General features: G+C 73.2%; 52 protein-coding genes, 1 pseudogene and 1 riboswitch (2 of these 54 only partly in view). Of the genes and pseudogenes, 33 read left to right on the top strand and 20 right to left on the bottom strand.

From position 1 onward, the window contains the following. From steA to C2865_RS34145, 9 genes are all read left to right on the top strand, one after another. On the top strand, window positions 1-784 hold the 3' portion of the coding sequence (steA, locus tag C2865_RS34185) for a putative cytokinetic ring protein SteA (protein ID WP_106402776.1). 455 nt of this gene lie to the left of the window's left edge; the window shows 784 of its 1239 coding nt (coding positions 456-1239); its start codon lies off the left edge, out of view; its stop codon occupies window positions 782-784. Next, window positions 781-1752, top strand: a complete 972-nt coding sequence (locus C2865_RS34180; protein WP_106402775.1) for a copper transporter — start codon at window positions 781-783, stop codon at window positions 1750-1752. The genes steA and C2865_RS34180 overlap by 4 nt, the downstream gene beginning before the upstream one ends. Further along, window positions 1749-2618 carry a hypothetical protein gene (locus C2865_RS34175; protein WP_106402774.1) on the top strand — a complete coding sequence of 290 codons (870 nt, stop codon included), beginning with the start codon at window positions 1749-1751 and terminating at the stop codon, window positions 2616-2618. Before C2865_RS34180 ends, C2865_RS34175 begins: the two co-directional genes overlap by 4 nt. Continuing rightward, window positions 2615-4216: a murein biosynthesis integral membrane protein MurJ gene (gene murJ, locus C2865_RS34170; RefSeq protein WP_106402773.1), complete on the top strand. Its 1602-nt coding sequence runs from the start codon at window positions 2615-2617 to the stop codon at window positions 4214-4216. Before C2865_RS34175 ends, murJ begins: the two co-directional genes overlap by 4 nt. A gap of 312 nt (window positions 4217-4528) precedes the next feature. After that, window positions 4529-5662 (top strand): glycosyltransferase, encoded by a 1134-nt coding sequence (locus C2865_RS34165; protein WP_106402772.1) that lies wholly within the window; start codon window positions 4529-4531, stop codon window positions 5660-5662. A gap of 103 nt (window positions 5663-5765) precedes the next feature. Then, window positions 5766-7946 carry an acyl-CoA dehydrogenase family protein gene (locus C2865_RS34160; RefSeq protein WP_106402771.1) on the top strand — a complete coding sequence of 727 codons (2181 nt, stop codon included), beginning with the start codon at window positions 5766-5768 and terminating at the stop codon, window positions 7944-7946. A gap of 163 nt (window positions 7947-8109) precedes the next feature. Then, a complete protein-coding gene (locus tag C2865_RS34155; RefSeq protein WP_106402770.1) occupies window positions 8110-8625 on the top strand; it encodes a hypothetical protein in 516 nt (171 codons plus the stop codon). Next, complete coding sequence (locus C2865_RS34150; protein ID WP_106402769.1) at window positions 8622-9485, top strand: AAA family ATPase; 864 nt, start codon at window positions 8622-8624, stop codon at window positions 9483-9485. The genes C2865_RS34155 and C2865_RS34150 overlap by 4 nt, the downstream gene beginning before the upstream one ends. Further along, a complete protein-coding gene (locus C2865_RS34145; protein WP_106402768.1) occupies window positions 9485-10855 on the top strand; it encodes a vWA domain-containing protein in 1371 nt (456 codons plus the stop codon). Before C2865_RS34150 ends, C2865_RS34145 begins: the two co-directional genes overlap by 1 nt. Before the next feature lie 321 nt (window positions 10856-11176). Here C2865_RS34145 and C2865_RS34140 read toward each other — a convergent pair whose 3' ends face one another. From C2865_RS34140 to C2865_RS34125, 4 genes are all read right to left on the bottom strand, one after another. Next, window positions 11177-11713 carry a TetR/AcrR family transcriptional regulator gene (locus tag C2865_RS34140; protein WP_106402767.1) on the bottom strand — a complete coding sequence of 179 codons (537 nt, stop codon included), beginning with the start codon at window positions 11711-11713 and terminating at the stop codon, window positions 11177-11179. Between the two features lie 91 nt (window positions 11714-11804). Further along, the gene (locus C2865_RS34135) at window positions 11805-12140 is read right to left on the bottom strand and encodes an SPW repeat domain-containing protein (protein ID WP_106402766.1); all 336 of its coding nucleotides are present in this window, start codon (window positions 12138-12140) and stop codon (window positions 11805-11807) included. Window positions 12141-12301: 161 nt separating this feature from the next. Next, window positions 12302-13216: a helix-turn-helix domain-containing GNAT family N-acetyltransferase gene (locus tag C2865_RS34130; RefSeq protein WP_106402765.1), complete on the bottom strand. Its 915-nt coding sequence runs from the start codon at window positions 13214-13216 to the stop codon at window positions 12302-12304. A 47-nt stretch (window positions 13217-13263) separates the two neighbouring features. Then, complete coding sequence (locus C2865_RS34125; RefSeq protein WP_106402764.1) at window positions 13264-13836, bottom strand: AAA family ATPase; 573 nt, start codon at window positions 13834-13836, stop codon at window positions 13264-13266. Window positions 13837-14012: 176 nt separating this feature from the next. Here C2865_RS34125 and C2865_RS34120 point away from each other — a divergent pair, with 176 nt between their 5' ends. Next, window positions 14013-14906: an SDR family NAD(P)-dependent oxidoreductase gene (locus C2865_RS34120; RefSeq protein WP_106402763.1), complete on the top strand. Its 894-nt coding sequence runs from the start codon at window positions 14013-14015 to the stop codon at window positions 14904-14906. Between the two features lie 231 nt (window positions 14907-15137). Here C2865_RS34120 and C2865_RS34115 read toward each other — a convergent pair whose 3' ends face one another. Both C2865_RS34115 and C2865_RS34110 read right to left on the bottom strand, forming a co-directional pair. Next, the gene (locus C2865_RS34115; RefSeq protein WP_106402762.1) at window positions 15138-15794 is read right to left on the bottom strand and encodes an MBL fold metallo-hydrolase; all 657 of its coding nucleotides are present in this window, start codon (window positions 15792-15794) and stop codon (window positions 15138-15140) included. Continuing rightward, on the bottom strand, window positions 15791-16528 hold the full coding sequence (locus C2865_RS34110; RefSeq protein WP_198653798.1) for a maleylpyruvate isomerase family mycothiol-dependent enzyme: 738 nt from the start codon (window positions 16526-16528) through the stop codon (window positions 15791-15793). The genes C2865_RS34115 and C2865_RS34110 overlap by 4 nt, the downstream gene beginning before the upstream one ends. A 140-nt stretch (window positions 16529-16668) precedes the next feature. Here C2865_RS34110 and C2865_RS34105 point away from each other — a divergent pair, with 140 nt between their 5' ends. Further along, complete coding sequence (locus C2865_RS34105; RefSeq protein ID WP_198653797.1) at window positions 16669-20271, top strand: tetratricopeptide repeat protein; 3603 nt, start codon at window positions 16669-16671, stop codon at window positions 20269-20271. A 40-nt stretch (window positions 20272-20311) separates the two neighbouring features. Then, window positions 20312-20827, top strand: a complete 516-nt coding sequence (locus C2865_RS34100; RefSeq protein ID WP_106402759.1) for a methylated-DNA--[protein]-cysteine S-methyltransferase — start codon at window positions 20312-20314, stop codon at window positions 20825-20827. 235 nt (window positions 20828-21062) lie between these two features. Here C2865_RS34100 and C2865_RS34095 read toward each other — a convergent pair whose 3' ends face one another. From C2865_RS34095 to C2865_RS34085, 3 genes are all read right to left on the bottom strand, one after another. Then, window positions 21063-22601 carry a M28 family metallopeptidase gene (locus tag C2865_RS34095; protein ID WP_106402758.1) on the bottom strand — a complete coding sequence of 513 codons (1539 nt, stop codon included), beginning with the start codon at window positions 22599-22601 and terminating at the stop codon, window positions 21063-21065. Between the two features lie 127 nt (window positions 22602-22728). Beyond that, a complete protein-coding gene (gene uvrA / locus C2865_RS34090; protein WP_106402757.1) occupies window positions 22729-25566 on the bottom strand; it encodes an excinuclease ABC subunit UvrA in 2838 nt (945 codons plus the stop codon). A 161-nt stretch (window positions 25567-25727) separates the two neighbouring features. Then, on the bottom strand, window positions 25728-26300 hold the full coding sequence (locus C2865_RS34085; RefSeq protein ID WP_106402756.1) for a TetR/AcrR family transcriptional regulator: 573 nt from the start codon (window positions 26298-26300) through the stop codon (window positions 25728-25730). 64 nt (window positions 26301-26364) lie between these two features. Here C2865_RS34085 and C2865_RS34080 point away from each other — a divergent pair, with 64 nt between their 5' ends. From C2865_RS34080 to C2865_RS34025, 12 genes are all read left to right on the top strand, one after another. Next, entirely contained in the window at window positions 26365-26967 is a 603-nt protein-coding gene (locus C2865_RS34080; RefSeq protein WP_198653796.1) for a hypothetical protein, read from the top strand. Window positions 26968-27054: 87 nt separating this feature from the next. Next, window positions 27055-27456, top strand: coding sequence for a Rieske (2Fe-2S) protein (locus C2865_RS34075; protein WP_106402755.1), 402 nt, complete (start codon window positions 27055-27057; stop codon window positions 27454-27456). An 18-nt stretch (window positions 27457-27474) separates the two neighbouring features. Next, window positions 27475-29451 carry an excinuclease ABC subunit UvrC gene (gene uvrC / locus C2865_RS34070; RefSeq protein WP_106402754.1) on the top strand — a complete coding sequence of 659 codons (1977 nt, stop codon included), beginning with the start codon at window positions 27475-27477 and terminating at the stop codon, window positions 29449-29451. Next, window positions 29448-30326, top strand: coding sequence for an RNase adapter RapZ (gene rapZ / locus C2865_RS34065; protein ID WP_106402753.1), 879 nt, complete (start codon window positions 29448-29450; stop codon window positions 30324-30326). The genes uvrC and rapZ overlap by 4 nt, the downstream gene beginning before the upstream one ends. Beyond that, window positions 30327-31301 carry a gluconeogenesis factor YvcK family protein gene (locus C2865_RS34060; protein WP_232835952.1) on the top strand — a complete coding sequence of 325 codons (975 nt, stop codon included), beginning with the start codon at window positions 30327-30329 and terminating at the stop codon, window positions 31299-31301. Between the two features lie 55 nt (window positions 31302-31356). Then, window positions 31357-32337 (top strand): DNA-binding protein WhiA, encoded by a 981-nt coding sequence (whiA, locus tag C2865_RS34055; RefSeq protein ID WP_106402752.1) that lies wholly within the window; start codon window positions 31357-31359, stop codon window positions 32335-32337. Window positions 32338-32620: 283 nt separating this feature from the next. Then, window positions 32621-33625: a type I glyceraldehyde-3-phosphate dehydrogenase gene (gene gap / locus C2865_RS34050; RefSeq protein ID WP_106402751.1), complete on the top strand. Its 1005-nt coding sequence runs from the start codon at window positions 32621-32623 to the stop codon at window positions 33623-33625. A gap of 108 nt (window positions 33626-33733) precedes the next feature. Next, complete coding sequence (locus C2865_RS34045; protein ID WP_106402750.1) at window positions 33734-34921, top strand: phosphoglycerate kinase; 1188 nt, start codon at window positions 33734-33736, stop codon at window positions 34919-34921. A gap of 4 nt (window positions 34922-34925) precedes the next feature. Beyond that, window positions 34926-35711 (top strand): triose-phosphate isomerase, encoded by a 786-nt coding sequence (gene tpiA, locus C2865_RS34040; protein ID WP_106402749.1) that lies wholly within the window; start codon window positions 34926-34928, stop codon window positions 35709-35711. Window positions 35712-35863: 152 nt separating this feature from the next. Then, a complete protein-coding gene (gene secG / locus C2865_RS34035; RefSeq protein ID WP_106402748.1) occupies window positions 35864-36103 on the top strand; it encodes a preprotein translocase subunit SecG in 240 nt (79 codons plus the stop codon). 90 nt (window positions 36104-36193) lie between these two features. Further along, the gene (locus tag C2865_RS34030; RefSeq protein ID WP_106402747.1) at window positions 36194-36568 is read left to right on the top strand and encodes an RNA polymerase-binding protein RbpA; all 375 of its coding nucleotides are present in this window, start codon (window positions 36194-36196) and stop codon (window positions 36566-36568) included. Between the two features lie 219 nt (window positions 36569-36787). Beyond that, window positions 36788-38134: a dihydrolipoyl dehydrogenase family protein gene (locus C2865_RS34025; protein WP_106402746.1), complete on the top strand. Its 1347-nt coding sequence runs from the start codon at window positions 36788-36790 to the stop codon at window positions 38132-38134. 51 nt (window positions 38135-38185) lie between these two features. Here the strand turns inward: C2865_RS34025 and C2865_RS34020 are convergent, their stop codons facing one another. Genes C2865_RS34020 through C2865_RS34005 form a run of 4 tightly spaced genes read right to left on the bottom strand, consistent with a single transcriptional unit; the run spans window position 38186 to window position 42236 of the window. Further along, window positions 38186-38845: a response regulator gene (locus tag C2865_RS34020; protein WP_106402745.1), complete on the bottom strand. Its 660-nt coding sequence runs from the start codon at window positions 38843-38845 to the stop codon at window positions 38186-38188. Then, window positions 38842-40416, bottom strand: a complete 1575-nt coding sequence (locus C2865_RS34015) for a sensor histidine kinase (RefSeq protein ID WP_106402744.1) — start codon at window positions 40414-40416, stop codon at window positions 38842-38844. Before C2865_RS34015 ends, C2865_RS34020 begins: the two co-directional genes overlap by 4 nt. 54 nt (window positions 40417-40470) lie before the next feature. Then, window positions 40471-41151 carry an ABC transporter ATP-binding protein gene (locus C2865_RS34010; RefSeq protein ID WP_106402743.1) on the bottom strand — a complete coding sequence of 227 codons (681 nt, stop codon included), beginning with the start codon at window positions 41149-41151 and terminating at the stop codon, window positions 40471-40473. Then, a complete protein-coding gene (locus tag C2865_RS34005) occupies window positions 41148-42236 on the bottom strand; it encodes an ABC transporter permease (RefSeq protein ID WP_106402742.1) in 1089 nt (362 codons plus the stop codon). Before C2865_RS34005 ends, C2865_RS34010 begins: the two co-directional genes overlap by 4 nt. A 170-nt stretch (window positions 42237-42406) precedes the next feature. On the opposite strand from C2865_RS34005, the gene C2865_RS34000 reads away from it, so the two are divergent. From C2865_RS34000 to C2865_RS33985, 4 genes are all read left to right on the top strand, one after another. Continuing rightward, on the top strand, window positions 42407-43606 hold the full coding sequence (locus C2865_RS34000) for a sensor histidine kinase (protein ID WP_106402741.1): 1200 nt from the start codon (window positions 42407-42409) through the stop codon (window positions 43604-43606). Next, window positions 43603-44238 carry a response regulator gene (locus C2865_RS33995; protein WP_106402740.1) on the top strand — a complete coding sequence of 212 codons (636 nt, stop codon included), beginning with the start codon at window positions 43603-43605 and terminating at the stop codon, window positions 44236-44238. Before C2865_RS34000 ends, C2865_RS33995 begins: the two co-directional genes overlap by 4 nt. Before the next feature lie 125 nt (window positions 44239-44363). Beyond that, window positions 44364-45293, top strand: a complete 930-nt coding sequence (locus C2865_RS33990; RefSeq protein ID WP_106402739.1) for an ATP-binding cassette domain-containing protein — start codon at window positions 44364-44366, stop codon at window positions 45291-45293. Window positions 45294-45298: 5 nt separating this feature from the next. Then, window positions 45299-46087 carry an ABC transporter permease gene (locus tag C2865_RS33985; protein WP_198653795.1) on the top strand — a complete coding sequence of 263 codons (789 nt, stop codon included), beginning with the start codon at window positions 45299-45301 and terminating at the stop codon, window positions 46085-46087. A gap of 6 nt (window positions 46088-46093) precedes the next feature. Here the strand turns inward: C2865_RS33985 and C2865_RS33980 are convergent, their stop codons facing one another. After that, entirely contained in the window at window positions 46094-46552 is a 459-nt protein-coding gene (locus tag C2865_RS33980; protein WP_106402737.1) for a MaoC family dehydratase, read from the bottom strand. A gap of 71 nt (window positions 46553-46623) precedes the next feature. Then, entirely contained in the window at window positions 46624-47970 is a 1347-nt protein-coding gene (locus C2865_RS33975) for a carotenoid oxygenase family protein (protein WP_106402736.1), read from the bottom strand. A gap of 61 nt (window positions 47971-48031) precedes the next feature. Between C2865_RS33975 and C2865_RS33970 the strand changes: the two genes are divergently transcribed. Then, complete coding sequence (locus C2865_RS33970; RefSeq protein ID WP_106402735.1) at window positions 48032-48619, top strand: TetR/AcrR family transcriptional regulator; 588 nt, start codon at window positions 48032-48034, stop codon at window positions 48617-48619. 3 nt (window positions 48620-48622) lie between these two features. Here the strand turns inward: C2865_RS33970 and C2865_RS33965 are convergent, their stop codons facing one another. Beyond that, window positions 48623-49249: a histidine phosphatase family protein gene (locus C2865_RS33965; protein WP_106402734.1), complete on the bottom strand. Its 627-nt coding sequence runs from the start codon at window positions 49247-49249 to the stop codon at window positions 48623-48625. A 40-nt stretch (window positions 49250-49289) separates the two neighbouring features. Further along, window positions 49290-49365: riboswitch (ZMP/ZTP riboswitch) on the top strand. 21 nt (window positions 49366-49386) lie between these two features. Between C2865_RS33965 and C2865_RS33960 the strand changes: the two genes are divergently transcribed. The 4 genes from C2865_RS33960 (at window position 49387) to C2865_RS33945 (ending at window position 52410) form a co-directional block, all read left to right on the top strand. Continuing rightward, window positions 49387-50652: a serine hydroxymethyltransferase gene (locus tag C2865_RS33960; protein ID WP_106402812.1), complete on the top strand. Its 1266-nt coding sequence runs from the start codon at window positions 49387-49389 to the stop codon at window positions 50650-50652. A 152-nt stretch (window positions 50653-50804) separates the two neighbouring features. Next, window positions 50805-51314, top strand: coding sequence for a GNAT family N-acetyltransferase (locus tag C2865_RS33955; protein ID WP_106402733.1), 510 nt, complete (start codon window positions 50805-50807; stop codon window positions 51312-51314). Window positions 51315-51346: 32 nt separating this feature from the next. Further along, on the top strand, window positions 51347-52159 hold the full coding sequence (locus C2865_RS33950; protein ID WP_106402732.1) for a class I SAM-dependent methyltransferase: 813 nt from the start codon (window positions 51347-51349) through the stop codon (window positions 52157-52159). Beyond that, window positions 52156-52410: a hypothetical protein gene (locus C2865_RS33945; protein ID WP_106402731.1), complete on the top strand. Its 255-nt coding sequence runs from the start codon at window positions 52156-52158 to the stop codon at window positions 52408-52410. Before C2865_RS33950 ends, C2865_RS33945 begins: the two co-directional genes overlap by 4 nt. Before the next feature lie 180 nt (window positions 52411-52590). On the opposite strand, the gene pgl is transcribed toward C2865_RS33945, so the two are convergent. From pgl to C2865_RS33925, 4 genes and pseudogenes are all read right to left on the bottom strand, one after another. Next, window positions 52591-53346, bottom strand: coding sequence for a 6-phosphogluconolactonase (pgl, locus tag C2865_RS33940; RefSeq protein WP_106402730.1), 756 nt, complete (start codon window positions 53344-53346; stop codon window positions 52591-52593). Window positions 53347-53549: 203 nt separating this feature from the next. Beyond that, a pseudogene (gene opcA, locus C2865_RS33935) lies at window positions 53550-54428 on the bottom strand (glucose-6-phosphate dehydrogenase assembly protein OpcA); the annotation flags it as partial. Window position 54429: 1 nt separating this feature from the next. Further along, the gene (zwf, locus tag C2865_RS33930) at window positions 54430-55977 is read right to left on the bottom strand and encodes a glucose-6-phosphate dehydrogenase (protein WP_106402728.1); all 1548 of its coding nucleotides are present in this window, start codon (window positions 55975-55977) and stop codon (window positions 54430-54432) included. 143 nt (window positions 55978-56120) lie between these two features. Then, window positions 56121-56656: the 3' portion of a glucose-6-phosphate isomerase gene (locus C2865_RS33925; protein WP_106402727.1), read on the bottom strand. The gene runs 1117 nt beyond the window's last position; 536 of the gene's 1653 nt are visible here — the last part of the coding sequence; the start codon falls outside the window, past its right edge; it ends in the stop codon at window positions 56121-56123.

The raw sequence follows: 56656 nt of genomic DNA, 5'->3' as shown, positions 1-56656 counted from the left end.
GGCGGCCGTCGAGGAGGCCAAGGCCGGCCTGTCGGCCCAGCTGGAGTCGTTCGTCTCCAACACGATGGAGTACGTCAAGAAGGAGCAGGAGCTCCTCACCGACGGCGTCGGCGTCCCGGACGTGCGCACCTCGTTCGAGGGCAGGCACGCGCTGATCGTCGTGCGCGGCTACCACTACCGCGAGGACATCGCCACGCTGCGCCCCTACATCCGCGAGTACAAGCCGGTGCTCATCGGCGTCGACGGCGGCGCGGACGCGCTGCTGAAGGCCGGGTACAAGCCCGACATGATCGTCGGGGACATGGACTCGGTCTCCGACGAGGCGCTCACCTGCGGCGCCGAGATCGTCGTGCACGCCTACCGGGACGGCCGCGCGCCCGGCCTCAAGCGGGTCGAGGAGCTCGGCCGGGACGCGGTGCTCTTCCCCGCCGCGGCCACCAGCGAGGACTGCGCGATGCTGCTGGCCGACGACAAGGGCGCCCAGCTCATCGTCGCGGTCGGCACCCACATGAACATGGTCGAGTTCTTCGACAAGGGCCGCGCCGGCATGTCCAGCACCTTCCTGACCCGGCTGCGGGTGGGCAGCAAGCTGGTCGACGCCAAGGGCGTGAGCCTGCTGTACCGCAGCCGGATCTCCTCCTCGGCCCTGCTGGTCCTGGTGGCGGCCGCCCTGGTCACCATGGTCGCGGCGCTGGTCGTCTCACCGCCGGGACCCGACCTCATGTCCGCACTGGTGGAGCACTGGCACTCCTTCCTCTTCTGGCTGACCGGATTCTTCACGTGATCGATTTCCGTTACCACCTCGTCTCCATCGTCGCCGTCTTCCTCGCCCTGGCGACGGGGCTGCTGCTGGGCTCCACGACCACCGTCCAGGAGGCGTCCCAGAAGGTCGTCGAACAGAACGTGCAGGTCATCCAGCGCAACAACGACGAGCTGCGGGCGCAGGTGACCGCCCAGGGCGACCAGCTGGCGGGCGAGGACAGGTTCGCCGAGATGGTCGGCCCGCAGATCCTGGCCGACCGGCTGAAGGACGAGTCCGTGCTCTTCGTCCTGGCGCCCGGCGCCGAGGAGGGCATGCGCACCGGCCTGGACGCGGCGGTCAAGGACGCCGGCGGCACCGTCACCGGCTGGGTGAGCCTCACCGACAAGTTCCTCTCCGACGACCAGGCGCAGGCCATCGACCAGCTCGCCGAGGTCCACAAGCCCGCCGAGCTGGCCTACCCCGAGGGCGCGGACGCCTACGTCAAGGCGGGGACGCTGCTGGCGGCCATGCTGGTGACCGAGGACGCCGAGAAGGCCGGGCACGAGGAGGTCGGCTCGGGGTCGGTCCTGCAGGGTTTCCGCGACCAGGGTCTGCTGACCACCGGCGGAAAGCCGGGCGCCCGTGCCACACTCGCGGTAGTGGTGGCCCCGGCGAGCCCGTTCGAGGGCGACGGCGCGGAGCAGGACAACGACGCGCTGGTCGCGCTGACGGTGGCGCTCGACCGCGGCACCCGTGGCACCGTGGCGGCCGGAGACGCCTCCTCGGCGGGCACGGGCGGGTTCCTGTCCGCGCTGCGCTCGTCGGAGACGGCCTCGTCGGTCTCCTCGGTGGACGCCGCGGACACCGCCTCCGGGCAGGTCGTCACCGTCCTGGCGCTCAACGTGGAGATGAGCGGGCGGTCCGGCCACTACGGCACCGGGTCGGACGTCAGCGGCTACCTGCCCGACCCTCTGCCCACCGTTCCGACCACCTCCGGAGAGAAGCCGTGAAGCGTCTCCTGATCGGCACAGTCCTCGGCGCCGCCGCCGCCCGCGCCGCCTACACCGCGCTCACCCGCCGCCCGCCCGGGTTCAACGGGCTCACCGGGCAGGAGGTGTGGGGCCGCGTCAACCACCGCGCCGAGCCGGTCACCCTGCTGGAGGGCCCGGCGTTCGTGGCCGCCTCCGCCGCGGCGGGGCTCCTGGCCCCCGGCCTGCCCGGCCGGATGCGCGCCGCCGCGCTGGTGGCGGGCGCCGCCTCCGGCGTGCTGGGCGCCTACGACGACCTGGCCGGCGACGGCTCCTCGCGCGGGTTCAAAGGCCACCTGTCGGCGCTGGCCCGCGGCGAGGTGACGACCGGCGCGGTCAAGGTGCTGGGCATCGGCGCGACCGGCCTGGCCGCCGCGGCGCTCGCCGGCTCCCCGGCCCGCACGCTGGCGGGCAGGACGCTGGACACCCTGCTCAACGGGGCGATCATCGCCGCCGGGGCGAACGTGATGAACCTCTTCGACCTGCGGCCCGGCCGGGCCATCAAGGTGGGCCTGATCACCGGGCTGCCGCTGGCCGCCGGGGCCGGGGCCGCCGTGGTCGCCGCCCCGCTGGGCGCGGCCGTGGCGCTGCTGCCCGAGGACCTGGGCGAGCGGGCGATGCTCGGCGACGCCGGCGCCAACGCGCTGGGCGCGCTGCTGGGCCTGTCGGCCACGCGGCTGGCGCTGCCGGCCCGGCTGGCGGTGCTGGGCGGCCTGGTGGCGCTGAACGCCGCCAGCGAGTACGTCAGCTTCACCAAGGTCATCCGGGAGAGCCCCCCGCTGAACTGGCTGGACATGCTGGGCCGCCGCCCGGTCGAGACCAAGCCGGAGCCCGTCCAGGTCCGGTGAGACGCCTTGCGAGCGGTATCGCCGGCGCCGCCCTCCTCATCGCCGTCCTCACCGTCCTGTCGCGCGTCGCCGGGTTCGGCCGCACCGCGGTCTTCTCCCAGACGGTCGGCGCGTCGTGCCTGAGCGACGTGTACTTCACCGCCAACCACGTGCCGAACATCGTGTTCGAGATCGTCGCGGGGGGCGCGCTGGCCAGCATGGTGGTGCCGGTGCTGGCGGGGCCCGTCGAGCGCGGCGACACCGAGACCGTCCGGCGCACGGCCTCGGCGATGCTCACCTGGGTGCTGATGCTGCTGGTGCCGCTGGCGCTGCTGGTGGCGCTGCTGGCCGGGCCGATCATGGCGCTGCTCAGCCAGGGCGATCTCGGGGGGTGCGACGCCGCGGCGTACCGGGCGATCGGCGCGCGGATGCTGGTGGTGTTCGCGCCGCAGATCGTGATGTACGGGCTGGCGGTCGTGCTGTACGGGGTGCTGCAGTCCCACCGGAGGTTCACCGGCCCCGCCCTGGCGCCCCTGCTGTCCAGCCTGGTGATGATCGGGGCCTACCTGGCCTACGTCCCGCTGATGGGCGGGCACGACCCCCGCCGCCTGCCGGAGGTGCCCCGCGACGCCGAGCTCGTGCTCTCGGTCGGCACGACGGTCGGGGTGTCGGCGATGGTCGTCGTGGCGCTGGTGGCCGGGTGGCCGCTGCGGCTGCGGTTGCGGCCCGCGCTGCGCTTCCCCGCCGGGGTGGGGCGCCAGGTGCGCGTGCTGGCGTTCGCCGGGCTGGCGACGGTGGTGGCGCAGCAGCTGGCGACGCTGGCGATCCTGGTGCTGAAGAACGACGGCACGCGGGCGGCGCTGACCCACTACACCTACGCCTGGGCGATCTACCTGCTGCCGTGGGCGATCCTGGTGGTGCCGGTCGCCACCAGCGCCTTCCAGTCGTTGTCGGCACGCTTCCAGGACGCCGATCCGTCCGGTTTCGACCGGATCGCCGCGAGCACCACCCGGGTGGTGGTCCTGGTCTCCTGCCTGGGCGCGGCCCTGGTCGTCGCGGTCGCGGTGCCGGTCGCCTGGTTCTTCGACCCTCCTGGGCAGAGCACGGACGCCCAGCCCGAGGTGCTGGCGCGGGCGCTGCTGGCGTTCGCGCCGGGCCTGCTCGGCTACGGGCTGGTCGCCCATCTGGGCCGCGCCCTGTACGCCTGCGACCGGGGCAGGGAGTCGGCGCGGGCCGTCGTCATCGGCTGGGTGACGGTGCTCGTCGCGGACGTCGTGCTCGTCCAGGTCGTTCCCAAGGACTGGGTGGTGGCGGCCTTCGGCTTCGGCAACGCCGCGGGCATGAGCGTGGCCGGGGCGCTGCTGCTGGTGGCGCTGGTGCGCGCCCGGGGCGCGGCCGCCGTCGAGGGGCTGCCCAGGGCGGCGCTGGGCGGCCTGCTGGGCGGCTCGGTGGGCGCGGCGGCCGGGTACTCCGTCGCCCGCGCCTTCGGGGTGGACGGCCAGGTGCACAACCTGCTGGGCGCGGCCGCCGCCGCGCTGGCCGCCGTGATCGTCTTCGGCGCGCTCGCCGCCTTCACCGCCAGGGACGACCTGCGGGAGATCCTGGCGCGGCGGAGGTGATCGGCCCGGACGGGGGGTAGGGATCCGAGCACGACCTTGATCGTCGCGTTCGTCCGCGGGCGGACGCGGGCCCGGCGGCGTGCCGCCCGTGCCCGGACGCGGGCCGGGCGTTCTGCGGGAGGACGTGCTCCGGGCGGCGCGCCGTCCACGACCGGACGGGCGGTGGACGATCCACGGGAGGACGCGGGCCGCGCGGCCCGCGACCGGACACGCGCCGGACCGTCCACAGGTGTGCTCCGGAGGGCGGGCGGCCGGGCTACGGTCAGGGGAACGGGCCGTCCGGGGGAAGTACGACTACGGCGAGGTGAGGACATGGACGAAGGGCACGGCATGAAGGTCGCGCTGGTGCTGGCCACCAGCGCGGGGGGGATCGGGTCGCATGTGAGGTCCGTGGCGGCGGGGCTGGCGGCCCGGGGCGCGCGGGTGCTGGTGTGCGGGCCGGAGTCCACCGAGAAGACCTTCGGGTTCACCGGGCCGGGGGTGCGGTTCGCCCCGGTGGAGATCTCCGACCGGCCACGGCCCGGAACCGACCTCAAGGCGGTGGCCCGGCTGCGCTCGCTCGTCCGCGGGGCCGACGTGGTGCACGCGCACGGGCTGCGCGCCGGGGGGCTGGCGGTGCTGGCCCGCGGCAGGCTCGAGGGGCTGCGGGTGGAGACGGGCCCCCCGGTGGTGGTCACCCTGCACAACGCGGTGCTGGAGGGCGGGGCGGTCGGGGCCGCCTACGCCGTCCTGGAGCGGCTCGTGGCGCGCGGGGCCTCCGGTGTGCTGGGCGTCTCGCCCGACCTGGAGGAGCGCATGCGCGCGCTGGGAGCGCGCCGGGTCGGCCACGCGCTGGTGCCCTCGCCCCAGATGGACAGGAAGGCCGACCCGGACGCGCGGGAGCGGCTGCGCGAGGAGCTCGGCCTGGGCGACCAGCACGCGGTGCTGACGGTGGCGCGGCTGGCCGACCAGAAGGGCCTGTTCGACCTCCTGGAGGTGGCCGGCTGGCTGCGCGAGAAGGAGACGCTCTTCCTGCTGGTGGGGGACGGCCCGCTGGACGGGCGGCTGCGTGAGCGGATCGCCGCCGACGACCTGCCCGTCCGGCTGCTGGGGCGGCGCGACGACGTCCCGGAGCTGCTGACCGCGGCGGATCTCGTCGTGGTGCCGAGCCTGTGGGAGGGCCAGCCCCTGTTCGTCCAGGAGACGCTGCGGGCGGGCCGCCCGCTGGTGGCCACCCGGGTCGGCGGCATCCCCGGGATGACGGGCGACGCGGCGGTGCTGGTGCCCCCGCGGGACGCAGGGGAGCTCGCCAAGGCGGTCACCTCGGTGCTGGAGGACCCGGAGCGCGCCCGCTCCCTGGCCGAGGCCGCGGCGCGGCGGGGCCGCGAGCTGCCCGGCGAGGACGAGTCGGTGGCCCGGCTCCTGGAGTACTACCGGGGCTTCCTCAGGGGGCGGGGAGGTGAGTAGAGTCACCTCTCCAGTGTGGTTGAATCCCGTTCTAGAATAACCCTCGACTGCCGGGCCGCACCCCTGGGCGGAGCCGGGTCGGGACGACTGGAGAGGTGTGCGCATGGCCATCGGGCTGACCGAGGAGCACGAGGACCTGGCCGCGTCGGTGCGGGGCTTCGCCGAGCGTTACGTGACGCAGGCGGTGGTACGCGCCGCGCTGGACGCCGAGGAGGAGGCCAGGCCCGCCTTCTGGCCCCAGCTGGCCGAGCAGGGCCTGCTGGGCCTGCACCTGCCGGAGGAGCAGGGCGGCCAGGGCTACGGGCTGCTGGAGCTGGCCGTGGTCGCCGAGGAGCTGGGCCGCGCCGCCGCGCCGGGCCCGTTCCTGCCCACCGTGCTGGCCAGCGCGGTGATCGCCTCCTCCACCAACGCCAAGGCGCACGGCCTGCTGGCCGGCCTGGCCGACGGCTCCCGCACCGGCGCGCTCTGCCTGGCCGGCGGCTTCACCGCCGTCCGCGAGGGCGACGCGCTGGTCGTCAGCGGCTCGGCCGAGCCGGTGCTGGGCGCGGGCATGGCCGACGTGATCGTGCTGAAGGCCGGCGGGGACTGGGTGGCCGTCGACGCCGCCGCGCTGACCGTCACCGCCCGCCCGAGCCTGGACAAGGTGCGCCGCTCCGGCCGCGTCGAGGCCGAGAACCTCTCCGTCCCGGCCGAGCGGGTGCTCGACGGCGTCACCGACGAGCGCGTGGGCGACCTGGCCGCCGTCCTGCTGGGCGCCGAGAGCATCGGCGCGGCGTCCTGGGGCGTGACCACCGCCGCCGAGTACGCCAAGGTCCGCGAGCAGTTCGGCCGGCCCATCGGCCAGTTCCAGGGCGTCAAGCACAAGGCCGCCCGCATGCTCATCGGCCTGGAGCAGGCCCGTGCCGCCGTCTGGGACGCCGCCCGCGCCGTGGGCGACAACGCCGAGGACGCCCGGTTCGCCGCCGCCGTCGCCGCCGTGATCGCCCCCGACACCTGCGCGCAGATCGCCCGCGACGCCATCCAGATCCTCGGCGGCATCGGCTTCACCTGGGAGCACGACGCCCACATCTACCTGCGCCGCACGCTGACCAACAAGGCGCTGTCGGTCTCGGCGCACGACGCCGCCACCGCGGTGGCCGAGCTGGCGCTGGCCGGCGGCCGCCGCGAGGTCGAGCTGGAGCTGGACGAGGACACCGCGCCGGTGCGCGAGCGCATCCGCGCCGAGATCGCCGAGCTCAAGGCCGTCGAGGACCGCCAGGCGCTGAACGCCAAGATGGGCGACGAGGGCTGGACCGTCCCGCACTTCCCCAAGCCCTGGGGCCGCGGCGCGAACCCGATCGAGCAGATCCTCATCCAGCAGGAGCTGCGGGCCGCCGGCGTCAAGGCGCCCAACCTCGTCATCGGCGCCTGGCTGGTGCCGTCCCTGGTCGCCTACGGCACCGAGGAGCAAAAGGAGCGCTTCCTGCGTCCCACCCTGCGCGGCGAGATCATCTGGTGCCAGCTGTTCTCCGAGCCGGGCGCCGGCTCGGACCTGGCCGCCCTGTCGATGAAGGCCGAGCGGGTCGAGGGCGGCTTCCGGCTGACCGGCCAGAAGATCTGGACGTCGGTCGCCCACCGGGCCGAGTGGGGCTTCTGCATCGCCCGCACCAACCCCGACGCGCCCAAGCACGAGGGCATCACCTACTTCCTGGTGGACATGAAGGCACCCGGCGTGGACGTGCGCCCGCTGCGCGAGCTCACCGGTGACGCATTGTTCAACGAGGTCTTCCTCGACGACGTGTTCGTGCCGGACGACTGCGTGGTCGGCGAGGTCGACAAGGGCTGGCAGGTCACCCGCAACACCCTGTCCAACGAGCGGGTCTCGCTGTCCACCGGCGGCGGCCTGGGCATGGGCGTGCCGGAACTGCTGTCCTGGTTCCAGGGCAGGGAGCTGTCGCCGCAGACCGCGGCCGAGGTCGGCAGGCTCGTGGCCGAGGGCCAGTCGATCGACCTGCTGGGCCTGCGCACCACCCTCAAGCAGCTGTCGGGCGTCAACCCCGGCGCCGAGGCCTCGGTCCGCAAGCTGCTGGGCGTGCAGTTCAACCAGAACGTCGCCGACTACTGCTGGGCGAGCCAGGGCGACCTGGCGGCGGTCGAGGAGCTGATGGCCCCGACCGGCATCGTCGCGCGGGCGATGCTGTTCAGCCGGGCCATGACGATCTACGGCGGCACCACCGAGGTGCAGCTCAACATCATCGGCGAGCGGCTGCTGGGCCTGCCGCGCGACCCCGAGCCCGGCAAGTAGGCCGCGTGCCCGGCTCCGCGCCCCGAACGGGGCGCGGAGCCGGCCGCCGCGGGTCCGGGCACGGTCCCGCGGCGAAAAGGCAGTGGATCATGACGTGGCCTCTACCGATGGGTACACTTCACGCCCGGACCCGACGCCCCCCACAGTCCCACCCGGAGGCCCCGTGAAACCCCTCGCTCTCGTCCTCGCCGGAATGCTGGCCCTCACCGCCTGCGGCGGGGGGAGTGAGAACCCCGAGCCCGAGACGTCCGCGTCCGCCGAGGCCTCCCAGCCCGCCGCCCAGGACTCCGACGCCCCGGGCCTGGCGCCCAAGAGCGGCGCCCCGCTGGCCGAACCCACCGAGAGCGGCAAGCCCGCGCCGACCCCCAAGCCCAACCAGGTCAAGGCGCTGGTCGGCACCTGGCAGGGCGACACCCCGGCCAAGGAGCACTTCGTCTTCACCGCCGACGGGTCGGGCAAGCTGGTCGCCTCCGGCAAGGAGCTGTGGGCCGGCACCGTCATCCCCGCCGGAAAGAAGATCTACCGGCTCTCCTGGCAGGGCACCGACCCCGGCGCGGCCTACTGGCAGATCGAGCTGAACGCCGGCGGCGACGAGATCACCTTCGCCGCCAACGCCCAGGTGTACAAGAAGGTCAAGAAGCCCGCCGCGGCGGACACCACAAAGAAACCGACCACATGACGCTCTTCACCTCCCCGGAGCAGACCGCCGGGGCGCTGGCCACCACCGGATACCTCGCGGATTCGGCCATCGCCACCACGGTCTTCCTCGCCGACGCCCTCGGCAAGCCCCTGCTGCTGGAGGGGCCCGCGGGCGTCGGCAAGACCGAGCTCGCCAAGGCCGTCGCCGCCGCCACGGGGGCCGAGCTCATCCGCCTGCAGTGCTATGAGGGCCTCGACGAGGCCCGCGCCCTGTACGAGTGGAACTACAAGAAGCAGCTGCTGCGCATCCAGGCGGCGGGCGACGCCTCCTGGGAGTCCACCCACGACGACATCTTCACCGACGAGTTCCTGCTGGAGCGGCCGCTGCTGGCGGCCATCCGCCGGGAGGGGCCGACGGTCCTGCTCATCGACGAGACCGACAAGGCCGACGTCGAGGTGGAGGGGCTGCTGCTGGAGGTGCTGTCGGACTTCCAGGTGACCATCCCGGAACTCGGCACGATCACCGCCGTGCACCGCCCGTTCGTCGTCCTGACGTCCAACGCGGCGCGCGAGCTGTCGGAGGCGCTCAAACGCCGCTGCCTCTACCTGCACCTGGAGTACCCGACGCTGGAGCGGGAGCGCGACATCGTCCTGTCGCGCGTCCCCGACCTGGAGGCCGGGCTCGCCGAGCAGCTCGTCAAGGTCGTCGGCACGCTGCGCTCCCTGGAGGTCAAGAAGCCGCCGTCCATCGCCGAGACGATCGACTGGGCCCGCACCCTGCTGGCGCTGGGCCGCGACACCCTGGACGAGGGCACCGTGCGCGCCACCCTCGGCGTGGTGCTCAAGCACGTCGCCGACCAGCAGAGGGCCGTCAAGGAGCTCCACCTGGACGGCCGCTGATGGGGCTGGTCGACCGGCACACCGGCTTCGTGCAGGCGCTGCGGGAGGCCGGGCTGCCGGTGTCGCCGGCCGAGGGGCTGGACGCGGCGCGGTCGTTGCGGCACATCGACCTGCTGGAGCGGGAGACGCTGCGGGCCGTCTACGCGGCGACGCTGGTGAAGCGGCCGACGCACCGGCCGCAGTTCGACGTGCTGTTCGACCTGTGGTTCCCGGCGGCGCTGGGCGCGGGGGAGGGCAACACCGACCGTGACCCCGACGAGGACCGCCCCGCGACGCCGCCCGCGCTGGACCCGGAGGTCCAGCGGTTGCGGGATGAGCTGTTCGACCTGCTGCTGAACGGCGACGAGGCGGGCGTCCGGCGGTTCGCGCGCACGGCCGTCGGCCGGTTCGGGCGCACCAGGGGCGGCCAGTCGTGGTTGTCGTCACCGGTGGTGCGGGCCATGTCGGCCGACACCCTGATGGCGAGGCTGCTGCAGTCCGTGCTCAGCGAGCGCGGCGGTCTGGAGGAGAAGGCCGCGCGGCAGACGTTCCGCACCCGGATCACCGGGTTCGAGCAGGCGGTGGCGACCGAGGTGCGCCGCCGGATCGCCGAGGACACCGGGGTGGAGCGCACGTCCCGGGCCACCGCCCGGCCGCCGCTGGAGCAGCTCGACTTCGGCCGGGCGAGCCGCGCCGACCTGGCCGCGCTGCGCCGCGAGGTGCACCCCCTGGCCCGCCGGCTCGCCGCCCGCCTCGTGCAGCGCAACCGGCACGGCGACCGGGGCCGGCTGGACTTCCGCCGCACCGTCCGCGCCTCCCTGTCGACCGGCGGGGTCCCGCTGAACACCCACTTCAAGCCGCGGCGGCCGCACAAGCCCGAACTGGTCGTCCTGTGCGACGCCAGCGACTCCTGCCAGGCGTTCGCGCACTTCACCCTGCTGCTGACCTTCGCGCTGCGCGAGCAGTTCACCAAGGTCCGCGCCTTCGCCTTCATCGACGCCACCGACGAGATCACCAGGTTCTTCCAGCCCGGCGCCGACGTCGTGGACGCCATGACCCGCATGGCCCGCGAGGCCGACCTCGTCTGGCTGACCGGCCGCAGCAACTACGGCCACGCCTTCAAGACCTTCGACGAGAAGTACCCCGACGCGATCACCTCCAAGACGGCCCTGCTGATCCTCGGCGACGCCCGCTCCAACTACGGCCCGCTCTCCCTGCCCCTCGTCCGCGGCATGGCCCGCACCGCCCGCCACGCCTACTGGCTCAACCCCGAGCCCACCCGCGACTGGGACACCGGCGACTCCGCCGCCTCGGCCTACGGCGAGGTCATCGACATGCACGAGTGCCGCAACCTCACCCAACTGGCCGACTTCATCGAACTCCTCGCCTGACCCCGCCCCGGAGGCACACCCCGCGAGCTCCCGCGAAGACGACGACCGGCCCGGCCCCACTGCGGCGTTCGCCGCCGGGCCAGGCGACCTGCGCCTCGCTGCGGGTGCTCGGCCTGTGCCCTGGGGCTTCTGGGCGGGAGCCGGTAAGCAGGTCCTTGCTTCGCAGTGGGCGCTCGACCCGTGATCGGGGGCGTCTTGGCGGGCTTCCGGGCAGTGAACGGCGAACCGGCCCTCGCTTCGTCGTGGTGCTCGGCCGGTGTCCGAGGGCGTCTTGGCGGGAGCCGATCCTCGCCTCGCCGCGGTGTCGCTTTCGGGCAGGTGTCAGGTGAGGGCACGGGTGATGAGGTCGGCCAGGGCGTCGGGGTCGATGCGGTCGCCGGTGAGGTGGAAGAGGTTCTCCTGGTAGAGCAGGACGGTGGCGAAGGTGGCGGCGGCGATCTCGAGGCGGGCGGCGTCGCCGCGGGTGCCGGGGAGGGTGAGTTCGAGGGCGCGGCGGGCGCGGCGGACGAGTTCGCGGTTGAGGGCGGTGAGGCGGTCGCGGGCGGTGCGGTGGGTGTCGGCCTCGCGGAAGAGGATGCGGCGCATGCTGGGGGAGGCGCGGAGCGGGAGGCGGGAGGCCAGGCGGCGCAGGGCGCCCGCCGGGTCGGGGGGCAGGGGCTCCTCGGGCGGCTCCTCGATCTCGGTGCGTTCGTCGATCAGGGTGAGCAGGACGTCCATCTTCTGCGGGAAGTAGTGGAAGACCAGGCCCTTGGGGACCTCGGCGGCCAGGGCTATGCGGGCGGTGGACGTCGCCTCGTAGCCGGTCTCGGCGAACAGCGCCTCGGCGGCGTCGAGGATGCGGGTGCGTGAGTCGCTCATCGTCGTTCCCCCCGAACGGGCGTGGTCCCCGGACACCGGGGGTGCCGGGGACCACCTCGATCGCGTCGGCCGCGCGGACGGGCCGGGAGGATCAGGCCTCGCGGGTCCGGGACGCGGTGTACACGGCGTACAAGGCGACGATAACCGCCGCGCCGCCCGCGATCCATGCCGTCCAGGCCGCACCGTCCTGACCGGTGAACTGCCAGGCCCAGGGGGCGGTGAACAGGAGCGCGGCGAACGCCGCCCCGGTCCACGCGCCGGGGCCCGGCGCGCCGAGCAGCCCGTACAGGCCGGCCAGCGCCAGCAGCACGCCGAGCACCATCAGGGGGGTGCGTCCGGCGCCGTCGGCCCACAGGTCCGGCGCGAGCAGGGCCGCGAGTCCGGCCAGGAAGGCCACCGCGGCTTCGTAGGAGAACTTCAGGGACATCCGCCACCTCCGGAGGGTTGGACTTCTTCGTCCTGCCTCGAAAGTGCGCCTGATTGACCGTCCGGTCAATCAGGCGGACCGGTGACATCTCCCTTGCCCGGAGGAAAGATCGGCCTTACTTCGCTGGACGCGGACCCGGCGTGGTGGGTAAAGGCGGGTGATCAGAGCCGGAGCCGCCACCACTGGGCGGTGATCGCGTCGCCGAACCGCTCCTCGGCCTGCTCGGACTCCAGCTCGAACCCCGCCTTCACGTACAGGTGGCGGGAGGCGGCCAGTCCGGCGACCGTCCACAGGACCATCTCCCGGTAGCCCGCCGCCCTGGCGAAGGCCAGGCACTCGTCCACCAGCCGCTGCCCCAGCCCGAGGCCGCGGGCCTGGGGCTCGACCAGCAGCAGCCGCAGCTGGGCGACGTCCCCCGGCCGGTCGGCCCGCACGCAGAAGACGCTGCCCACCGGCTCCCCGTCGATCTCGGCGATCCAGGCGTTCTCCCGTGCGGGGTCGTGGTGCTCGCCGTACCCCGCGGCGACCCGGGCGACGAGCGCCTCGTAGGTGGCGTCCCAGCCCCGCTCCTCGGCGTAGAAGACCCCGTGCCGCCAGACGACCCATCCCAGGTCCCCCGGCCGCAGGGGGCGCAGGTCGAAGGGAGCGGCGGGGGCGCCCGCGAGGATCCTCCGCACGGCGTCCATCGCCCGCACCAGCCGGTGGCGCCGGTCGGCGGGCAGGCCCTCGAGCAGCCCCTCCACCTGGGCCGCCGAGCGGGTGTCCAGGCCGGCGAAGACCTCCCGGCCGCGCGGGGTCAGCCGGACGAGCTGGCGGCGCAGGTCCGCGCCGGAACGGGAGCGGACGACCAGCCCGTCGGCCTCCAGCCGGGCCAGCAGCCGGCTCAGGTATCCCGGGTCCAGGCCCAGGGACTCGCGCAGCCCGAGGGTCGCCAGGTCCCCGCCGCCCGACAGCTCGAACAGCAGCCGGGCCTCGGTCAGCGAGTAGGGGCTGTCCAGCAGCCCCTCGTCGAGCACGCCCAGCAGCCGGGTGTAGTCGCGGTTGAAGGTCCTGACCACCTCGATCTCATTATTCATTGACCCAGTCAAACATAAGCGGGCCGCCGTGGCGAGAGGGGTCCCGGTCAGCCGAACTTGATGTCCCGCACCTGGTCGGCGTCCTCCCGGTGCAGCACGGTGACCGAGGCGACCGGCGGCAGCGAACCCGCGTGCGCGCGCCGGACGAGCTTGCGCCAGCGCCGCACGTGCCGCGCGAACACCGGTCCCGTCAGCACCCTGCCGCGCTCGTGCTGCCCCGCGCGGGCCAGGGCCGGCGGGACGTCCAGCAGCACCAGGTGCAGCCCCGCCCCGCTCCTGCGGGCCAGCCAGCCGAAGCCGTACAGCAGGTGGGGCCAGGTGCCCCGGGTGTGGGCGACCACCGACCGGCCGTCCGTCAGCGCCTTGCCGATCCGCCACACGTGGGTGGCGTAGACGAAGGGGATGCGGCCGCGGGGCGGCAGCGGCCGGAGGTAGGGGGACCACCAGTTGCGGGCCTGGGTGGAGTCGATCACCACCGCGCCGCCGGCGGGGACGGGCTCGGTCTCGGTGTCGGTCAGCCCGTACAGGCGGCGCAGCAGCGTGCTCTTGCCGGCACCGGGAAGCCCGGCGACCAAGACCAGCGAACCCGGCGGAAAAACCAGATCCCGTTGCTCCGGCATGTCTCCCTTCTTCCGTGATGGTCCTCATCACGTCCTCCGGTGCAACGCCGAGACGCCCCCCGTCGTTCCCCGTAGGGAATCGCATAGAAACGGACATAGAAGGTAATCAATAGAGATATCGACCGGAGATCGGGGGATCTGTGGCGCACCATTGGACGCAAAATGACATATCGGATATGTCAGGTAAGTTGGCGGTGGTGACCGGCGGCAGCGGGGGGCTGGGGCTGGCCACCGCGACGGGCCTGGCCGGGGCGGGGGCCGAGGTGGTCCTCGCGGGGCGCGACCCCGAACGGCTGCGGATCGCCGCCGAGCGGATCCACGACCGCCACCCCGGCGCGCCGGTCCGCGGCGAGCGCCTCGACCTGGCCTCGCTGGCCTCGGTCGCGGACTTCGCCGGCCGCCTCGCCGACCAGGGGCGCCCGCTGGACCTGCTGGTGAACAACGCGGCGGTGCTGTACATCCCGCGCCGCACCCTCACCGAGGACGGCTTCGAGCTGACCATGGCCACCAACCACCTCGGGCACTTCGCGCTGACCGGACGCCTGGTGCCCCTGCTGCTGCGGGCGCCCGCCCCCCGGGTGGTCACGGTGTGCTCGCTCACCGCCAAGGTGCCCGCCCTGGACCTCGCCGACCTGATGAGCGAACGCAACTACCGGCCCCTGACCGCCTACGCCAAGTCCAAGATGGCGGTCCTGCTGTTCGCGCTGGAGCTCCAGCGCCGGGCGACCAGGGCGCTGACCAGCGTGGCGGTCAACCCGGGCAGCGCCTCCACCGGCCTGTACCGGCACAGCCCCGCCCCGGTCCGCGGCCTGGGCCACCGGCTGGACCGGCTGCTGGGCCGCTCCACCCAGGACGCCGCCTCCGTCATCCTGTACGGGGCGACCTCCTCCGACGTGGTGCCCGGCGGTTTCTACGCCGCCTCGGGCCTGCTGGGACGGCGCGGGACGCCCCGCCCGGCGCCGCTGCCCAAGGCGGCGCGCGACCACGCCCTCGCCCGCGACCTGTGGCTGAAGTCCGAGGCGCTGACGGGCGTCAGGCCGTCCTTCCCCGCACGCTCCCTGACCGTTTGACCGCCGGCCGGAACGGCGCGGAGAACCGCCGCCTCCGCACTCCCGTCCGGGATATTCGATATGCGAGCCGGACGGGAAGGCGGTGCGCGCCGAGGGGCCGAGCGCTTTAACGCGATAAATAGTTTTTATACAAATTTTGAACGCGCTATCCCGGCGGAAAGGGCGTCCCGTCGACCGGATGCCACGGCGCCGGGAGCGAAGACCGCGGTCGGCGGTGAACGGTCCCGCCGGTCACCAGCCGCGTTCGCGCCAGGAGGGGACGGCGGGGCGCTCCTGGCCGAGGGTGGAGTCCCGGCCGTGGCCCGGATAGAACCAGGTGTTGTCGGGGAGGCGGTCGAAGACGCGCTCGGTGACGTCGGCGAGGAGCTGCTCGAAGAGGGCGGAGTCGCCCCAGGTGTTGCCCACTCCGCCGGGGAAGAGGCTGTCGCCGGTGAAGAGGTGCGGGCGGTCGGGGGCCCGCAGGAGGAGCGCGATGCTGCCGGGGGTGTGGCCGCGCAGGTGGATGACCTCCAGGCGGTGGGCGCCCAGGGGGATGACGTCGCCGTGCTCGACCGGGGTGGTGACGGGGACGGGCAGGGGCTCGGCGTCGTGGGGGTGGGCCAGGGTCGCGGCTCCGGTCTCGCGGACCACGTCCTCCAGCGCCTGCCAGTGGTCCTGGTGGCGGTGGGTGGTGACGACCCGGGACAGGGGCCGGTCGCCGACCAGCTCCAGCAGCCGGGCCGGCTCGGCCGCGGCGTCGATGAGGATCTGGTCGCCCGACTCCCGGTCGTGCAGCAGGTAGGCGTTGTTGTCGTACGGGCCGACCGCCAGCTTGCGCAGTACCAGTCCGGGCAGGACCTCTCGGGTGTCGGCGGGTCCGCCGACGGTGACGTCGCCGGTGTAGCTCACAGGACCTGGCTCCCATCGAAGACCGGCACGGCGGGCCACCGGGGAGGGGGCGCCGTGATCCGGGAGGCGGAGGCCCGGCCGGTCAGCCAGGCCAGCAGGTGGTGCCCCTCGTCCTCCAGTGCCGGGCCGTCGTCGTGCAGCCTGACGGTGAGGCCGAGGTCGGTGGCGGTGACGCGGGAGAACGGGAGCTCTCCGCGCAGCGAGCGCAGCGAGTCGGTCAGCTCCGCGCGGACGTAGGAGCCGGGCCAGTCGGCGGGCGTGTAGCCGGCGCCGAGGTCGACGTGGTGGACCTCGACCTCGCGCCACCGCCGGTGCAGGGTGTACCAGGCCGGATGGGCCCAGCCCTGCAGGGCGCGGACCGTCGCGTCCCACGCCTCCTGCGGCAGGCTCTCGGCCAGCGCGACGAAACGGGCGTTGGACTCGCGGACGTCGGCGGCGATCTCGGCGGCCGGGCGTCCCGCGCCCGCCTCGATCTCGGCCTCGCGGGCCTCGGCGCTCGGGTACTGCGGGTGCTCCACCCCCGTCCGCGCCCATTCCAGCAGGCGCCGGTAGGAGTCGGCGTTGCGCGCGATGTGGGAGAGGACGTGGCCGCGCGTCCAGCCCTCCAGCGGGGACGGGGCGCGCACGGCCGCCTCGTCCAGGCCCGCCACGGTCCGCTCCAGCCGCGACTGCGCGGCGACGACCTCCGCCAGGACGCTCGAGACGTTCAGGTCAGTCCAGCTCCGATCCTGCATGCCCCTCATCCTTGCGCACCGCGGGGGCCGCCGCACCACCGGATGCGTCCGGAGACTCCGGAGAAATGCGCCATACGGTACGTTGCCCGAGCCGTTTGTCGGGTTTCCTGGAGAGTCACCCTGAGGAACGGGACACCGACATGATCAGAAACCCCGGTGAGGGAACTTTCTGGGCGGCGCTCGGCGACTCCGACCGCAAGGCGCTGCTCGCGATCGGCCACCAGACCGCCGTGCCCGCCCGCGGAACCCTGTGCAACCAGGGCATACCGGCCCGCGACGTGCTGCTGATCCTCGACGGCCACGCCAAGGAACAGTTCGACGCCCGGGACGGCACCGAGGCGATCCTCGAGCTGCTGGGCCCGGGGGAGCTGGAGGGCGACCTGGCGGTGTGGGGGCACCCGCAGCGCGCGTCCGTCGTGGCGTTGACGGAGCTGTCGGTACTACGTATCGACAGCCGGAAGTTCGCCAGATTCGTGACCGGCAACCCCAGGGTCACCGACGCCCTGATGGAGGCGATGGCCCACCGCTGGGCGCGGGCCGGGCGCAGGCTCGCGCTGAACGGCGCCGGACGCGCCGTCAGGCCCGGCGCCCGCGTCGCCTTCCACCTGCTGGAGCTGGCGCTGCGCACCGGACGGGTCGGCCCGCAGGGCATCCGCGTCCCGATGCCGCTCAACCAGGCCGAGCTGGCCAACTGGGTGGGCATCTCCCGCGAGTCGCTGGTGCGCTGCTACGCCCGCTGGCGCGGCAGCCTCATCGACACCTCCCAGCCGCGCTGGCTGCTGCTGCCCGACCTGGAGGGGCTGCGCCAGGAGGCCGGACCCTGGGCCGACGAGGACTGGGAGGCACTCGAACGCTCCCTGCCCGGACCCCGGGTGAGCCTCGCCGTCCGCCCCCCGGTCGCCACCGACCACACCTGGCTGCCCGCCGGGGGAGAGCACTTCACCGGACGGCGGGCCGAACTGGCGCGGCTCAGTTTCGTGCTGGCCGCCCGGCCGCCGGGCGTGGTGATCCAGGGCATGGCCGGCGTCGGCAAGACCGCGCTGGCCCTGCACTGGACGCACCTGGAGTCCGGCCGCTTCCCCGACGGGCGGATCTTCGTGGACCTGCGCGGGCCCACCAAGGCGGTCACCCCGGTCGAGGCGCTCGGCCAGATCCTGCGCCGGCTCGGGGTGCCCGGCGACCAGCTGCCCGCCGAGGAGGCCGAGCTGGTCGCGCTCTACCAGTCGCTGCTGGCCGACCGGCGGGTCCTGATCGTGCTGGACAACGCCTCGGGGCGGGACGAGCAGATCCGGCCGCTGATCCCCTCCGGCTCCGGCGGGTTCGTGCTGGTGACGGCCCGGCAGCGCCTGACGGGGACCGGGCTGCCGATGCTGGAGCTGGGGGAGATGGCGCCGCAGGAGGCCGTCGAGCTCCTGGCGGAGGTCGTCGGGCGGGGCCGGGTGGAACCCGAGCGGCAGGCGGCGCAGGAGCTGGCGCGCGAGTGCGCCCACCTACCGCTGGCCCTGCGGATCGCGGCCGCGCGGCTGGCCGCGAGTCCCGGCGAGAGCATCGCGTCCACCGTGCGGGAGCTGTCCGGACGGGACCGCCTGTCGGCGTTCGCGCTCCCCGACGACCCGCACGGGGCGCTGCGCGCGGCCTTCGAGATCTCCTACGACACGCTGGACCCGGTGCTGCGGACCGCGTTCCGGTGCCTGGGGCTGAACGTCGGCCCCGACTTCTCGATCCCGTCGGCCGCCGCGCTGCTCGGCACGGACGAGGAGACCGCCGCGCGGCGCGTGCGGGAACTCGAGCAGGCCTTCCTCGTCGTCTCCGCCACCGCGGACCGCCGCAGGTACCGGATGCACGACCTGCTGCGCGACTTCGCCCGGGAGCTGGCGGAGCGGGAGGACTCCGAGACCGACCGGAGAGCCGTGCGCCACCGCCTGCTGTCGCACCACCTGCGCGCGGCCAGAGCGGCCGAGGAGGCGCTGAGGGGGCTCGGGCGCACCGAGGCGGTCGCCTGGTTCGAGGCCGAACGGCGCTGCCTGGTCTCGGCCGTCCGCCACGCCGCCCGGCTCGGCCTGCACCCGATCGCGTACGGGCTGGCCGCCGCGCTGTACGACTTCCTGGAGTTCCGCCGCTACAGCGAGGACAACATCACCGTCCACCGCATCGGCCTGGTCTCCGCGCGGACCAACGACGCCTGGGCGGTCATCGCGGTGATGCTGCACCACCTGTCGGCGGCCCACCGGGAACTGGGGCGCTGCGTCCGCGCGATCGGCTACGGCGAGGACGCCCGCCGCGCCTTCCAGGCGCTGGGCGACCGCTCCGGGGAGGCGGCGGTCCTCGACACGCTCGCCCTCGTCTACACCGACCTGGGCGGCCATCCCGCGGCGCTGGAGTACGCCGGGCAGGCCCTGGCGCTGCACCGGGAACTGGCCGAGCCGGACGGCGAGGCGCGCGCCCTGGACACCCTGGCCCGCAACCTGCAGCGGCTCGGCCGCTACGACGAGGCCTACGAGCACGCCCACCGGGCGCTCGACCTGCGCCGCGCGCGCGGCGACCGGCGCGGCGAGGCCGAGACCCTGCTCAACCTCGCCCGCGTCCACCGCTACCGCGGCAACTTCCAGCAGGCCGCGATCGTCGTGTTCGAGGCGCTGGACGCCAACCAGGAGCTGGAGCACCGGCACGGGGAGGCCGAGGCCCGCACCGAGCTCGCCCGCGTCCACCAGCAGCTGGGCAACCGGGAGCTGTCCCGCCTGGACGCCGGGCGCGCCCTGGAGACCTACCGCTCGGTCGGCGCCAGGCTCGGGGAGGGCGAGACGCTGGTGATCCTGGCGCGCATCGCGATCGGCGAGACCCGCCACATGGAGGCCATCACCCACTGCGCCGACGCGCTGCCGGTCCTGCGGGCCATCGGGCACCGTTCGGGGGAGGCCGAGGCCACCGCGCTGTTCGGCATCGCCTACTACTGGCTCGGCCGCTACCCCGAGGCCCGCGAGAACCTGCAGCGCGCCCTGGAGATCCGGCGGCAGATCGGCGACCTGCACGGGGAGGCGCACGACCTGGACTACCTGGGCCGCGTCGCCCGGCGGATGGGCCGCACCGACGAGGCGGTCCTGCTCGGCCTCGAAGGCCTGTCGCTCTCCCAGGAACTGGGCGCGCGGGAGCGCGAGGCGGGCGCGCTGGGCAGCCTCGCGCGCACCTACCTGCGGATCGACTGGCTCGAGGAGGCGCTGAACGCGGCCGAGCTGGGCCTGGAGATCCGGCGGCAGACCGGCGACCTGTACGGGATGGGCACCGCCCTGGACACCTACGCGCTGATCCTGCGCAGGGTGGGCCGCCCGCACCAGGCGGCGGAGATCTCGCAGGAGGCGCTGGCCGTGCTCGTCGAGGCCGGCGACCACCACGGCCGGGGCGCCGCCCTGGTCAACCTCGCCGAGACCCGGCTGCACCTGGACGACGCCACCGCCGCCCGTGCGTGCGCCGAAAGCGCCCGCGCCCTGTCCGTCGAGCTCGGCGACCGCCGCAACGAGGCCGCGGCCCACCACGTCCTGGGCCTGGTGCTCGTCCGCGAGAAGCAGCCCGCGCAGGCCTGCGGACACTTCGAGAGGGAGACGGGACTGCGGGCGGAGATGGGCGACCACGGCGGCCGGATCCAGGCGCTCGAGGCCCTCGCCCGCTGCCAGGACGCGCTGGGCCGGGCGGAGGCCGCCGCGGACACCCGCCGCCGGATCGCCGCTCTGGGCCGCTGGCCCGGCTGAACCGCCGGGAAATGTCAGTGGCTTCTCCTACCCTGGGAACGTGGAGAGTTTCGGCTGGACCATCCTCCAGACCCCCATCGGTCCGCTGATGCTGGCGGAGACCGCGCAGGGCCTGGTCAACGTGCGTTTCCATGCCCATGACGCGGAGTACCACGCCCACCGCCTGGGCGCCCGGCTGGCCCTCAGACCGGTGCGCGGCGGCCTGTGCGAGACCACCGCCCAGCTGTCGGCCTACTTCGCCGCCGACCTCACCGAGTTCGCCCTCCCCCTGGACTGGCGCCTCACCTCGGGCTTCAACGAGCGCGTCCTGCGCCTCCTGCTGACCCGCGTGGGCTACGGCCAGGTCACCGGCTACGGCGAGCTGGCCCGCTGGGCGGGCGACCCGGGCGCCTCCCGCGCCGTCGGCACCGCCATGGGCGCCAACCCCCTGCCCGTCGTCGTCCCCTGCCACCGCGTCGTCACCGCCACCGGCGACATAGGCGGCTTCGGCGGCGGCCTCGACACCAAACGCGCGCTCCTCGCCCTCGAAGGCGTCCTCCCCGCCCCCCTCTTCTGACCCCGCCCCGAAGCCGGCACGGAACCCCGCCCCGCCCCGCCCCGGCATCCGGCCCCGGCACGGAGCGCGGGAGCGCACCCCCGCCCGCTCGCGGACGAGGCACGCCCCCGGCGACCGGACGTTGCGCACGAGCCCGGTGATGAGGGAGCCCGGAAACCGGAAGTCCGGGCGGAGAGAGCCCGGAGATGAGGGAGGCCGGGCCCCCTGGAGGAGGCCCGGCCGGTGGAGGTGCGGGTCAGCGGGTGGGGTGGTGCTGGTCGGCGGGGGCGGTGAAGGACTTGGCGCTCGCGCGGGCGCGGGTGCCGGGCAGATCGGCGGCGGCGGCGAAGGTGTAGGCGGTGAAGGCCATCGCGCCGAGGTTGTTCTTCAGGGCGGTGGGGTTGATGTTGTCGATGGTGTCGCAGGGGGCGTGGTAGCAGGGGTCGTAGGCCTGGCCCGCGGTGCCGCCGAACAGCGCGGCCTCCTCCGCGGTCTTGACGCCCTCCGCGCCGGTGAACAGGCCGCCCGAGGGGATGCCGGCCGCGATGAACGGGCCGTAGTCGGAGCGGCCGTCGAAGTCGGTGCCCTTGTGGGGCAGGCCGCGCCGGTCGAAGTACCTCTCGAAGACCTTCTCGATCTCGGCGGAGCCCTCGGGGCCCGCGGGGGCGCCGGTCGCGTCGGAGTCGTCGCCGTCGTAGATGAAGTAGACGTGGTTCGGCGAGCCGATCATGTCGTAGTTCAGGTACATCGCGATGCGGGAGGACTCGTCTTCGCTCAGCGCGTTCACGTAGTGGGTGGAGCCCAGCAGGTTGTTCTCCTCGGCGCCCCACCAGGCGAACCGCATCTTGTTCTTCGGCTTGAGCCGGTTGGACCTCAGCGCCAGTTCGAGCAGGGCGGCGCTGCCCGAGCCGTTGTCGTTGACGCCGGGGCCGACCGGGACGCTGTCGAGGTGCGATCCCGACATGATGACGTCGTCGGGGTTGCCCCTGCGGGTCTCGGCGAGCACGTTCCAGGTCGTCCGGGTGTCGCTGGTGGTGTCGGTCTTGACGTGGACCGTGGTGCCCGCCGGGTCGGCGAGGTCCGCGCCGATGGCGTAGCTGGTGCCGATGACCGGGATGCTCAGGTCGGGCGCGCCCAGGGTGCCGGTGAGCACGTCGGCCCTGCCCTCCTGGCCCTCGTTGAAGAGGATCACCGCGGCCGCGCCCGCGGCCTGGGCGTTGACCGCCTTGTCGTAGAAGGTGCAGGTTCCGCGCTGGACGAGGGCGACGGCGCCCGCGGGGAAGCCGGCGAAGTCGGACGCCTCGCAGCCGGAGGTGGAGGAGTTCGGCTCGGCGCCCGGCGGGATCATCACGTCCACGGGCCGGACGGTCCCCGTCGCGTCACCGGAACCGGAGTACTCCATCGTGAAGAAGTCGCCCAGCGAGCTGCCGTCCGCCGGCGTCGGCCGGTAGGTGACCGCGTCGGGGGTGAGCTGCTCGAAGGCGGCGGTCGAGTTCTCCGAGAAGAACGGGAACTGGAACTCCTGCACGGTCGGCTTGTAGCCGGCCTTCCGCAGCTGGCGGACGATGTAGTCGCGGGAGGCGGCGTAGCCCGGCGTGCCCGAGGCACGGGTGCCGCCGTTGGCTTCGGCGAGTTTCTGCAGCGCCCGGAGGTGGCGCTGGACCGCGTCCGGTTTGACGGCGGCGGCCTGGGCTTGCGGATCCGGAGCCGCCGCGACGGGTGACGCCGCGGCGGCGGCCATGATCAGGGCGGTGGCAGAGGCGGCGAACAGACCCCTGCGCCGGGGGTTGCGCATGGTAAGGCTCCTCGCGAGTCGATCCCCGAGTGACTGGTGTAAAGGGACCGTAAACGCGAGAAGCTGTACTGAGAAGATCTCTGAGCGTGACGGGGCCGCTTGTGGCCGTTGCGAGACCCCGGCGAGATCAACCCATGATCTTCGCCAAATACTGGCCGGTGTGGCTCTCGGGCACCGCCGCGATCTCCTCGGGAGTGCCGGTCGCCACCACGGTGCCGCCCCGGGAACCGCCCTCGGGGCCCATGTCGATGACCCAGTCGGCGGTCTTGATGACGTCGAGGTTGTGCTCGATCACCAGCACCGTGTTGCCCTTGTCGACCAGCCCGCCCAGCACGCCCAGCAGCTTGCGGATGTCCTCGAAGTGCAGGCCCGTCGTCGGCTCGTCCAGCACGTAGATGGTGCGGCCGGTGGAGCGGCGCTGCAGCTCCGCGGCGAGCTTCACCCGCTGGGCCTCGCCGCCCGACAGGGTCGGCGCGGGCTGCCCCAGCCGGACGTAGCCCAGGCCCACGTCGTTGAGGGTCTTCATGTGCCGGTGGATCGCGGTGATCGGCTCGAAGAAGGAGACGGCCTCCTCGATCGGCATGTCCAGCACGTCGGCGATCGTCTTGCCCTTGTAGTGCACCTCGAGGGTCTCGCGGTTGTAGCGGGCCCCGTGGCAGACCTCGCACGGCACGTAGACGTCCGGCAGGAAGTTCATCTCGATCTTGATGGTGCCGTCGCCGGAGCAGTTCTCGCAGCGCCCGCCCTTGATGTTGAACGAGAACCGGCCCGGCTGGTAGCCGCGCACCTTGGCCTCGGTGGTGGAGGCGAACAGCTTGCGGATGTGGTCGAACACCCCGGTGTAGGTGGCGGGGTTGGAGCGCGGCGTGCGCCCGATCGGCGACTGGTCGACGTGCACGACCTTGTCGAGCTGCTCCATCCCCAGGATGCGCCGGTGCCGGCCCGGCACCGTCTTGGCGCCGTGCAGCTGCTTGGCCAGCGCGTTGTAGAGGATGTCGTTGACCAGCGTGGACTTGCCCGAGCCGGACACCCCGGTGACCGCGGTGAACACCCCGAGCGGGAACGCCACGTCCACGTTCTGCAGGTTGTTGGCGCCCGCGCCCTTGATCGTGATCTCCCGGCCCTTCTCGCGGGGCCGCCGCACGGCGGGCACCTCGATCGAGCGCCGCCCCGACACGTACTGGCCGGTCAGCGAACGCTCGGACGCCAGCAGCTCCTCGACGGTGCCGGAGACGACGACCTGGCCGCCGTGCTCACCGGCGCCGGGGCCGATGTCGACGACCCAGTCGGCCGCCCGGATGGTGTCCTCGTCGTGCTCCACCACGATCAGGGTGTTGCCGATGTCGCGCAGCCGCAGCAGGGTCTCCAGCAGCCGGGTGTTGTCGCGCTGGTGCAGCCCGATGGACGGCTCGTCCAGCACGTACAGCACGCCCACCAGGCCGGAGCCGATCTGGGTGGCCAGCCGGATGCGCTGGGCCTCGCCGCCGGCCAGGGTGGCCGAGGCGCGGTCCAGGGTGAGGTAGTCCAGGCCGACGTCGAGCAGGAAGCCCAGCCGCGCGTTGACCTCCTTGAGGACCTGCTCGGCGATCTGCCGGTCGCGGTCGCTCAGCTCCATCGAGCGCAGGAAGTGCGCGCACTCGCCGATCGGCATCGCCGAGACCTCGGCGATCGAGCGCCCCGCCATCTTGACCGCCAGGATCAGCGGCTTGAGCCGCGCGCCGTGGCAGGTCGGGCAGGGGATCTCCCGCATGTAGCCCTCGAAGCGGTCGCGGGTGGCGTCGCTGTCGGCCTCGGCGTGCCGCCGCTGGATCCACGGGATGACGCCCTCGTACTCGGTGTAGTACGAGCGCTTGCGGCCGTAGCGGTTGCTGTAGGAGACGTGGACCTGGGTGGAGCTGCCGTGCAGGATCGCCTTGCGCGCCTTGGCCGGGATCTGCCGCCACGGCTCGTCGAGCGCGAAGCCCATCTCGGCGCCGAGCCCCTGCAGCAGCCGCTGGAAGTAGTCGCTGAAGTGCCCGCCCGACCACGGCCCGATCGCGCCGTCGGACAGGGAGCGCTCCTCGTCGGGGACGACCAGTTCGGGGTCGACCTCCATGCGGGTGCCCAGGCCGCTGCAGTCGGGGCAGGCGCCGTAGGGGGAGTTGAAGGAGAACGAGCGGGGCTCCAGCTCCTCGAACGACAGGTCGTCGTAGGGGCAGTACAGGTGCTCGGAGTACATGCGCTCGCGGCCCGGGTCGTCCTCGGGCAGGTCGACGAAGTCCAGGATCAGGGTGCCGCCCGCCAGGTTGAGGGCGGTCTCGGTGGAGTCGGCGAGCCGGCGGCGCGCGGAGTCCTTGACCGCCAGCCGGTCGACGATCACCGAGATGTCGTGCTTCTCCTGCTTCTTGAGCTTGGGCGGGTCGTCCAGCCGGACCGCGGTGCCGTCGACCAGCGCCCGGGAGAAGCCCTTGCTCTGCAGTTCGCGGAAGAGCTCGAGGTACTCGCCCTTGCGGCCGCGGATCACCGGCGCCAGCACCTGGAAGCGGGTGCCCTCGGGCAGCTCCATCACCCGGTCGACGATCTGCTGGGGCGTCTGCCGGGAGATCGCGCGCCCGCACTCGGGGCAGTGCGGCTTGCCGACGCGGGCGTACAGCAGCCGCAGGTAGTCGTAGACCTCGGTGATCGTGCCGACGGTGGACCGGGGGTTCTTGGAGGTGGACTTCTGGTCGATGGACACCGCGGGGGACAGGCCCTCGATGAAGTCGACGTCGGGCTTGTCCATCTGGCCGAGGAACTGCCGGGCGTAGGCCGACAGGGACTCCACGTACCGGCGCTGGCCCTCGGCGAAGATCGTGTCGAACGCCAGGCTGGACTTCCCCGAACCCGACAGCCCGGTGAACACGATCATGGAGTCCCGCGGCAGGTCCAGCGAGACGTCCTTGAGGTTGTGTTCGCGCGCGCCGCGAACGACAAGACGATCATGCACGGTGTGATTTCCCCAGCTCATCGAGATGCCCCCCGGAGCGAAGAGGGAGGCCGCGAACAGGCTAACCAGCGGGGCGGACATTTTCGTCCCGAACCCGGGTGCGCCCGTCGTCACCGTACACGTGTTCGAACCCCGCCTGCCACCGATACGGGCCGCCCGGCCTACGGCGCGTCGCGCAGGAGCCGTTCCAGGTAGGCGCGCAGCCGCTCGCGCACCTCCCGGGGGCCGACCTGCCCGGGGTAGAGCAGCAGGTGCATCGACAGGCCGTCGATCAGGGCGTGCAGCCCGCCGGTCTCGCTCTCGTCCAGGCCCATCGCCCGCACCAGGCCCGCCAGGAACGCCCGCAGGTCGCGGTGGACGCCGTTGGTCAGCTCCTCCAGCTCCGGGTCGAGGCGGGCGCGGTTGACGAAGCCGAACCACACCGAGGCCTCGAACCGGCGTTCGGCGTCCAGCGGGATGAGCTGCTCGCAGTGGGCCTGGGCGTTCTCCAGCGTGCTCCCGGACGGCCGCAGCGCCCTGATCCGGGCGGTCACCCGCTCGCTGACCAGGGACATGGCCGAGGTGATCAGGTCCTTCTGGTCGGGGAAGTAGTGGCGCAGCGCGCCGGGGGAGCAGCCGGCCTCGGCCGCGACGTTCCGTACGGACACCGCCTCGACGCCGTCGCGCGAGACCACCCGCCACAGGGCCTCGGTGAGCTCCCTGCGCCGGGCTTCGTGGTCGACGATCCTGGGCACGCCTTTTTTATAGCACGACCGTGTTGTAAAGTGAAAATACAGTCGTGTGAAATAAGGGGGAGTCATGCTGGTCGCGATGATCGTCGGCGCGGAGATCGCCTTCTGGGTGGTCCTCGCGCTGGGCCTGCTGGCCCGGTACGGGCTGCGCACGCCCCGGCTGGGCGGCGCGCTGCTGCTGGCCGTCCCGCTGGTCGACCTGTTCCTGCTCACCGCCACGTTCCTCGACCTGCGCGGCGGCGGGGAGGCGGGCACGGCACACGGCCTGGCCGCCATCTACCTGGGCGTCTCGGTCGGTTTCGGGCACCAGATCATCAAACGTATGGACGCCTGGGCCGCGCACCGCTTCGCCGGGGCGCCCCGCCCCGTCAAGCCGGCCAAGGGCGGCCCCGCCCGCGCCCGGTACGAGGCCGCGCAGTTCGGGCGGCACCTGCTCGCCTGGGCGGTCGGCTCGGTCCTCCTCCTGCTGGGCATCTGGTACGTCGGCGACGCCGGGCGCACCGAGGCGCTCTTGCACCTGGTCGGGCTGTGGGCGCTGATCCTCGTCATCGACGGCGCCGTCACGGCCTACGACGTCGCGGGAGCCCTCCGCAACCGGAACCGGGGCGGGGAGCCGTCCCGGGAGGCCGGGAGCGCACCCAGGGCGGAGGAGGCCTCCGGCAGGCGGTGAACAGGGGCTTCTCCGCCGCCGAGTCCGCGGCGGGGCCTGCACCCGACCCGGTGCGGGGCATCGCGGACAGTCGGCCAAGATGGGCCCATGGCTGAACAACTCACACGACGCGCGGCCCTGTGCGCGGCCGGGCTGACGGGGCTGGCGGGCGTCGCCGGCTGCGCCTCCGGAAGCGGCCCGGAGGCGCCCGCCAAACTCTCCGGCAGGGAGGTCGCCAAGGTCGCGGACGTGCCCGTCGGCGGCGGGAGGCTGAACGGGGAGCTCAAGCTCCTGGTCACCCAGCCGACGGAGGGCGTCTTCAAGGTCTTCACCTCCAAATGCCCCCACCAGGGCTGCGGCGTCAGCACCCCCAAGGACGGCATCGCCGACTGCCCCTGCCACGGCAGCGAGTTCGACATCACCGACGGTTCGGTCAAGAAGGGCCCCGCCAAGACCGGGCTCCGGGAGTACCCGTCAACGGTCAAGAACGGAGCCGTCTTCGTCGTCTGAGCCCGTTACTCTGGCGGGATGGCAGATCCCGCGTCCTACAGGCCGGCCCCCGGGACGATCCCCGAGACCCCGGGGGTCTACCGGTTCCGCGACGAGCACGGCCGGGTCGTCTACGTGGGCAAGGCGAAGAACCTCCGCGCCCGGCTGAACTCCTACTTCGCCGACCACGCGGGCCTGCACGTCCGGACCCAGAACATGGTCACCACCGCGGCGTCCGTGGAGTGGACGGTGGTCGGCACCGAGGTCGAGGCGCTCCAGCTGGAGTACTCCTGGATCAAGGAGTACGACCCGCGCTTCAACGTCCGCTACCGGGACGACAAGTCCTACCCCTACCTGGCCGTCACCCTGAACGAGGACTTCCCCAGGGTGACGGTCATGCGGGGCGCCAAGCGCAAGGGCGTGCGCTACTTCGGGCCCTACTCCCACGCCTGGGCCATCCGCGAGACCGTCGACCTCCTGCTGCGGGTCTTCCCGGTGCGCACGTGCAGCGCCGGGGTCTTCAAGCGGCACGGCCAGATCGGCCGCCCTTGCCTGCTGGGCTACATCGGCAAGTGCTCCGCCCCCTGCACGGGCAAGGTGAGCGCCGAGGAGCACCGCGCCCTGGCCGACGACTTCTGCGACTTCATGGCGGGCAACACCGGCCGCTTCCTCAAGCGGGTGGAGCGGGAGATGTTCGCCGCTGCCGAGGACGAGCGGTTCGAGACCGCCGCCCGCAGGCGCGACGACCTGCGCGCCCTGGAGCGGGCGCTGGAGAAGCAGGCGGTCGTGCTGGGCGACGACACCGACTGCGACGTGATCGCCTTCGCCCGCGACCAGCTCGAGGCGGCCGTCCAGGTGTTCTACGTGCGGGGCGGGCGCATCCGGGGCCAGCGCGGCTGGGTGGTCGACCTGGTGGAGGAGCGCACCACCGGGGAGCTCGTCGAGGACTTCCTGCTGCAGTGCTACGGCGAGGACGACACGGTGCCGCGCGAGGTCCTGGTCCCCGAGGAGCCGCCGGACCGCCAGGCCATGGACGACCTGCTGTCGGAGAGCCGCGGCGCCCGGGTGCGCATCCGGGTGCCCCGGCGCGGCGACAAGAAGGACCTGCTGGCGACGGTCGAGCGCAACGCCCAGGAGGCGCTGCGCCAGCACCGGACCCGGCGGGCCTCGGACCTCACCGCCCGCAGCCGCGCGCTGCAGGAGGTGCAGGAGGCGCTCGGCCTGGACCAGGCGCCGCTGCGCATCGAGTGCTTCGACGTCTCCAACCTGCAGGGCACCGAGGTCGTCGCCTCGATGGTCGTCTTCGAGGACGGGCTGGCCCGCAAGTCCGAGTACCGCCGCTTCACGATCAAGTCGTTCCAGGGCCAGGACGATGTGCGCTCCATCCACGAGGTGATCACCCGCCGGTTCAAGCGCTACCTGGCCGACTCGCAGAAGGCGGGGGAGCCGCCCGCCGAGGGCGGCGTGGGCGGCGAGGGGCTGCTGGCCTCCTACGGCTTCGGCGACGCCGGCGAGGAGGACGACGGGCCGCGCGGCCCGCTGGACCCGGAGACGGGCAGGCCCCGCAGGTTCGCCTACCCGCCGAACCTGGTGGTGGTCGACGGCGGCCCGCCGCAGGTCGCCGCCGCCCAGCGGGCCCTGGACGAGCTGGGGATCGACGACGTGGCCGTCTGCGGCCTGGCCAAGCGGCTGGAGGAGGTGTGGCTGCCCGGCGACGAGGACCCGGTGATCCTGCCGCGCACCGGCGAGGGCCTGTACCTGCTGCAGCGGGCGCGGGACGAGGCCCACCGCTTCGCGATCTCCTTCCACCGGACCAGGCGCTCCAAGAAGATGACCGCCAGCGAGCTCGACGCCGTGCCGGGCCTGGGCCCCGCCCGGCGCGCCGCGCTGATCAAGCACTTCGGCTCGGTGCGCCGGCTGAAGGAGGCCACGGCCGAGCAGATCGCGGAGGTGCCCGGCATCGGGCTCCGCACCGCGCAGACCATCAGAGAAGCCCTCCAGGGGGGAGCGGGATGAGCACCGGGACACACCTTCCGGACATAGTGATCGTCACCGGGATGTCCGGGGCGGGCCGCAGCACCGCGGCCAAGGCCCTGGAGGACCTCGACTGGTTCGTGGTCGACAACCTCCCGCCCGGCCTGCTGGCCACCATGGCCGACCTCGGCGGCCGGGTGCAGAACGCGGTGCCGCGCATCGCGGTCGTGGTGGACGTGCGCAGCCGCGCCTTCACCTCCGACCTCGAGTCGGCGATCAAGGACCTCGAGCAGCGCGGGGTGCGGCCCCGGGTGCTCTTCCTCGAGGCCGCCGACGAGGAGCTGGTGCGCCGGTTCGAGAGCGTGCGCCGGCCGCACCCGCTGCAGGGCGACGGCCGGATCGTGGAGGGCATCGCCCGCGAGCGCGCGCTGCTGCTGGAGATCAGGGCCGAGGCCGACCTGGTGGTCGACACCTCCAACCTGAACGTGCACCAGCTGCGGGCCAAGGTCGTCGGCTACTTCGGCGAGCCCGGCGACGAGTCCAGCCTGCGCGCGACGGTGGTCTCCTTCGGCTACAAGTACGGGCTGCCCGTCGACGCCGACCTCGTCGTCGACTGCCGCTTCCTGCCCAACCCGCACTGGGTGCCCGAGCTGCGCCCGCAGAACGGCAGGGACGCCCCGGTCCGCGACTACGTGCTGGGCCGGCTCGGCGCCAAGGAGTTCCTCGACTCCTACACCGAGGTCCTGCGGCTGCTGGCCGCCGGGTACGAGCGCGAGGGCAAGCACTACGTGACGCTGGCGGTGGGCTGCACCGGCGGCAAGCACCGCAGCGTGGCGATGGCCGAGCAGCTGGGCCAGCGATTGCGCGACGAGGGCATCGACGTCCAGGTGGCCCATCGAGACCTCGGCAGGGAATAAGTGAAGAACCCCAAGGTGGTCGCGCTGGGCGGGGGCCACGGCCTGTACGCCTCCCTCTCGGCGCTGCGCACGGTGACCGACCGCCTCACGGCCGTGGTGACGGTCGCCGACGACGGGGGGTCCAGCGGGCGGCTGCGCCGCGAGCTGGGCGTCATCCCGCCCGGCGACCTGCGGATGGCGCTGGCCGCGCTGTGCGGCGACGACGAGTGGGGGCGGACCTGGAGCGAGGTCGTCCAACACCGCTTCCGCAGCGAGGGCGACCTGCACGAGCACGCCGTCGGCAACCTCCTCATCGTCGCCCTGTGGGAGCTGCTGGGCGACACCGTGGCGGGGCTCGGCTGGGTGGGCAGGCTGCTGGGCGCGCAGGGCAGGGTGCTGCCGATGGCGACGGTGCCGCTGGACATCGTCGCCGACGTGCTGGGCGCCGACCCGCGGCAGCCCGACGCGATCGCCCAGGTGCGCGGGCAGGTCGCCTGCGCCAGCACCCCCGGCAAGGTGCTGGGCGTCTCGCTGATCCCGCCGGACCCGCCGGCCAGCCCGGAGGCGCTGCAGGCCATCCGGGAGGCCGACTGGGTGGTGTTCGGGCCGGGCTCCTGGTTCACCAGCGTGCTGCCGCACCTGAAGGTGCCCGAGCTGCAGCGGGCCCTGGTGGAGACCCCCGCCCGCCGGGCGGTGGCGCTGAACCTGGCGCCGCAGCCCGGCGAGACCGACGACTTCTCCCAGCAGGCCCACCTGGAGGTGCTGGCCCGGCACGCGCCGGACCTGAGGATCGACGTGGTGCTGGCGGACTCGGGCGTCGTGGAGGAGCCCGAGGCGCTCGACAAGGCGGTCCAGGAGCTCGGCGGCGCCCTGATGCTGGCCGAGGTCGCCATGCAGGACGGTTCCCCCCGTCATGATCCGGCGCTGCTGGCCCAAGCTTTCGTACAGATCTTCGCCACCGGCACCGGGGAGTCGCCTGATCCGGGAGACTGGTGAAGCTGTCTGACGGGCCCGGTCAGGACCGGGCCGGCGCGGGAGGAAGGGATCGACCATGGCGATGACCGGCGTGGTGAAGGACGAGCTGAGCCGGCTCACCATCTTGAAACCCTGCTGCCGCAAGGCCGAGGTCTCCACGATCCTGCGGTTCGCCGGCGGCCTGCACCTGGTCAGCGGGCGGATCGTGATCGAGGCCGAGCTCGACACCGGCTCGGCCGCGCGGCGGCTGCGCAAGGACGTCGTCGAGGTGTTCGGGCACACCTCGGACGTGATCGTGCTGGCGCCCAGCGGGCTGCGCAAGGGCAACAGGTACGTGGTGCGGGTGATCAGGGACGGGGAGTCCCTGGCCCGCCAGACCGGACTGATCGACAACCACGGGCGCCCGGTGCGCGGCCTGCCCCGCCACGTGGTGGCGGGCGCGGCCTGCGACGCCGAGTCGGCCTGGCGGGGCGCCTTCCTGGCGCACGGCTCGTTGACCGAGCCGGGCCGCTCGATGTCCCTGGAGGTCACCTGCCCGGGGCCCGAGGCCGCGCTGGCGCTGGTGGGCGCCGCCCGGCGGCTGAAGATCCACGCCAAGGCGCGCGAGGTGCGCGGGGTGGACCGGGTGGTGGTCAGGGACGGCGACGCGATCTCGGCGCTGCTGACCCGGCTGGGCGCGCACGACAGCGTGCTGGCCTGGGAGGAGCGGCGGATGCGCCGCGAGGTGCGGGCGACGGCCAACCGGCTGGCCAACTTCGACGACGCCAACCTGCGCCGTTCGGCCCGCGCCGCGGTCGCGGCCGGCGCCCGGGTGGCCCGCGCGATGGAGATCCTGGGCGACGACGCCCCCGAGCACCTGATCGCCGCGGGACGGCTGCGTCTGGAGCACAAGCAGGCCTCGCTGGAGGAGCTGGGCCAGCTGGCCGTCCCGCCGCTGACCAAGGACGCGATCGCCGGACGGATCCGGCGGCTGCTGGCGATGGCCGACAAACGCGCGTCCGATCTCGGACTCCCCGGGACAGAGGCGAATCTCACCCCGGACATGCTCGTACCGTGACGAATTCCCCATCCGCCCCGTGTCACTCCCTCCCGTGCACGGGGCGGGCGCGTCAAGTGTTCCTGCTCACCCGCTTGGTCTAGACCAATCCTCTATACCAATACGGTCTAGACCTTTATGATCACCCTTCCGGGGAGGCCGTCTCCCCTGGTCCGGGGTGGTGCGCTCACCCCTGTTCTCACCCCGTACCAGTGGCGGAGTTCACGCGGCCGGTTCGGTAGGGTCGGGACTGGAACAGGGCGCGTCAGGGTCCTGGCAGTAGACGCAACGCTTGAGGAGAGTCGTGACCATCCGAGTAGGTATCAACGGCTTTGGCCGGATCGGCCGCAACTTCTACCGCGCCGTTAAGGCCAGCGGCGCCGACATCGAGATCGTGGCGGTCAACGACCTGACCGACACCGCGACCCTCGCCCACCTGCTCAAGTACGACAGCATCCTCGGCCGGTTCCCCGAGGAAGTGAAGGCGGGCGCGGGCGAGATCATCGTCGGCGGCAGGAGCATCAAGGTCTTCGCGGACCGCGACCCCGCCAACCTGAAGTGGGGCGACGTCGGCGTCGACATCGTCGTGGAGTCCACCGGTTTCTTCACCGACGCCAACAAGGCCAAGGTCCACGCCGAGAACGGCGCCAAGAAGGTCATCATCTCCGCCCCGGCGAAGAACGAGGACCTCACCGTCGTCCTGGGCGCCAACGACGACCTGTACGACCCGGCCGCCCACACCGTCATCTCCAACGCCTCCTGCACCACCAACTGCCTGGCGCCGCTGGCCAAGGTCCTCAACGACTCCTTCGGGATCGAGAAGGGCCTGATGACCACCATCCACGCCTACACCCAGGACCAGAACCTCCAGGACGCCCCGCACAGCGACCTGCGCCGCGCCCGCGCCGCCGCGCTGAACATCGTCCCGACCTCCACCGGCGCCGCCAAGGCCATCGGCCTGGTCCTGCCGGAGCTGCAGGGCAAGCTCGACGGCTACGCGCTGCGCGTGCCGATCGCCACCGGCTCGGCCACCGACCTCACCGTCACCCTCGCCCGCGAGACCACCGCCGAAGAGGTCAACGCCGCGTTCAAGGCCGCCGCCGAGGGCCCGCTCAAGGGCTACCTCACCTACACCGAGGACCCGATCGTCTCCAAGGACATCGAGACCGACCCGTCCTCCTGCATCTTCGACGCCGGCCTGACCAAGGTCATCGGCGACCAGGTCAAGGTCGTCGGCTGGTACGACAACGAGTGGGGCTACTCCAACCGCCTCGTCGACCTCGTCAAGCTCGTCGGCGCGAGCCTGTAGGTGATGACCGACGTCGTGCCGTGCTCCGCCCGGAGCACGGCACGACGTCGGCTTTGAGGGCCGGCACCGCCGCGGTGAAGAGCGGCACGACGAACAGGTGGGGTGGTAATGAAGACCGTTGACGATCTCGAGGTCCGGGGCAGGAAGGTCCTGGTCCGGGCGGACCTGAACGTTCCGCTCAAGGACGGGGCGATCACCGATGACGGGCGGATCCGGGCGAGCCTGCCGACGATCCGCAAGCTGATCGACAAGGGCGCGCGGGTCGTCGTGGTGGCGCACCTGGGGCGGCCGAAGGGCGAGCCCCGGCCGGAGTTCTCGCTGGCCCCCGTGGCCGTGCGGCTCGGCGAGCTGCTGGGCAAGGACGTCGCCTTCGCCACCGACACGGTCGGCGAGTCCGCCAAGGCCGCCGTCGCCGCCTTGAAGGACGGCGACGTGGCGCTGCTGGAGAACCTGCGGTTCGCCGCCGCCGAGACCAGCAAGGACGACGCCGAGCGCGGCGCGTTCGCCGACGAGCTCGCGGCGCTGGCCGACGTGTACGTGGGCGACGGGTTCGGTGCGGTGCACCGCAGGCACGCCTCCGTCTACGACGTGCCCAAGCGGCTGCCGCACGCGGCCGGCGGGCTCATCGCCACCGAGGTCGACGTGCTCAGGAAGCTGACCCAGGACGTCACACGCCCGTACGCGGTGGTGCTGGGCGGTTCCAAGGTCTCCGACAAGCTCGGTGTCATCGACAACCTGCTGGAGACCGCCGACCGCATCCTCATCGGCGGCGGCATGGTCTTCACGTTCCTCAAGGCGCAGGGCCACGAGGTCGGCAAGTCCCTGCTCGAAGAGGACCAGATCCCCACCGTCCTGGAGTACCTCGAGCGCGCGAAGGCCAAGGGCGTGGAGTTCGTCCTGCCCGTCGACATCGTCGCCGCCACCGCGTTCAGCGCGGACGCCGAGCACGACGTGGTCGCCGCCGACGCCATCCCCGCCGACCGGCTCGGCCTGGACATCGGCCCCGAGTCCGGCAGGCTCTTCGCGTCCCGGCTCGCCGACGCCAAGACGGTGTTCTGGAACGGCCCGATGGGCGTGTTCGAGATGGAGCCCTACTCCCACGGCACCCGCGCGGTCGCCCAGGGGCTCCTGGACTCCGGCGCCTTCACGGTCGTCGGCGGCGGCGACTCCGCCGCGGCCGTCCGCACCCTCGGCTTCGACGAGGACGCCTTCTCGCACATCTCCACCGGCGGCGGCGCCAGCCTGGAGTACCTCGAAGGAAAGACCCTGCCCGGCCTGGAAGCTCTGGAGGACTGAAACCATGGCCCGTAAGCCCCTGATGGCCGGCAACTGGAAGATGAACAACAACCACCTCGAGGCGATCGCGCTGGTGCAGAAGCTCGCGTTCGCGCTCAAGGACAAGGACTACGACGCGGTGGACGTCGCGGTCCTGCCCCCCTTCACCGACATCCGCTCGGTGCAGACCCTCATCGACGCCGACCGGCTGAAGCTCGCCTACGGCTCGCAGGACGTCTCCGCCCACGCCTCCGGCGCCTACACCGGCGAGGTCTCCGGCGCGATGCTGGCCAAGCTCGGCTGCACCTACGCGACCGTCGGCCACTCCGAGCGCCGCCAGTACCACCACGAGACCGACGCGATCGTGAACGCCAAGGCCAAGGCCGCGCTGGCCAACGGCCTCATCCCGATCGTCTGCGTCGGCGAGGGCCTGGACGTGCGCAAGGCCGGGGAGCAGGTGGCCTACACCCTCGCGCAGGTCGACGGCGCGCTCGAGGGGCTCACCGCCGAGCAGGCCAAGGGCGTCGTCATCGCGTACGAGCCGGTCTGGGCGATCGGGACCGGCGAGGTCGCCACCCCCGAGGACGCGCAGGAGGTCTGCGGCGCGATCCGCGGCCGGCTGGAGAAGCTTTACGACGCCGAGGTGGCCCAGACCGTCCGCGTCCTCTACGGTGGCTCGATGAAGTCCTCGAATGTGACGGGTCTCATGGCGCAGGCCGACGTGGACGGCGGGTTGATCGGCGGAGCCGCGCTCGACGCCGAGGAGTTCGTCAAGATCTGCCGATACCGGGAGCTCCCGGTGGCGGGTTGAGCCAAACTTGCCCGTGTGACAGCTGGGTTCTGCTGAACCACAGACTGGTTCGTCGTACCCTTCATAACGACAGGTAAACCGATTCGCCTGTCCGTCGTCCTACTATTCGAGCCCCGCGTCCGGCGCGGGGATGGCCAGAAGGCGCTGACGCTGTGATTCTTGCAACCTCCATCGTGCTGATCATCACGAGCCTGCTCATGGTCCTGCTCGTGCTGATGCACAAGGGCAAGGGCGGGGGCCTGTCCGACATGTTCGGCGGCGGCATCTCCTCCTCGCTCGGCGGGTCGTCGGTGGTCGAGCGCAACCTGGACCGTCTCACGGTCGCCACCGGGGTCATCTGGTTCGCCTCGATCGTGGTGCTCGGCTTCCTGTTCAAGGCTCAGGGCAACTGACCCTCCGTCGGCGCCCGAGCCGAAGACGTACGACAGTGGCGCACCGGGAGCGCGAGCTCCCGGTGCGCGGTTATCAATCAAGGAGTGTCCGTGGCTAGTGGCAGTGCCATTCGCGGAAGCAGGGTCGGCGCCGGCCCGATGGGCGAGGCGGAGCGCGGCGAGGCCGCCCCCCGTGTCATCATCAGCTTCTACTGTGCCAACAAGCACGAAACCCGCCCCAGCTTCGCCAGCGACTGCCAGGTCCCCGAGACCTGGGACTGCCCCCGCTGCGGCCTCCCGGCCGGCACCGACGAGCAGAACCCGCCCGCGGCTCCCAAGAACGAGCCCTACAAGACCCACCTCGCCTACGTGAAGGAGCGCCGCTCCGACGCCGACGGCCAGGCCATCCTCGAGGAGGCCCTCGGCAAGCTGCGCGAGAAGCGCCGCCTCGTCCAGGCCGCCATGGCCTCCGCCGCCCGCAACTAGGCGTCCGGCCCACCGCGGACCCGGCCCCCTCACGGGGACGCCGGGTCTTCGTGTTCGCGGCGCCGGGAGTCCCCGCGCTTCCACGTTCCCGCCGGCGTCCGCCACGGCGTTCTCCGGGCGTCGCGGCCCGGACCGCGGTTCGGCCCGGAGCTCAGGCCGAAACCGCCCGGTTCACAAGATTTCAAGCTGTGAGCCGCCCCGAGCGGGTAGGGATGGATCATGGCTGAAGTCACTGAAGTGGATGTCGTGGTCGTGGGGATGGGACCCGGTGGGGAGGACGCCGCCGGGAGGCTGGCCGAGGCCGGGTTGGACGTGATCGGGGTCGAGGCGGGACTGGTCGGGGGAGAGTGCCCGTACTACGGGTGCATCCCGAGCAAGATGATGATCCGGGCGGCGGACGCGCTGGCCGAGGCGCGGCGGGTGAACCGCCTGGCGGGGGAGGCGAAGGTCCGGGCGTCGTGGGATCCGGTCGCCGCGCGGTTGCGGGAGGCGACGGCCGACTGGGACGACAAGGCGGCCGCCGACAGGTTCACCGACAAGGGCGGACGGCTCGTCCGCGGGTTCGGGCGCGTCAGCGGGCCCCGCGAGGTGACGGTGGGGGAGCGGGTGCTGCGCGCGCGCCGCGCCGTCGTGCTCAACCCCGGCACCGAGCCCGTGGTGCCGCCGATCGAGGGGCTCGAGGGCACGCCGTTCTGGACGAACCGGGAGGCGGTCAAGACGACCAGGGCGCCCGAGTCGCTGCTGGTGCTGGGCGGCGGGCCGATCGGCGTGGAGATGGCACAGGCGTTCGCCCGGTTCGGGACCCGGGTCACCGTGCTGGAGGGCGGCCGGCGGCCGCTCTCGCGCGAGGAGCCGGAGGCGGGCGACCTCGTCGCGCAGGTCTTCGAGCGGGAGGGCATCGCCGTCCACACCGGGCAGAAGGCGGAGCGGGTCGGGTACTCCGACGGCCGGTTCACCGTGGAGGCGGGCGGCCGCTCGTTCGAGGCGGAGCGCTTCCTGGTCGCCACCGGCCGCAAAACGGACCTGGGTCGGCTCGGCGTGGCGAAGATCGGCCTGGACGAGTCCGCGCGGACGATCACCGTCGACGAGCGGATGCGCGCCGCGGACGGGGTGTGGGCGATCGGGGACGTCACCGGCCACGGCGCCTTCACCCATGTGTCGATGTACCAGGCCGCGATCGCCGTCCGCGACATCCTCGGCCAGGACGGGCCGCCCGCCGACTACCGCGCGCTGCCGCGGGTGACGTTCACCGACCCGGAGGTCGGCGCGGTGGGCCTCACCGAGGCGCAGGCCCGCGAGAAGGGCCTGGACGTGCGCACGGGCTGCACGCCGCTGTCGTCCTCCAGCCGCGGCTGGATCCACGAGGCGGAGGGCTTCATCAAGCTGGTGGCCGCCGGGGACGAACTGGTGGGCGCCACCACCGCGGGCCCGGCGGGCGGCGAGGTGATGAGCGCCCTGGCCGTCGCGATCCACGGCAGGGTCCCGGTCTCCGCCCTGAAGCACATGATCTACGCCTACCCCACCTTCCACCGGGCGATCGAGACGGCGCTGGCGGAGCTGAAGTAGCCGCACGGCCCCGGCGGGCCTCGAGGACGCCCGGACGCCCCACGGGCTCCGTCAGCGCGGTCCCGAGGCCCGCACCAGCCCCGCCTCGTAGGCGACGATCGCCGCCTCCACCCGGTTGCGGACCCCCAGCCGCTGGAAGATCGCGCTGACGTGGGTCTTGACGGTCCCCTCCACCAGGTGGAGGCGGCGGGCGATCTCGCCGTTCGACAACCCGCCGCCCAGGAGGGCCAGCACTTCGCGTTCGCGCGCGGTCAGCGCCGCCACCCGGGTCCCGGCCTCCGGGCGCACGTGTTCCCGGCGGAGCTCGGTGATGAGCCGCCGCGCCACCAGCGGCGACAGGCAGGCGCCTCCGGACGCCACGGCGCGGACGCCCGCGACCAGCTCGCGCGGGTCCGACGCCTTCAGCAGGAAACCCGAGGCGCCCCGGTCGAGCGCCCGCGTGATGTATCCGTCCTCACCGAAGGTGGTGAGCATGACCACCGCGGTCCTCGGGACGAGGGCTTTCAGCTCCTCCAGCGCGCCGAGGCCGTCCAGGCGCGGCATCCGGATGTCCAGGAGGGCCACGTCGGGGGAGTGCAGGCCGGCGAGCTCGACGGCCTCCCTCCCGTCGGCGGCCTCGGCCACCACCTCGAGTTCGGGGTCGGAGGCCAGGATGGCGCGGACCCCGGACCGGACGATGCCCTCGTCGTCGGCGATCAGTACCCGGATCATCTGTTCCCTCCAGGGATGCCGCCGCCGCGCAGGACGTCCTTGGACACCAGCACCCCGTCCTCGAAGCACAACCGGTACATCTTCTCGGTGGTCTGCAGGATGTCGTGACCCGCCCGGTAGTACTCGCACGCGGCCCCGTCCGGGATCGCGGGCTCGACGATGACCGGCGGGGGCTCGCTGAACCAGTGGGACGGCAGCACCGGGACGAGTTCGGCGCGCGGCTGCCCTACGCGCATCCGGTCGTAGTCGGCCGTCGCCACGGCGGTGTTCACCGAGGTGGCGACCTGGAACCCCACGAGCAGCGCGACGAGTCCGATGCCGATCAGCACCGGGACCAGCGCGGCCCGACGGACGCCGCGGCGCAGCCGCGTCCTCGCCCGCAGCAGCGCGGTGGCGGACCCGCCCGGCTCCGGGAGCACGGGGACGTCCGCGGGGGCGTCGTCGTAGGGCCGTGCGGCCGGAGACGGGGTCCGGGGCACCCGTGCGACGACCTCGAACCCCTGCGGGGTGGGACCGGCCACGAGGCGCCCGCCCGCCAGGCGGACCCGTTCGTCCAGCCCGATCAGCCCGGAGCCGCCGCCCGCCGCGCCGGCCGGGCGATCCCCTTCCGGCCGCCCGCTGCGGACGGACACCTCGATGCCCTCGTCCGTGTGCTCCACCCGTACGGCGACGGCCGAGCCCGGCGCGTGTTTCGCCGCGTTGGTCAACGATTCCTGGACCACCCGGTAGACGGCGCGCTCGGCGATCGGCGACGACCCGGGGTCGTCGCCCTCCTCCTCCAGCAGCACCGGTGTCCCGGAATGCTCGAAGCGCCGGATGAGCTCGGCGACGGTTTCGCCGGACGGCCCCGCCGATCCGTCCTTCAGCAGCCCGATGGCCTCGTGCAGCCGCTCGATGGCCAGGGTGGAGCGTTCGCGCAGCCGGGCCGCGGACTCGCGGTGCCGGTCGGGCAGGTCGGGAGCGAGTTCCAGACCGCCCGCCAGCAGCGCCATCACGCTGAGCTCGTGGCCGAGGGAGTCGTGGATGTCGCGGGCGATGTGCGCGCGCTCCCTGAGCCGCGCCTGCTCGGCGGCGAAGAGCTGCTCGCGTTCCAGCCGCTCGGCCCGCTCCCACCCGGCCTCCGCCAGCCGGGAGCGCTGCCGCCACCAGTCGCCCGCCCACCACGGCAGGACGCAGCCGGCGAACCCGAGCATCAGCAGGGTGATCAGCCTCTCGGTCTCCCCGGAGGCGGTGACCAGCACCGCGCCCGCCGTCCCCGTCAGGGCGAACACGGCGTGCGCCGCCCCGAGCCCGGTCCCCCGCCGCCCCGCCAGGCAGCTCAGGACGAAGCAGGCCAGGAACGTCCACATGCTCCCGTCGAGCCACAGCGTGAAGAGGACCAGCGCGGAGGTCAGGAGCAGGGAGTACAGGGGGGAGGCCCGCCGCACCGCGGCGGCCAGGACGATGACGGCGGCCGCGCCCGCGGACGCGGCGGGCCGCTCGGTCAGGGTGCTGCTCTCCAGCACCGAGGGCGCCAGGAGGAGGGCCGGGAGCAGGAGGTCCTTCCGGTCGAACGGCTGCCGTCGCTGCATTCCAGCAGGCTATAAGAGCGGCGCCGGGGTCCGGATCTGTCGAAAGACAGAGGATCAGGGGGCGGCGGTGTGCCGGAGGCGCCCGTCGTGGACCTGGACGATCCGGTCGGCGGCGGCGAGATGGGCGCGGTCGTGGGTGACCAGGACGGTGGCGGTGCCCCGCCGCCGGGTGAGGCCGGTGATCAGCTCGATGACGGCGGCGCCGCGTTCGTGGTCGAGGGCGCTGGTGGGCTCGTCGACCAGGAGGACGGCGGGGTCGTTCATCAGGGCGCGGGCGATGTTGACGCGCTGGCGCTGGCCGCCGGAGAGGCCGTGGGGGCGGCGGGCGGCCTGGCCGGCGAGGCCGACGGCCTCGAGCAGCTCCATCGCGCGGGTCCTGGCCCCGGCGGGGGAGCGGCCGTCGAGGCGGGCCATGACCTGGAGCTGTTCGGCGGCGGTGAGGGAGGGGATGAGGTTGGCCTGCTGGAAGACGATGCCGACCTTGCGGCGGCGCAGCCCGGTGAGCTCGCCGCGGGTCATGCCGGTGGTCTCGGTGCCGTCGATGACGACGGTGCCGCGGTCGGGGGCGATGAGGGTGGCTGCGACGGCGAGGAGGCTGGACTTCCCCGACCCGGAGGGGCCGACGACCGCGGTGAGGCCGCCCCCGGGCACGTTCAGGGTGACGCGGTCGAGGGCGGTCAGCCGGCCGTCGCCGTCGGGGTAGGTGAGGGTGACGTCGTGCAGGTCGAGGCTCATCGGGTGCTCCCCAGTGCGGTCAGCGGGTCGACGGAGGCGATGCGGTGGACGGACAGGGCGGCCCCGAGCACGCCGAGGAGGATCATCACGGCGGCCGGGAGGAGGACGGTGGCGGGGGTGAGGAGGAAGGGCACGTCCCCCCGGGAGACGGCCGCGCCGACGGCGGCGGCGATCGCGGTGCCGGCCAGCGTGCCGCCGGTCAGCAGGACGGCGGCCTGGCCGAGGGCGTCGCGCAGCAGGCCCGCGGTGGAGGCGCCCAGCGCCTTGAGGACGGCGATGTCGCCGCTGCGCTGGATGGTCCACACGGTGAAGAAGGCGCCGATGATCAGGGCGGAGATGGCGAACAGGAAGCCGCGCATCAGTTGCAGGGAGCCGTTCTCGGAGGCGTAGGAGCCGATCGCGGCCAAGGACGCGTCCCTGGAGACCGTCCTCGTGCCCGCCGCCCGGTCGGCGGCCGCGAGGTCCGCGCCGGGGCCGGTGTTCAGGACGATCACGGTCGCCTCGGGCCCGCCGGAGCCGCCGGAGGGCGGGGCGGTCGTACGCCAGGCGTCCAGGGCGGTCCAGATGACCGGGGTGTGGCTGAAGAAGGCGTCACCGGCGACGGCGGCCACGGTGAGTTCCCGTCCGGCGAGGGTGAAGGTGCCGCCCGCGCGCACGCCGAGGCCGGCGGCGGCGGTGGCGGACAGCACCGCCGCGCGGTCGCGGATCTTCTCGCCCGCGGGAGCCAGGGCGGAGCCGGGTTCGACGCCGAAGACGGAGACCCCGGCGGTCCTGCCGCCGGCGGCGGCCCTGGTGGTGGAGATCCCCAGCGGCTCGGCGCTTCGCACCCCGGGGACCCCGGCCCAGCGCTCCCACTGGCCGCGGGTGACGGCGGAACCGGAGTACGACAGGTCCTGCCCGCCGCCGGGGGCGGCGAAGGCGATCTCCGTCCCGGGCAGGCCGGTGATCGCGGAGACGTTCTGCCGGGCCAGCCCGGCGGTCAGCCCCGACAGCAGGCCGACCAGCAGGGTGATCAGCACGATGACGGCTGCCATCAGGGCGAACCGCCCCTTGGCGAACTTCAGGTCCCTCCAGGCGACGAACACTTTCCGGACCTTCCCTTCCGTCGGCGGAAACGGTGCGCCTCCACCGTCGCCGCACGGACCGGGTCCGGGCATCCGGCGGAGGAGGAGTCTTCGCGGGCCGGAAGGAGGCCGCGGGGTTGTGTCTTTCGATGGATGTAGGAGGGGGAACGGGTTCGTAGGCTGGGACGATCGTGAACGCGCTGACTCCCACCACCAGGGCCCTGACCTGGTGCCTGCACCTGCTGATCGTCGGCCTGCTCGCCCTGACGGCGGTCCGCGCCGTGGCCGGGGGCGTGCCGGGCGCGGGAGCGGTCGTGGCCGCGGCCGGGGCGTGCGCGCTGGTGTACGCCGCGGGCCCGCTCCTGCCCGCGGTCACCCGGTCCCGGCGCGCCGCGGCGTCGTGGCTGGCCGCCACGGGCGCGGTCTGGCTGGTGCTGCTGGCGCTGTCCGCCGACGGGGTGTGGGTCGCCTTCCCGCTGTACTTCCTGCAGCTCCACCTGCTGCCGCGCCGCGCCGGGATCGCAGCGGTGTCGGCGACGGCGCTCGCGGCGATCACCGGTTTCACCGTCCACACCGGAGCCGTCGGCCCGGCCACCGTGATCGGTCCGGCGCTCGGCGCGGCGGTGGCGGTCGCGGTGGTGCTGGGCTACCAGGCCCTCTACCGGGAGAGCGAACGCCGCAGCGAGCTCATCGAGGAGCTGACCGCCACCCGCGCCGACCTGGCCGCCGCCCAGCACACCGCCGGTGTCCTGGAGGAGCGCGAACGCCTCGCCCGCGAGATCCACGACACCCTCGCCCAGGGGCTGTCCAGCATCCAGCTGCTGCTGCGCGCCGCCGAACGCGCCCTGCCCGGCCGGCCCGAGACCGCGGCCCGCTACGTGGACCAGGCCCGCCACGCAGCCGTGGACAACCTCGCCGAGGCCCGCCGCTTCGTCGCCGCCCTGAGCCCGCCGGCCCTGGCGGCCGGCACCCTGGCCGACGCGCTGGAACGCCTGTGCGCCACCACCTCGGCCCGCCACCGGCTCGCCGTGGCCTTCCGCCTCACCGGCGACCCCGTGCCGCTGCCCACCGCGTACGAGGTGGCCCTGCTGCGCGTCGCCCAGTCCGCCCTCGCCAACACCGTCCGCCACGCCCGCGCCGCCAACGCCGAGGTCTCCCTCGGCTATCCGGGCGGCCGGGTGGCCCTGGACGTCGTCGACGACGGCGCGGGCTTCGACGCGGACCTGCCGCCCGAGCCCGGTCCGGACGGCGGCGGGTTCGGCCTGGCCGCCATGCGCGCCAGGCTGGACGCCCTCGGCGGCGCCCTCACCGTCACGTCCGCGCCCGGCCGGGGCACCGCCCTGGCCGCCCGGATCCCGCTCGCCGACACCGAATCCGAGGCACGCCCATGACCGGGGACCCGATCCGCCTCCTTCTGGCCGACGACCACCCCGTGGTGCGGGCCGGGCTGCGCGCCGTGCTGGAGACCGAACCCGGCATGGCGGTGACGGCCGAGGCCGCCACCGCGGAGGAGGCCGTCGTGCGCGCCGCCGCCGGCGACATCGACGTGGTGCTGATGGACCTGCAGTTCGGCGGGGGGATGAACGGCGCCGAGGCCACAGCCGCGATCACAGCCCGCCCCGCGGCCCCGCGCGTCCTGATCGTCACCACCTACGACACCGACGCCGACACCCTGCCCGCCATCGAGGCCGGGGCCACCGGCTACATCCTCAAGGACGCGCCGCCCGAGGACCTGGCCGCCGCCGTGCGCACCGCCGCGGCCGGCCGCACCATCCTCGCCCCGGCCGTCGCCGACCGTCTCATGAACCGCCTGCGCGCCCCGCACAGCTCGCTGACCCGCCGCGAGACCGAGGTCCTCGGACTGGTCGCCGAGGGCCTGTCCAACCAGCGCGTCGCCGAGCGGCTCCACCTCACCGAGGGCACCGTCAAGTCCCATCTGGCCCGCGTCTACGTGAAGCTCGGCGTCGACTCCCGCACCGCCGCCGTCGCCGCGGCCACCGATCTCGGCCTCATCCGCCGCTGAGGACGGCCCGGCCGTCGCGGCCGGCTCCGTCGAAAGACGGAGAAGACCGGTGCCGATCGCCGGATGCCCGGCGGGGAGGCGGGCTCCTAGGTTCCTCGTGTAGTCGGAAAAGGAGCCCGCACACGATGATCATTTTGGATCGGCTGAGCAAGCGCCACGGCGAGAAGACGGTGGTGGCCGGCCTCTCTTCGCAGATCAGGCCCGGGAAGGTCACCGGCTTCCTCGGCCCCAACGGGGCGGGGAAATCGACGACGATGCGCATGATCGTCGGCCTGGACGCGCCGACGGAGGGCCGCGCGCTCATCAATGACAAGCCCTACCGGGCGTTTCGGCATCCGCTGCGCGAGGTGGGGGCGCTTGTCGACGCAGGGTCCGGGCACCCGGGGTCTTCGGCGTACCGCCATCTGCTCGGCCTGGCCCGCAGCAACGGCATTCCCGCCTCCCGGGTCGAGGAGGTGCTGGAGACCGCGGGCCTGGCCTCCGTGAGCGGCAAGCGGATCGGTTCGTTCTCGCTCGGCATGGGCCAGCGCCTGGGCATCGCCGCCGCGCTGCTGGGCGACCCCGGCGTGCTGCTGTTCGACGAGCCGGTCAACGGCCTGGACCCGGACGGCGTGCGCTGGGTGCGCGAGCTGATGCGCTCCCTGGCCGCCGAAGGCCGCACCGTCCTGGTCTCCAGCCATCTGATGAGCGAGATGCAGGAGACCGCCGACCACCTGGTGGTCATCGGGCGGGGCAGGCTCATCGCCGACGCCCCGATCGGGGAGGTCATCGCGGGCAGTTCGCGAAACGCCGTCCTGGTCCGCACGCCCCGTCCCGAGACGCTGGAGCGGCGGCTCCGGGCCGCGGGGATGTCCGTGACGCCGGAGAGCGGGGCGCTGCTCGTCACCGGAGGCACCCCCGAGGAGATCGGCGATGCGGCGTTCGGGTGCGGCGTCCCCGTCCACGAGCTGAGCCCGCGCATGGCCAGCCTGGAGCAGGCGTACATGGAACTCACCGCCGAGAGCGTGGAATACGGCTCTACCGCCCCCACCGCCGCGAACCACCGGAAGGCATGAACGAGATGACGACGGCACTTCGGCTCACCACCCCCGCCAAGGGCGGCGGCCTCCGGGGCGCGATCGCGTTCGAGTGGACCAAACTCTGGAGCGTCCGGTCCACCTGGTGGAGCCTGGCCGCGGGCGTGCTCCTGTGCGCGGTGTTCGCGGCGGTCATCGGCATGTCGGTCGAAGCCAGCGAGAAGAACGGCTTCGACGTGGCACGGCCCGCGCCGCACCTGGCGGCCCAGGGCATCATGCTGGTCCAGCTGGCGGTGCTGGTGATGGCGACGCTCGCCACCACGGCCGAGTACGCGAACGGCTCCATCCGCGCCACGCTGCGGGGCGTCCCCGTACGGGGACGGATGCTCCTGGCCAAGACGGCGGTCGTCGCGGCCGTCGCAGCGGCTGCGGGAACGGTGTTCTGCGTGCTGGGCACGCTGGTCACCGCCGTCTTCGCGGGCGAGCACGGCGCCTACACCGCCGGCGAGCTGGCCGCGGCGGCGTTCGGCACGGGCGTCTACCTGGCCCTGATCGCGGTGCTCGTGATCGGTACCGGCACGGTGTTCCGCAGCGCGGCCGGCACCATCACGACGATCATCATGGTGCTGCTGGTCCTGCCGGAGCTGGTGAAGGTCACCGGCGTCGGCTGGCTGGAGACGGCCGGCGAGTACACGCCGAGCGTCGCGGGCGCCGTGCTGATGACCCGGGCGGGCGAGCCCTACGGCGGCGGGACCGCGCTGCCGGTGCTCCTCCTGTGGGCGGCCGCCGCGGTCGCGGGCGGCTGGGCGGCGCTGCGCGCCCGCGACGCGTGACGGGCCTCAGTCGTTGCGGTAGAGGGCGAGGACCTCGGCGACGCAGGCGGGGCGGCGCTGGCCGTCGATCTCCATGGTGACCTTGAGGGTGCCCAGGCGGCCCGCCGGGGAGTTCTTCAGGTCCATCAGCGTCGCCCTGGCGCGGATCTTGGCGCCGACGGGGACGGGGGTGTGGAAGCGCACCTTGTTGAGGCCGAAGTTGACGACCATGGACAGCTTCTCGATGGTGAAGGTCTGCATGACGTGCGCCGTCACCAGGCTGAGCGTCAGGTAGCCGTGGGCGATGGTGCCGCCGAAGGGGCCCTCGGCGGCGGCGCGCTCGGGATCGACGTGGATCCACTGGTGGTCGCCGGTGGCGTCCGCGAACTTGTCCACCTGCTCCTGGGTGACCTCCTGCCACTCGCTGTGGCCGAGCTCCTCTCCCACGGCGGTGGCGAACTCGTCCAGGTCGGCGAACGTGCGCATCTGCGGCTCCTCGGGTCGTCGGTCGCCGACCATTGTCGCGTGCCCCGCCGCCGTCGGCGAACGCGCCGCGCTCACGACCCGGGCAGCCGCTCGGTGAAGATCCCGTGGAAGCCGTAGGGGATGTGGTGGGGCAGCCACGCCGTCGCCAGGAGGTCCAGGCTCCGCGCGTCGAGGATCGCCAGCCCCGACCGGTGGTCGGCCTCCCGGTAGACGACGCAGAGCAGCCACCCGTCGTCCTCGGCGGAGTCCGGGGCGCGGGGGACGAAGACGGGTTCGCCCACGCAGTCGCCGAGCACGTGCGAGGCGACCTCCTCGGTCTCGTGGTCGACCCTCAGCACGGCGTCGAAGAGCCCCTCGGAGGCGTGGCAGCCGCTCAGGTAGCTGTACCGGTGCCTGCGCGTCGAGCGCCGCCAGTCGAACTGCGGCAGTTCGCAGGGGTGGTCGGTGAGCTGCTCCTCGATCACCCGGGTCGGGGTGATGCGGTAGCGGGCGAGGCTGTTGGGGCGGGTCAGGTGGAACCTCTCCCGGAAGTTCCGCAGGTCCGCCTTGAGCAGGGTGAAGTCGGGGTACCGGACGACCTCCACCACGGTGTCCGTGCCGTCCTCGTAGGCGTTGGTGATGTGGGTGCCCATCGTCGCGGCGTGCTCGGCGATCCGGGGCTCGCCGCCGTCGCGGGGCACGAGCAGGAACCGTGTCGGCTGCTCGGGGCGGTAGTGCAGGGCCGAGACCGCGGAGCGGCCGCGCAGGATCTGGCCGACGTTCGGGGTGGCGGGGCCGAGCACGAACACCAGATGCCGTTCGGTGAGCCCGAAGTCGTGGGTCCAGGGCAGCCCCTTGACCCGGACGGAGGCGATCCGGCTCGTCCGTCCTTCGCGGTCGGTCTTGTAGCAGTGGAAGCCGGGCGTCGGCAGGAACTTCAGCCCGAAGTTGAACATCTCGCCGGTGGCGGGGTCGAACCGCGGGTGCGCCGACCACATCCCCAGGCCCTTGAGCCGCCCGCCGAAGTCGTGCAGGCCGTAGGTCTCCAGTGTGTCCGGGTCGATCCGGGTGGGCTTGCCGCCCTCCCACAGGGCCATCAGGTCGCCCGCGTGGAACGACAGGCTGGTGTTGGCGGTGTTGGCCGGCGGCATCGGTATCCCGGTGGACGTGCCGACCCCTGCGCGCCAGCGGCGCTTGGCCCGGTACTGGGGGGTGTCCAGGTAGCGGTTGCGGAAGGTGATCCGCCCCTGGTCGAAGGTGAACCGCGACACCATGCCGTCGCCGTCGAAGATGCAGTCCAGGAGGGTGGTGCCGACCTGCCATCTGCCGGGCCCGTTGCGGTAGAGGGAGCCGCGCAGCCCTTCGGGGACGGCGCCTTCGATCTCGGTGACGTCGTAGGAGCGTTCTTCGAGGAGGGGTTCGAACACGCCGTAGGTCATGCCGCACAGCCTTTAATCTGAGGACGCTCGTCGTCAATAACTTGGGGCAAGATGATGCACGATGAGCACACGGGCCTACCGGGGCCGCAGCCCCCAGCAGCGCGTCGCCGAACGCCGGGAGCGGCTGCTGGCGGCGGCCCTGGACCTGTGGAGCGAGCTCGGCTGGTCCGGCGTCTCCGTCCGCGGCGTCTGCGCCCGCTCCGGGCTGACCGACCGCTACTTCTACGAGTCCTTCACCGACCGCGACGCCCTGCTGCTGGCGGTCTTCGACCGGGTCAGGGACGAGCTGACCGGCGGGCTGCCGGCCGCCCCGTTCACCGGCGAGCCCCGCACCGTCATGCGGACGATGTTCCTCGCCCTGTTCACCGCGCTGGCCGACGACCCCCGGTACGCCAGGGTCGCCTTCACCGACCCCGCGGGCAGCCCCGCCCTGGAGACCCGCCGCCACGACGCGCTGCTGGCCGTCGCCGACGCCGTCGCCGCGGGCGTGAGCTCGGTGGCCCCCGGCGACTTCCGCGGCCACGCCCTGTTCTGCGTGGGGGGCGTCGGCGGCCTCATCTCCGCCTGGCTCGCCGGACGGTACCCCGCCGCGCCCGGGGAGCTCGCCGACCGGTGCACCGAGCTGTGCGCCCGCGTCTTCGGGGTGTGAGCCTCACTCCAGGTGGGAGACCTCGTTGAAGACCAGCCGCTCCCCGTCCCGCCAGAGCGAGACCGAGCAGTTGGCCAGCCTCGTGCGCTCCAGCTCCATCAGCTCGGCCTCGGACAGGCCCTCCAGGAGGTAGGCGAAGACGAGGATCACCGCGTCGTGGGTCGAGACCAGCACCCTGCCCCCGGCGGGCAGGTCCCGCAGGAAGGAGCGCAGCCGCAGCGCGATGTCGGCCCACGACTCCCCGCCGGGCGGGCGGAAGTAGAACTTGCCCAGTTCCCGCTGCCGCCGCCACTCCTCGGGGAAGCGCGCCCGGATCCCCGCGGGCGTCAGCCGCTCGAACACCCCCATGTCCCGGTCGCGCAGCCGCTCGTCCAGCCGGACGTCGGCGCGCCCGGTGGCCAGGCGGACGGTCTCCAGCGCCCGCGCGTACGGGGAGGAGACGACCAGTTCCGGCGGCTCCAGCCCGGCCAGGAAGCGGCCGAGCGACTCCGCCTGCTCCCGGCCGTGCGGCGACAGCGGCACGTCCGGATCGCGTTCGGGCACGTCGATGACCTCGGCGCCCGCCCGCAGCGCCGCGCGCCGTGCCGCGTTCCCGGTGCTCTCCCCGTGCCGGATCAGGATCAGCTCCATGGTGCTCCCATCCTTCCCTGTGTACGATCGGCGAAGACAGAAGCGACTGGCGCAGTCAAGGTGGAGCACCACCGGGGAGCGAGATCGAGCGGGCACCGCGCGCCTGGGTGCTGCCGCGCGAACTCGTGGAGAGCGCCATGCACCAGCCCGCCCTGACCCATCTGCACGCCGCGGACCCCGACCTCGCCGCCCTCGTCGAGGGGGAGGCGGCCCGCCAGCACGCCAAGCTCCGGTTGATCGCGTCGGAGAACTACGTCTCCCCGGCGGTCCTGGAGGCCACCGGCTCGGTGCTGACCAACAAGTACTCCGAGGGCTACGCGGGCCGCCGGTACTACGAGGGCCAGCAGTTCGTCGACCCGGTCGAGACCCTGGCCGCCGAGCGGGCCAGGAACCTGTTCGGGGTCGAGCACGCCAACGTCCAGCCCTACTCGGGCTCGCCCGCCAACCTCGCCGTCTACCTGGCGTTCCTGCGGCCCGGCGACACCGTCATGGGCATGGCCCTGCCGATGGGCGGCCACCTCACCCACGGCTGGTCCGTCAGCGCCACCGGCAGGTGGTTCACGCCCGTGCGCTACGGGGTGCGCGCCGACACCGGCCGCGTCGACCTGGACGAGGTGCGCGACCTGGCGCTGAAGGAGCGCCCGAAGATCATCTTCTGCGGCGGCACCGCGATCCCCCGCACCATCGACTACCCGGCCTTCGCCGAGATCGCCCGGGAGGCCGGGGCGGTGCTCGTCGCCGACATCGCGCACCTGGCGGGGCTCATCGCGGGCGGCGCCCACCCCTCCCCGGCCGGCCACGCCGACGTGATCACCACCACCACCCACAAGACCCTGCGCGGCCCGCGCGGCGCGATGATCATGTCGACGGCCGAGCACGCCGCGGCGCTCGACAAGGCGGTCTTCCCCGGCCTGCAGGGCGGCCCGCACAACCACACCACCGCCGCCATCGCCGTGGCGCTGAAGGAGGCGGCCGCCCCGGACTTCGCCGACTACGCACGCCGGGTCGTCGCCAACGCCCGCGCACTGGCCGCGGCGCTGCTGGAGCGCGGTTTCGACCTGGTCTCCGGCGGCACCGACAACCACCTCATCCTCATCGACCTGACGAACAGGGGCGTGGCGGGCAAGCCCGCGGCCCAGGCGCTGGACGCCGCGGGCGTCGAACTGAACCACAACACCGTCCCGTTCGACCCCCGCAAGCCGTTCGACCCGTCGGGCCTGCGGCTGGGCACCGCGGCCATCACCACGCGCGGCCTCACCGGGTCCGACATGCCGCGCGTCGCGGGCTGGATCGACGAAGCGGTCAAGGCACACGGCGACGAGGCGGCGCTCGCGCGGATCGCCGCGGAGATCGCCGCGTTCATGGCCGCCCACCCGATGCCGGGCTGGGCGCCCGCCCCCTGACGCAGGCGGCGCCCGTCCCGCCGGCCCGCGCCGGCGAGACGGGCGTCACGCGACGGAGATCACGGACCGCCCCGCCGCAGGAAACCCCCGCCACACGGCTCTGTAACACGGGCCGGAAACCCTGGAGCCATCAAGCACCGAGGGGGTTTTCCATGGCGGTCCCCGCCGAAGCGCCGGCACCGCAGGACCGGATCACCATACGGCCGCTGCGCGCGTCCGACGGGGTCGCGGTCGATGCGATGCACGACCGCTGCTCGACGGCCAGCCGGCGGATGCGGTACTTCAGCGCCAAACCGCGCCTGTCGCCGCGGGTCTTCGAGCGCTTCCTGGACCGTTCCCGCGGCACGACCCTGGTGGTCGAGGGCGCGCCGGGCGAGGTCGTCGCGCTCGGCCACATGATGCGCGTCGCCGGGCCGGGCGCCGCCGAACTGGCCCTCCTCGTCGAGGACGGCCTGCAGGGCAGGGGACTGGGCCGCGCCCTGGCCGAGCGGATGCTGGACCTGGGCCGCGAGCAGGGCCTGCGGGAACTGCACGCCAGCGTGCTCCACGACAACACCCGCATCCGCAGGCTGCTGACCTCGCTGGGCGGCCGGACCTCCCGCACCGAGGACCCGTCCGTGCTGGAGATCGTCATCGAACTGCGGGAACCGGCGTCCGGGTGACTGGAACGCTCCAGTGCTGAAACGATGGCGGGGTGGCCATCTACGACGATCCGGCAGCCTACGAACTCTCCTGCGCCTTCCGCGACGTGCCCGCCGAGGTGGACGCGCTCCTGCGCTGGTCGGCACGGCACGGACGGGTACCGGAGACCGTCCTGGAACTCGCCGCCGGACCCGCGGAGCACGCCAGGGAGTTCGTCCGGCGCGGCCTGCGCGCCACCGCCCTGGACCTGAGCCCCGCGATGTGCTCCTACGCCGCCGCCGAGGAGCCCCGCCTGACCGTCGTCCAGGCGGACATGACCGACTTCGCACTGGACGAACGCTTCGACCTCGTCGTCACGATGCTCGACAGCACCGCCCACCTGCACACCCTCGACGCGATGGCCGCGCACTTCACCCGCGCCGCCGAGCACCTGGCCGACGGCGGGGTCTACATCCTGGAGATGAGCCACCCGGGCGACCGGCTCGGCCCCGAGCCGTCCACCTCCACCGAGTGGACCGCCGAACGGGACGGCACCACCGCCGAGGTGCGCTGGGGCTCCCTGCAGGACGTGCTGGACCCGCTCACCCAGCTCGTGGACGACCACGTCCTCATCAAGGTCACCGAACCGCCCGCGCGCCCCGGCGGCCCGGCCCGCGTCCGGGTCGTCGAGGGCACCGTGCCCTACCGCTTCTGGACCGCCACCGAACTCCGGGCCGCCGTCCGCGTCGCCGCCGCCGAGCACCCCGGGACGGCTTTGGAGATCGAGGCACAGTACGGCGACTTCTCGGACGTCCCGCCGACGGACCCGGCGGCCTGGCGGCTCATCACCGTCCTGCGCCGCAAGGAGGTATCGTCGCGCCCATGACGCACCCCCAGCGCGCATCCAGGCAGCCCCTGCCCCTGACCGCGGAAGAGGAGGAGCGCTTCGTCCGCGAGATGGTCCCGGTCGTCGCCGCCAGCGTCGGCGCCGGCCGCACCTTCCGGATCAGCGCCGACACCGAGCCCCTCCAGCGCATGTTCCGGGAGATCACCAGCCGCACCTCCCAGGCCATGGGCCGCCCCCTGGCGGGCTACACCAACGGCCGGGAGTTCTGGATCGAGCCCGGCGAGGCCTGAGCCCCGCCGGGCCGCACCCCCGACCGCGTCCGCCGACCACCCCCGGCGGCGTCCGGCACGGCCGTGCGGCGGGATCCGGCACGGTCGCGCGGCGGCGTCTGGCATGGTCGCGTGCCGTCGGATGGCACGGCCGTGCGGTGGTGTTCGGCACGGCCGTGCCGCGGGGCCGGCGGGTGCGGGTCAGGAGGGCAGGGCGGAGGCCGCCTCCCGGTCGAGCAGGTAGAGGGTGGCGCGGCGGCCCCGCGCGGCGGCGACCGGGGCCTCGGCCGGGTCGGCGCCGGCAAGGCCGAGGCGGACGGCTTCGGCCTTGCCCGCGCCCGCCGCGATCACCCACACCTCCTCGGCGGCCCGGATGGCCGGGACGGTGAGGGAGATCCGGGTCGGCGGGGGCTTCGGCGAGCCGTGCACCCCCACCGCCGTGCGCCCGGCCTCGTGCACGGCCTCCTGGCCGGGGAACAGCGAGGCGATGTGGGCGTCGGGGCCCACGCCCAGCATCAGGACGTCGAACGCCGGGACCGCCGGTTCACGGCCCGCCGCCGCGGCGGCGAGCTCGGCGGCGTACCGTGCGGCGGAGGCGTCGGCGTCGTCGCCGTCCGGGCCGTCCGGGCCGCGCATCACGTGGACCCGGGCCGGGTCGACCGGGATCGCGTCCAGCAGCGCCTCGCGCGCGCCCGTCTCGTTGCGCTCGGGGTCGCCCGAGGGCAGGAAGCGCTCGTCCCCCCACCAGAAGTCGACGCGCCCCCAGTCGACGGCGTCCCGCGCGGGGCTGGCGGCCACGGCGGCCAGCGCCGCCAGGCCGGAGCCGCCGCCGGTGAGGACGACCGAGGCGGTCTCCCGCTCGGCCAGCACCTCGACCAGCCGGCTGATCAGCCGTGCCGCCACGCCCGCGGCGAGCAGCTCGGCGTCCGGGTGGACCAGGACCTTGGGTGCGCTCATGAACCCGCCTTCTTCCTGTTCTGCCGCCCCTTGCCCGGCGCGGGGCCCTCCGGCTCGGGTGCGGCGCTCTGCTCCTGCGTGCCGCCCGGCTCGGCGGGCGTGCCGGGAACGGCGGCCTCGGCCGCCTCGCCGGCTCCGGCGGCCTCGGCGGTGACCGCCTGCAGGACCTCCCGCCGGCTCTGCTCCTTCTCGAAGCGCGTCACGGCCTCGTGGTAGACCTCGTCGGGGTCCAGCCGCCGCAGCTCCTCGGCGAGCAGCTCGGCGATCGGCCGGCGCAGCAGCGACACGTACCGGTCGGGCTGGCCGGGCCGCGCCAGCGTGGCCACCCGACCGTCAGGCCGGGTGACGGCCAGCTCGCCCTCGTCGCTGTGCAGCACCACCGCGGTGATGCCGGGCCCCTCGGAGACCCGCCGGTGGGCCGGGATGCCCAGCCTGGTCTCCAGCCAGGCGGCGAGCAGCTCGGCGCTCGGGCTGTCGGCCTCGCCCATCACCTCGGCCGAGCGCAGCGGCGGCGTCGGCTGGTCCAGCGAGGCGGCCATCAGGGTGCGCCACGGGGTCAGCCTGGTCCAGGCGAAGTCGGTGTCGCCGGGGGCGTAGGAGCGGCTGAGCCGGCAGAGCGCCTCCATCCGGTCCAGCGCGGCGTAGGAGTCGGTGACCCGGCGCTGGCCGAGCGCGCCCAGCGGGTCCTCCGCGGGGTCGTCCGGCGGCTGGCCCGGCCACCAGACCACGACCGGCGCGTCCGGCACCAGCAGCGGCACCACCACCGAGTCGGCGTGCTGGGCCAGCGGCCCGTACATGCGCAGCAGCACCGTCTCGCCCGGACCCGTCTCGCCGATGCGGATCTCGGCGTCGAGCCGGGAGGAGCCGCCCCGCGGGTCGCGGGAGATGACGGTCAGGATCCGGCACGGGTGCTCGCGCGCCGCCTCGTTGGCGGCCCGCAGCGAGTCGTACTGCGCCGACTCGTCGGTGACGATCACCAGGGTCAGCACCATCCCCACGGTGGGGCCGCCCATCTGGTGCCTGGCCTGGGTCAGCGCCTCCTGGATGCGTCTGGTGGTGGTCGAGGTGAGATCGATGTTCACGTCAGATCCTCCGCCACGCGCGGCCGTCGCGCTTCATCATCAGGTCGGCGGACTTGGGACCGTAGCCGCCGGACTTGTACTGGTCGGGCCTGCCGCGCGCGGCCCAGAACTCCTCGACCGGGTCGAGGATCTTCCATGACAGCTCGACCTCCTCCTGCCGGGGGAAGAGCGGCGGGTCGCCGATGAGGACGTCCAGGATCAGCCGCTCGTAGGCCTCCGGCGAGGACTCGGTGAACGACTCGCCGTAGGCGAAGTCCATGTTGACGTCCCGCACCTCCATCGAGGTGCCCGGGACCTTGGAGCCGAACCGCACCGTGATGCCCTCGTCCGGCTGCACCCGAAAGACCAGGGCGTTCTGCCCCAGCTCCTCGGTCTCGGTCTGGGAGAACGGCAGGTGCGGCGCCCGCTGGAAGATCATCGCCACCTCGGTGGTGCGGCGGGACAGGCGCTTGCCGGTCCTGAGGTACCACGGCACCCCGGCCCAGCGGCGGGAGTCGATCTCCAGCTTGACCGCGGCGTACGTCTCGGTCGTGGAGGACTCCGGTATGCCGTCCTCCTCCAGGTAGCCGCGCACCTTCACGCCGCCCTGCCAACCCGCCGCGTACTGGCCGCGGGCCGTGCTCAGCGACAGGTCGTCGGGCAGGCGCACCGAGGAGAGCACCTTGGCCTTCTCCGCGCGCACCGCCTCGGCGCTGAAGGACGTCGGCTCCTCCATCGCGGCCAGCGCCAGCAGCTGCAGCAGGTGGTTCTGGATGACGTCGCGGGCCGCGCCGATGCCGTCGTAGTAGCCCGCGCGCCCGCCGATGCCGATGTCCTCGGCCATGGTGATCTGCACGTGGTCGATGTAGGAGCGGTTCCAGACCGGCTCGAACATCGTGTTGGCGAAGCGCAGCGCCAGGATGTTCTGCACCGTCTCCTTGCCGAGGTAGTGGTCGATCCGGAAGATCGACTCCTCGGGGAAGACCCGGTGCACGATGTTGTTGAGCTCCCGGGCGCTGGCCAGGTCGTGGCCGAAGGGCTTCTCGATCACCACCCGGCGCCAGGACGATTCGGAACGTTCCGCCAGCCCGCTGCGCTGCAGCTGCTCCACGACGACGTCGAAGAACTTCGGCGGGATGGACAGGTAGAAGGCGTAGTTGCCGCCCGTGCCGCGGGTCTCGTCGAGTTCCTTCACGGCCATGGCCAGCGCGTCGAACGCGCCGGGGTCGCTGAACTCGCCGGGCACGAAGTGCATGCCCTCCGACAGGTGGTTCCAGACCTCCTCCCGGAAGGGCGTGCGGGCGTTCTGCTTGACCGCCTCGTAGGCGAGCTGGCGGAAGTCCTGGTTCTCCCAGTCCCGGCGGGCGAAGCCCACCAGGGAGAAGCCAGGCGGCAGCAGCCCGCGGTTGGCCAGGTCGTAGATGGCGGGAAGGAGTTTCTTGCGCGAGAGGTCGCCGGTGACCCCGAAGAGGACCAGCACGCTGGGTCCGGCGACGCGGGGCAGTCTCTTGTCACGGGGATCCCGCAGCGGGTTCCCGTCGATCCCGATCAGTTCAGCGGGCGATGGCATGCCCGGTCCCTTTCCTACGAGTCGTTCGACTGGTGGAGCATGGAGCACGGTCTTGGCGGAGGGGATCGACCGGTCTGCCTTCGGAGGCCGGACCGCCCCCCGTCCACTGCTGGACGGAGGACGGCCCGGCCGATGGGTGTTCCTCAGTTTTTCAAGGCGTCTGTCAGTTGCGCGAGTCCTTCGGCCCGGTCGCGCAGGTGGATCCGCACCGCGGGGCGTCCGCGCGAGCGCAGGGCCCGCAGGTCGCCGACCGCCTGGGCCAGCTGCAGCGTGCCGAAGGTGTAGGGGCGGCCCGGCACCGGGACGTCCTGTTCCACCTCGCCGGTGAGCTGCAGGAAGACACCGTTCTGCGGACCCCCCTTGTGGTACTGGCCGGTGGAGTGCAGGAACCGCGGACCCCACCCGAAGGTGACGTGCGCCGTGCCCTGCCGCCCGCGCAGCCGCTCCGCGCGCGTGGCCAGCAGCCCCCGCAGGTCGGCGGCCCCGGCGTCCCGCCCGGTGCGGTCGAGGTAGGCCATCACGGCGAGGTAGCCGCGCGCGGGCACCAGCGCCAGCAGCTCGTCGAGCGCGCCGGACAGGGTGCCGGCCTCGAGCGCGCCGCCCGCGTGGACCTCCACGGCCCCGGCGACCAGGTCGGGCGCTCCGGCCGCCGGCGCGGCGGAGCCCTGCTCCTCCGCGG

It is taken from the genome of Actinocorallia populi (genome assembly GCF_002995495.1).
Taxonomy (GTDB): domain Bacteria; phylum Actinomycetota; class Actinomycetes; order Streptosporangiales; family Streptosporangiaceae; genus Actinocorallia; species Actinocorallia populi.
Note: the sequence above shows the minus strand (reverse complement) of the source record. Positions and strands in the feature narration are given on the sequence as shown.

Bases quoted from the DNA above. Each gene is read 5' to 3' on its own strand.
- C2865_RS33970 (WP_106402735.1), top strand. From the start codon at position 48,032: ATGAGCACACGGGCCTACCGGGGCCGCAGCCCCCAGCAGCGCGTCGCC.
- C2865_RS34150 (WP_106402769.1), top strand. From the start codon at position 8,622: ATGACGCTCTTCACCTCCCCGGAGCAGACCGCCGGGGCGCTGGCCACC.
- C2865_RS33990 (WP_106402739.1), top strand. From the start codon at position 44,364: ATGATCATTTTGGATCGGCTGAGCAAGCGCCACGGCGAGAAGACGGTG.
- C2865_RS33985 (WP_198653795.1), top strand. From the start codon at position 45,299: ATGACGACGGCACTTCGGCTCACCACCCCCGCCAAGGGCGGCGGCCTC.
- C2865_RS34025 (WP_106402746.1), top strand. From the start codon at position 36,788: ATGGCTGAAGTCACTGAAGTGGATGTCGTGGTCGTGGGGATGGGACCC.
- C2865_RS33945 (WP_106402731.1), top strand. From the start codon at position 52,156: ATGACGCACCCCCAGCGCGCATCCAGGCAGCCCCTGCCCCTGACCGCG.
- C2865_RS34125 (WP_106402764.1), bottom strand. From the start codon at position 13,836: ATGCCGGAGCAACGGGATCTGGTTTTTCCGCCGGGTTCGCTGGTCTTG.
- C2865_RS34135 (WP_106402766.1), bottom strand. From the start codon at position 12,140: ATGTCCCTGAAGTTCTCCTACGAAGCCGCGGTGGCCTTCCTGGCCGGA.
- uvrC (WP_106402754.1), top strand. From the start codon at position 27,475: ATGGCAGATCCCGCGTCCTACAGGCCGGCCCCCGGGACGATCCCCGAG.
- C2865_RS33975 (WP_106402736.1), bottom strand. From the start codon at position 47,970: ATGACCTACGGCGTGTTCGAACCCCTCCTCGAAGAACGCTCCTACGAC.
- C2865_RS34130 (WP_106402765.1), bottom strand. From the start codon at position 13,216: ATGAATAATGAGATCGAGGTGGTCAGGACCTTCAACCGCGACTACACC.
- C2865_RS34015 (WP_106402744.1), bottom strand. From the start codon at position 40,416: ATGCAGCGACGGCAGCCGTTCGACCGGAAGGACCTCCTGCTCCCGGCC.
- C2865_RS34045 (WP_106402750.1), top strand. From the start codon at position 33,734: ATGAAGACCGTTGACGATCTCGAGGTCCGGGGCAGGAAGGTCCTGGTC.
- C2865_RS34160 (WP_106402771.1), top strand. From the start codon at position 5,766: ATGGCCATCGGGCTGACCGAGGAGCACGAGGACCTGGCCGCGTCGGTG.
- C2865_RS33965 (WP_106402734.1), bottom strand. From the start codon at position 49,249: ATGGAGCTGATCCTGATCCGGCACGGGGAGAGCACCGGGAACGCGGCA.
- zwf (WP_106402728.1), bottom strand. From the start codon at position 55,977: ATGCCATCGCCCGCTGAACTGATCGGGATCGACGGGAACCCGCTGCGG.
- C2865_RS33995 (WP_106402740.1), top strand. From the start codon at position 43,603: ATGACCGGGGACCCGATCCGCCTCCTTCTGGCCGACGACCACCCCGTG.
- C2865_RS34110 (WP_198653798.1), bottom strand. From the start codon at position 16,528: ATGCAGGATCGGAGCTGGACTGACCTGAACGTCTCGAGCGTCCTGGCG.
- C2865_RS34105 (WP_198653797.1), top strand. From the start codon at position 16,669: ATGATCAGAAACCCCGGTGAGGGAACTTTCTGGGCGGCGCTCGGCGAC.
- C2865_RS34095 (WP_106402758.1), bottom strand. From the start codon at position 22,601: ATGCGCAACCCCCGGCGCAGGGGTCTGTTCGCCGCCTCTGCCACCGCC.
- C2865_RS34010 (WP_106402743.1), bottom strand. From the start codon at position 41,151: ATGAGCCTCGACCTGCACGACGTCACCCTCACCTACCCCGACGGCGAC.
- pgl (WP_106402730.1), bottom strand. From the start codon at position 53,346: ATGAGCGCACCCAAGGTCCTGGTCCACCCGGACGCCGAGCTGCTCGCC.
- C2865_RS34145 (WP_106402768.1), top strand. From the start codon at position 9,485: ATGGGGCTGGTCGACCGGCACACCGGCTTCGTGCAGGCGCTGCGGGAG.
- C2865_RS34020 (WP_106402745.1), bottom strand. From the start codon at position 38,845: ATGATCCGGGTACTGATCGCCGACGACGAGGGCATCGTCCGGTCCGGG.
- C2865_RS33960 (WP_106402812.1), top strand. From the start codon at position 49,387: ATGCACCAGCCCGCCCTGACCCATCTGCACGCCGCGGACCCCGACCTC.
- C2865_RS34120 (WP_106402763.1), top strand. From the start codon at position 14,013: ATGTCAGGTAAGTTGGCGGTGGTGACCGGCGGCAGCGGGGGGCTGGGG.
- tpiA (WP_106402749.1), top strand. From the start codon at position 34,926: ATGGCCCGTAAGCCCCTGATGGCCGGCAACTGGAAGATGAACAACAAC.
- C2865_RS34165 (WP_106402772.1), top strand. From the start codon at position 4,529: ATGGACGAAGGGCACGGCATGAAGGTCGCGCTGGTGCTGGCCACCAGC.
- whiA (WP_106402752.1), top strand. From the start codon at position 31,357: ATGGCGATGACCGGCGTGGTGAAGGACGAGCTGAGCCGGCTCACCATC.
- C2865_RS33955 (WP_106402733.1), top strand. From the start codon at position 50,805: ATGGCGGTCCCCGCCGAAGCGCCGGCACCGCAGGACCGGATCACCATA.
- C2865_RS34140 (WP_106402767.1), bottom strand. From the start codon at position 11,713: ATGAGCGACTCACGCACCCGCATCCTCGACGCCGCCGAGGCGCTGTTC.
- C2865_RS34075 (WP_106402755.1), top strand. From the start codon at position 27,055: ATGGCTGAACAACTCACACGACGCGCGGCCCTGTGCGCGGCCGGGCTG.
- C2865_RS33980 (WP_106402737.1), bottom strand. From the start codon at position 46,552: ATGCGCACGTTCGCCGACCTGGACGAGTTCGCCACCGCCGTGGGAGAG.
- rapZ (WP_106402753.1), top strand. From the start codon at position 29,448: ATGAGCACCGGGACACACCTTCCGGACATAGTGATCGTCACCGGGATG.
- C2865_RS34080 (WP_198653796.1), top strand. From the start codon at position 26,365: ATGCTGGTCGCGATGATCGTCGGCGCGGAGATCGCCTTCTGGGTGGTC.